Origin of the sequence: Nocardia sp. NPDC058244 (assembly GCF_042882065.1) — a bacterium.
In the GTDB taxonomy this organism is placed as follows: Bacteria; Actinomycetota; Actinomycetes; order Mycobacteriales; family Mycobacteriaceae; genus Nocardia.
Genome location: NZ_JBHVWX010000005.1, coordinates 447,104 through 504,411 on the forward strand (window position 1 = coordinate 447,104; position 57,308 = coordinate 504,411).

At 67.2% G+C, this 57,308-nt stretch carries 50 protein-coding genes and 2 pseudogenes (2 of these 52 running past the window's edge); 16 read left to right on the forward strand and 36 right to left on the reverse strand.

Annotation, left to right across the window (positions count from 1 at the left end; translation table 11 throughout):
- The 4 genes from ACFVW6_RS18555 to ACFVW6_RS18570 form a co-directional block, all read right to left on the reverse strand.
- Positions 1-1,028, reverse strand: partial view of an acyl-CoA dehydrogenase gene (locus ACFVW6_RS18555; protein WP_378829078.1) — the 5' portion only. The gene continues 805 nt to the left of window position 1, outside the view; the window shows 1,028 of its 1,833 coding nt (coding positions 1-1,028); it begins with the start codon at positions 1,026-1,028; the stop codon falls past the left edge of the window.
- Positions 1,029-1,621: 593 nt separating this feature from the next.
- Positions 1,622-2,050: a nitroreductase/quinone reductase family protein gene (locus ACFVW6_RS18560; RefSeq protein WP_378829082.1), complete on the reverse strand. Its 429-nt coding sequence runs from the start codon at positions 2,048-2,050 to the stop codon at positions 1,622-1,624.
- 78 nt (positions 2,051-2,128) lie between these two features.
- Entirely contained in the window at positions 2,129-3,025 is an 897-nt protein-coding gene (locus ACFVW6_RS18565) for a hypothetical protein (RefSeq protein WP_378829084.1), read from the reverse strand.
- A gap of 134 nt (positions 3,026-3,159) precedes the next feature.
- Positions 3,160-5,349, reverse strand: a complete 2,190-nt coding sequence (locus tag ACFVW6_RS18570) for a CocE/NonD family hydrolase (protein WP_378829086.1) — start codon at positions 5,347-5,349, stop codon at positions 3,160-3,162.
- A gap of 38 nt (positions 5,350-5,387) precedes the next feature.
- Between ACFVW6_RS18570 and ACFVW6_RS18575 the strand changes: the two genes are divergently transcribed.
- Positions 5,388-6,047, forward strand: coding sequence for a TetR/AcrR family transcriptional regulator (locus ACFVW6_RS18575; RefSeq protein ID WP_378829088.1), 660 nt, complete (start codon positions 5,388-5,390; stop codon positions 6,045-6,047).
- A gap of 112 nt (positions 6,048-6,159) precedes the next feature.
- Here the strand turns inward: ACFVW6_RS18575 and ACFVW6_RS18580 are convergent, their stop codons facing one another.
- Positions 6,160-6,855 carry a hypothetical protein gene (locus ACFVW6_RS18580; protein WP_378829089.1) on the reverse strand — a complete coding sequence of 232 codons (696 nt, stop codon included), beginning with the start codon at positions 6,853-6,855 and terminating at the stop codon, positions 6,160-6,162.
- A 200-nt stretch (positions 6,856-7,055) separates the two neighbouring features.
- On the opposite strand from ACFVW6_RS18580, the gene ACFVW6_RS18585 reads away from it, so the two are divergent.
- Both ACFVW6_RS18585 and ACFVW6_RS18590 read left to right on the forward strand, forming a co-directional pair.
- Positions 7,056-8,477 (forward strand): hypothetical protein, encoded by a 1,422-nt coding sequence (locus ACFVW6_RS18585; protein ID WP_378829424.1) that lies wholly within the window; start codon positions 7,056-7,058, stop codon positions 8,475-8,477.
- Positions 8,478-8,533: 56 nt separating this feature from the next.
- Complete coding sequence (locus ACFVW6_RS18590; protein ID WP_378829091.1) at positions 8,534-9,469, forward strand: IclR family transcriptional regulator; 936 nt, start codon at positions 8,534-8,536, stop codon at positions 9,467-9,469.
- A 411-nt stretch (positions 9,470-9,880) separates the two neighbouring features.
- Here the strand turns inward: ACFVW6_RS18590 and ACFVW6_RS18595 are convergent, their stop codons facing one another.
- Positions 9,881-10,546: an MspA family porin gene (locus tag ACFVW6_RS18595; RefSeq protein WP_378829093.1), complete on the reverse strand. Its 666-nt coding sequence runs from the start codon at positions 10,544-10,546 to the stop codon at positions 9,881-9,883.
- Between the two features lie 73 nt (positions 10,547-10,619).
- Complete coding sequence (locus ACFVW6_RS18600; RefSeq protein ID WP_378829095.1) at positions 10,620-11,213, reverse strand: MspA family porin; 594 nt, start codon at positions 11,211-11,213, stop codon at positions 10,620-10,622.
- 388 nt (positions 11,214-11,601) lie between these two features.
- Here ACFVW6_RS18600 and ACFVW6_RS18605 point away from each other — a divergent pair, with 388 nt between their 5' ends.
- The 3 genes and pseudogenes from ACFVW6_RS18605 to ACFVW6_RS18615 all read left to right on the forward strand — a co-directional run.
- Positions 11,602-13,032, forward strand: a complete 1,431-nt coding sequence (locus ACFVW6_RS18605; RefSeq protein ID WP_378829426.1) for an APC family permease — start codon at positions 11,602-11,604, stop codon at positions 13,030-13,032.
- 231 nt (positions 13,033-13,263) lie between these two features.
- Positions 13,264-14,331, forward strand: coding sequence for an alpha/beta hydrolase (locus ACFVW6_RS18610; protein WP_378829096.1), 1,068 nt, complete (start codon positions 13,264-13,266; stop codon positions 14,329-14,331).
- Between the two features lie 13 nt (positions 14,332-14,344).
- Positions 14,345-14,814, forward strand: a pseudogene (locus tag ACFVW6_RS18615) (class I adenylate-forming enzyme family protein); the annotation flags it as partial.
- A gap of 174 nt (positions 14,815-14,988) precedes the next feature.
- Here ACFVW6_RS18615 and ACFVW6_RS18620 read toward each other — a convergent pair.
- The 4 genes from ACFVW6_RS18620 to ACFVW6_RS18635 form a co-directional block, all read right to left on the reverse strand.
- The gene (locus ACFVW6_RS18620; RefSeq protein ID WP_378829098.1) at positions 14,989-16,458 is read right to left on the reverse strand and encodes a peptide MFS transporter; all 1,470 of its coding nucleotides are present in this window, start codon (positions 16,456-16,458) and stop codon (positions 14,989-14,991) included.
- Complete coding sequence (locus ACFVW6_RS18625) at positions 16,455-17,345, reverse strand: NAD(P)-binding domain-containing protein (RefSeq protein WP_378829100.1); 891 nt, start codon at positions 17,343-17,345, stop codon at positions 16,455-16,457. The genes ACFVW6_RS18620 and ACFVW6_RS18625 overlap by 4 nt, the downstream gene beginning before the upstream one ends.
- Position 17,346: 1 nt before the next feature.
- Positions 17,347-18,747 carry an APC family permease gene (locus ACFVW6_RS18630; protein WP_387792201.1) on the reverse strand — a complete coding sequence of 467 codons (1,401 nt, stop codon included), beginning with the start codon at positions 18,745-18,747 and terminating at the stop codon, positions 17,347-17,349.
- 383 nt (positions 18,748-19,130) lie between these two features.
- The gene (locus ACFVW6_RS18635) at positions 19,131-19,586 is read right to left on the reverse strand and encodes a nuclear transport factor 2 family protein (RefSeq protein WP_378829105.1); all 456 of its coding nucleotides are present in this window, start codon (positions 19,584-19,586) and stop codon (positions 19,131-19,133) included.
- 158 nt (positions 19,587-19,744) lie between these two features.
- Here ACFVW6_RS18635 and ACFVW6_RS18640 point away from each other — a divergent pair, with 158 nt between their 5' ends.
- Positions 19,745-20,980 (forward strand): PucR family transcriptional regulator, encoded by a 1,236-nt coding sequence (locus ACFVW6_RS18640; RefSeq protein ID WP_378829107.1) that lies wholly within the window; start codon positions 19,745-19,747, stop codon positions 20,978-20,980.
- A 103-nt stretch (positions 20,981-21,083) separates the two neighbouring features.
- Here ACFVW6_RS18640 and ACFVW6_RS18645 read toward each other — a convergent pair whose 3' ends face one another.
- The 5 genes from ACFVW6_RS18645 to ACFVW6_RS18665 form a co-directional block, all read right to left on the reverse strand.
- Positions 21,084-22,127 carry an alpha/beta hydrolase gene (locus ACFVW6_RS18645; protein WP_378829110.1) on the reverse strand — a complete coding sequence of 348 codons (1,044 nt, stop codon included), beginning with the start codon at positions 22,125-22,127 and terminating at the stop codon, positions 21,084-21,086.
- Positions 22,124-23,674: a flavin-containing monooxygenase gene (locus ACFVW6_RS18650; protein ID WP_378829112.1), complete on the reverse strand. Its 1,551-nt coding sequence runs from the start codon at positions 23,672-23,674 to the stop codon at positions 22,124-22,126. Before ACFVW6_RS18650 ends, ACFVW6_RS18645 begins: the two co-directional genes overlap by 4 nt.
- A gap of 151 nt (positions 23,675-23,825) precedes the next feature.
- Positions 23,826-25,316 carry an aldehyde dehydrogenase family protein gene (locus ACFVW6_RS18655; RefSeq protein ID WP_378829114.1) on the reverse strand — a complete coding sequence of 497 codons (1,491 nt, stop codon included), beginning with the start codon at positions 25,314-25,316 and terminating at the stop codon, positions 23,826-23,828.
- A gap of 11 nt (positions 25,317-25,327) precedes the next feature.
- Positions 25,328-25,756: a hypothetical protein gene (locus ACFVW6_RS18660; protein ID WP_378829117.1), complete on the reverse strand. Its 429-nt coding sequence runs from the start codon at positions 25,754-25,756 to the stop codon at positions 25,328-25,330.
- Positions 25,753-27,390: a GMC family oxidoreductase gene (locus ACFVW6_RS18665; RefSeq protein ID WP_378829119.1), complete on the reverse strand. Its 1,638-nt coding sequence runs from the start codon at positions 27,388-27,390 to the stop codon at positions 25,753-25,755. The genes ACFVW6_RS18660 and ACFVW6_RS18665 overlap by 4 nt, the downstream gene beginning before the upstream one ends.
- A gap of 54 nt (positions 27,391-27,444) precedes the next feature.
- Here ACFVW6_RS18665 and ACFVW6_RS18670 point away from each other — a divergent pair, with 54 nt between their 5' ends.
- Entirely contained in the window at positions 27,445-28,074 is a 630-nt protein-coding gene (locus tag ACFVW6_RS18670; protein WP_378829121.1) for a TetR/AcrR family transcriptional regulator, read from the forward strand.
- Positions 28,075-28,285: 211 nt separating this feature from the next.
- Here the strand turns inward: ACFVW6_RS18670 and ACFVW6_RS18675 are convergent, their stop codons facing one another.
- Genes ACFVW6_RS18675 through ACFVW6_RS18690 form a run of 4 tightly spaced genes read right to left on the reverse strand, consistent with a single transcriptional unit; the run spans position 28,286 to position 33,056 of the window.
- Positions 28,286-29,659, reverse strand: a complete 1,374-nt coding sequence (locus ACFVW6_RS18675) for an acetyl/propionyl/methylcrotonyl-CoA carboxylase subunit alpha (protein WP_378829124.1) — start codon at positions 29,657-29,659, stop codon at positions 28,286-28,288.
- Between the two features lie 4 nt (positions 29,660-29,663).
- Entirely contained in the window at positions 29,664-29,879 is a 216-nt protein-coding gene (locus ACFVW6_RS18680) for a biotin/lipoyl-binding carrier protein (protein WP_378829126.1), read from the reverse strand.
- Positions 29,880-29,928: 49 nt separating this feature from the next.
- Positions 29,929-31,503, reverse strand: a complete 1,575-nt coding sequence (locus ACFVW6_RS18685) for an acyl-CoA carboxylase subunit beta (RefSeq protein ID WP_378829128.1) — start codon at positions 31,501-31,503, stop codon at positions 29,929-29,931.
- Complete coding sequence (locus ACFVW6_RS18690; protein ID WP_378829130.1) at positions 31,500-33,056, reverse strand: AMP-binding protein; 1,557 nt, start codon at positions 33,054-33,056, stop codon at positions 31,500-31,502. Before ACFVW6_RS18690 ends, ACFVW6_RS18685 begins: the two co-directional genes overlap by 4 nt.
- Positions 33,057-33,172: 116 nt before the next feature.
- Here ACFVW6_RS18690 and ACFVW6_RS18695 point away from each other — a divergent pair, with 116 nt between their 5' ends.
- Both ACFVW6_RS18695 and ACFVW6_RS18700 read left to right on the forward strand, forming a co-directional pair.
- Positions 33,173-33,628: an acyl-CoA thioesterase gene (locus tag ACFVW6_RS18695; RefSeq protein ID WP_378829133.1), complete on the forward strand. Its 456-nt coding sequence runs from the start codon at positions 33,173-33,175 to the stop codon at positions 33,626-33,628.
- Positions 33,625-34,809, forward strand: a complete 1,185-nt coding sequence (locus ACFVW6_RS18700; protein ID WP_378829135.1) for a saccharopine dehydrogenase NADP-binding domain-containing protein — start codon at positions 33,625-33,627, stop codon at positions 34,807-34,809. Before ACFVW6_RS18695 ends, ACFVW6_RS18700 begins: the two co-directional genes overlap by 4 nt.
- A gap of 127 nt (positions 34,810-34,936) precedes the next feature.
- Here the strand turns inward: ACFVW6_RS18700 and ACFVW6_RS18705 are convergent, their stop codons facing one another.
- The 5 genes from ACFVW6_RS18705 to ACFVW6_RS18725 all read right to left on the reverse strand — a co-directional run bounded on the left by ACFVW6_RS18705 (position 34,937) and on the right by ACFVW6_RS18725 (position 40,733).
- Positions 34,937-36,367, reverse strand: a complete 1,431-nt coding sequence (locus ACFVW6_RS18705) for a flavin monoamine oxidase family protein (RefSeq protein ID WP_378829137.1) — start codon at positions 36,365-36,367, stop codon at positions 34,937-34,939.
- 248 nt (positions 36,368-36,615) lie between these two features.
- Positions 36,616-37,626: a pentapeptide repeat-containing protein gene (locus ACFVW6_RS18710; RefSeq protein WP_378829140.1), complete on the reverse strand. Its 1,011-nt coding sequence runs from the start codon at positions 37,624-37,626 to the stop codon at positions 36,616-36,618.
- A 239-nt stretch (positions 37,627-37,865) separates the two neighbouring features.
- A complete protein-coding gene (locus tag ACFVW6_RS18715; RefSeq protein WP_378829142.1) occupies positions 37,866-38,732 on the reverse strand; it encodes a CPBP family intramembrane glutamic endopeptidase in 867 nt (288 codons plus the stop codon).
- 208 nt (positions 38,733-38,940) lie between these two features.
- Entirely contained in the window at positions 38,941-39,597 is a 657-nt protein-coding gene (locus ACFVW6_RS18720) for a response regulator (RefSeq protein ID WP_378829144.1), read from the reverse strand.
- Positions 39,594-40,733 (reverse strand): sensor histidine kinase, encoded by a 1,140-nt coding sequence (locus ACFVW6_RS18725; RefSeq protein ID WP_378829146.1) that lies wholly within the window; start codon positions 40,731-40,733, stop codon positions 39,594-39,596. The genes ACFVW6_RS18720 and ACFVW6_RS18725 overlap by 4 nt, the downstream gene beginning before the upstream one ends.
- A gap of 159 nt (positions 40,734-40,892) precedes the next feature.
- On the opposite strand from ACFVW6_RS18725, the gene ACFVW6_RS18730 reads away from it, so the two are divergent.
- Positions 40,893-41,360, forward strand: coding sequence for a DUF6326 family protein (locus tag ACFVW6_RS18730; protein WP_378829148.1), 468 nt, complete (start codon positions 40,893-40,895; stop codon positions 41,358-41,360).
- 117 nt (positions 41,361-41,477) lie between these two features.
- On the opposite strand, the gene ACFVW6_RS18735 is transcribed toward ACFVW6_RS18730, so the two are convergent.
- Both ACFVW6_RS18735 and ACFVW6_RS18740 read right to left on the reverse strand, forming a co-directional pair.
- The gene (locus ACFVW6_RS18735; RefSeq protein WP_378829150.1) at positions 41,478-42,335 is read right to left on the reverse strand and encodes an alpha/beta hydrolase; all 858 of its coding nucleotides are present in this window, start codon (positions 42,333-42,335) and stop codon (positions 41,478-41,480) included.
- Positions 42,336-42,401: 66 nt separating this feature from the next.
- Positions 42,402-42,779, reverse strand: a complete 378-nt coding sequence (locus tag ACFVW6_RS18740; RefSeq protein WP_378829152.1) for a helix-turn-helix transcriptional regulator — start codon at positions 42,777-42,779, stop codon at positions 42,402-42,404.
- Between the two features lie 54 nt (positions 42,780-42,833).
- On the opposite strand from ACFVW6_RS18740, the gene ACFVW6_RS18745 reads away from it, so the two are divergent.
- Positions 42,834-43,241, forward strand: a complete 408-nt coding sequence (locus tag ACFVW6_RS18745; RefSeq protein ID WP_378829154.1) for a hypothetical protein — start codon at positions 42,834-42,836, stop codon at positions 43,239-43,241.
- Positions 43,242-43,313: 72 nt separating this feature from the next.
- Here the strand turns inward: ACFVW6_RS18745 and ACFVW6_RS18750 are convergent, their stop codons facing one another.
- A complete protein-coding gene (locus ACFVW6_RS18750) occupies positions 43,314-44,312 on the reverse strand; it encodes an NAD(P)H-dependent flavin oxidoreductase (RefSeq protein WP_378829156.1) in 999 nt (332 codons plus the stop codon).
- Between the two features lie 661 nt (positions 44,313-44,973).
- Here ACFVW6_RS18750 and ACFVW6_RS18755 point away from each other — a divergent pair.
- The 4 genes from ACFVW6_RS18755 to ahpF all read left to right on the forward strand — a co-directional run bounded on the left by ACFVW6_RS18755 (position 44,974) and on the right by ahpF (position 49,227).
- On the forward strand, positions 44,974-45,471 hold the full coding sequence (locus ACFVW6_RS18755; protein ID WP_378829158.1) for a nuclear transport factor 2 family protein: 498 nt from the start codon (positions 44,974-44,976) through the stop codon (positions 45,469-45,471).
- A gap of 38 nt (positions 45,472-45,509) precedes the next feature.
- Positions 45,510-46,754: an acyl-CoA dehydrogenase family protein gene (locus ACFVW6_RS18760; protein WP_378829161.1), complete on the forward strand. Its 1,245-nt coding sequence runs from the start codon at positions 45,510-45,512 to the stop codon at positions 46,752-46,754.
- Between the two features lie 207 nt (positions 46,755-46,961).
- Positions 46,962-47,525 (forward strand): alkyl hydroperoxide reductase subunit C, encoded by a 564-nt coding sequence (ahpC, locus tag ACFVW6_RS18765; RefSeq protein WP_378829163.1) that lies wholly within the window; start codon positions 46,962-46,964, stop codon positions 47,523-47,525.
- Positions 47,526-47,607: 82 nt separating this feature from the next.
- Positions 47,608-49,227 (forward strand): alkyl hydroperoxide reductase subunit F, encoded by a 1,620-nt coding sequence (ahpF, locus tag ACFVW6_RS18770; RefSeq protein ID WP_378829165.1) that lies wholly within the window; start codon positions 47,608-47,610, stop codon positions 49,225-49,227.
- A gap of 131 nt (positions 49,228-49,358) precedes the next feature.
- On the opposite strand, the gene ACFVW6_RS18775 is transcribed toward ahpF, so the two are convergent.
- The 8 genes and pseudogenes from ACFVW6_RS18775 to ACFVW6_RS18810 form a co-directional block, all read right to left on the reverse strand.
- Positions 49,359-50,357, reverse strand: a complete 999-nt coding sequence (locus ACFVW6_RS18775) for an alpha/beta hydrolase (RefSeq protein WP_378829167.1) — start codon at positions 50,355-50,357, stop codon at positions 49,359-49,361.
- Positions 50,358-50,631: 274 nt separating this feature from the next.
- Positions 50,632-51,453, reverse strand: coding sequence for a YceI family protein (locus ACFVW6_RS18780; RefSeq protein ID WP_378829169.1), 822 nt, complete (start codon positions 51,451-51,453; stop codon positions 50,632-50,634).
- On the reverse strand, positions 51,453-52,271 hold the full coding sequence (locus ACFVW6_RS18785) for a collagen binding domain-containing protein (protein ID WP_378829429.1): 819 nt from the start codon (positions 52,269-52,271) through the stop codon (positions 51,453-51,455). The genes ACFVW6_RS18780 and ACFVW6_RS18785 overlap by 1 nt, the downstream gene beginning before the upstream one ends.
- 215 nt (positions 52,272-52,486) lie before the next feature.
- A pseudogene (locus ACFVW6_RS18790) lies at positions 52,487-53,984 on the reverse strand (MDR family MFS transporter); the annotation flags it as partial.
- Between the two features lie 37 nt (positions 53,985-54,021).
- The gene (locus ACFVW6_RS18795; RefSeq protein ID WP_378829172.1) at positions 54,022-54,519 is read right to left on the reverse strand and encodes a MarR family winged helix-turn-helix transcriptional regulator; all 498 of its coding nucleotides are present in this window, start codon (positions 54,517-54,519) and stop codon (positions 54,022-54,024) included.
- A gap of 109 nt (positions 54,520-54,628) precedes the next feature.
- Complete coding sequence (locus ACFVW6_RS18800; RefSeq protein ID WP_378829174.1) at positions 54,629-55,315, reverse strand: TetR/AcrR family transcriptional regulator; 687 nt, start codon at positions 55,313-55,315, stop codon at positions 54,629-54,631.
- 97 nt (positions 55,316-55,412) lie between these two features.
- Positions 55,413-56,423, reverse strand: a complete 1,011-nt coding sequence (gene dmpG / locus ACFVW6_RS18805; protein WP_378829176.1) for a 4-hydroxy-2-oxovalerate aldolase — start codon at positions 56,421-56,423, stop codon at positions 55,413-55,415.
- Positions 56,420-57,308: the 3' portion of an acetaldehyde dehydrogenase (acetylating) gene (locus ACFVW6_RS18810; protein ID WP_378829179.1), read on the reverse strand. The gene runs 56 nt beyond the window's last position; only the last 889 of its 945 coding nucleotides appear in the window; its start codon lies off the right edge, out of view; the stop codon is at positions 56,420-56,422. The genes dmpG and ACFVW6_RS18810 overlap by 4 nt, the downstream gene beginning before the upstream one ends.

Consider the following 57,308-nt stretch of genomic DNA (forward strand, 5'->3'; position numbering starts at 1 on the left):
CGCGTAGCGGTCTTGTCCTGCATCTCGGTCATGTCGGCGCCCTGTACCCGCGTCTTGGCGTAGGCCAGCGCGTTGAGGTAGCCGGTGGACAACGTGCCTGCCGACTTGACGCCGACGGTCATCCGGGCGTGCTCGATCACCTTGAACATCTGGGCGATGCCGTCGTGCACGTCGCCGACCAGATATCCCACGGCCGGGATGCCGTGCCCGCCGAAGGTGAGTTCGCACGTCGGCGAGGACTTCAACCCCATCTTGTGCTCGACCCCGGTCACGAAGACACCGTTGCGCTCGCGCAGTGCGAGCGTGTCGGGATCGAACAGGTGGTTCGGCACGTAGAACAGGCTCAGGCCCTTGGTGCCCGGTCCCGCGCCGTCGGGGCGCGCCAGCACCAGATGGAAGATGTTCTCGGCGGTGTCGCCGACGTCGCCGCCGGAGATGAACCGCTTGACGCCCTCGATGTGCCAGGTGCCGTCGGGCTGGGCGATCGCCTTGGTCCGTCCCGCGCCGACATCGGATCCCGCGTCCGGCTCGGTCAGCACCATCGTCGCCGACCAGCCGCGCGCGATTCCGCCTGCGGCCCAGTGCTTCTGCTGTTCGGTGCCCACCGAGTACAGGACATCCGCCATAGCCGGGCCGAGGCTGTAGAAGAAGGCCGCCGAGGGGTTGGCGCAACTCAGGATCTCGTTGAGCGCCCACGTCAGGGCCGCCGGTGCCGGCTGGCCGCCCGCGCCTTCGGCCATCCCGACCCGCCACCATCCGGCGTCCTTGGCCACCCGCACGGTCGCGGCCAGCGCCTCGGGCACCACGAGGCGATGCTCCTCGGGCGCGAATGTCGGCGGGTTGCGGTCGGCGGCGGCGAACGATTCGGCCAGCGGCCCTTCGGCCAAGGCGCAGGCCTCGCGCAGCATCACCCGTGCGGTGTCGGCATCGAGGTCGGGAAAGGCACCGGAATCCAAGACGGAATCCACCCGCAGTACTTCGAACAGATTGAATTCGATATCTCGCACGTTCGCGATGTAATGCCCCATGTGCCGACTCCCTTTCCGAGGATCAGACGAACGTGTCGAAACGATCCCCTTCGGCCGGGTGCTACGCAACCGTAACCCGAGAAACCTACGGCAACGAAACCGTAGGAAACCAGCAAGAAACGTACTGTGATACCGGACACATCATTTTCGGGTCCGGCCGACGCATCCTTGCCGTCGGTGTCCGCACGGGGGCTCCGACCGGTGCGGCTCACCTGCCGACACTCGCTCGCGGGACAGCCCTGGTCGTGTCTCCATTCCAAATATCATGTGCGCGTTGTCTATTCACTGGCGGATATGATCCGCGCGACGTAGCGATCCCGAGCGTCCAAGAGATCGTCGACCTCCACTGGCCGATGCGGACGGCGTCATTTTCGGTCTCGCCGCAATGTAGATCGGTAGCGAGAAAATCTACGTCCACCATAATCGCGCAAAGACCCTCGGCACACAACCGGAATCTGTCGATAAAAGCCAGAAGCCCGGTCAACGGCCGAAATGAACGCTCGGCATACCATTTGTGAAGAAATTCGGTCAAAGGGAACTCGTCGCACTATTTCGGGCACCGGCGCACGCGCTCGAGCACGCGCGGGTCCAGGTCAGGCGCGGTGCAGGGCCAGGACAGGGATGGTGCGGATCCCGGCGGTCTTCTCCGCGTAGCCCGCGAATCCCGGATAGCGGCGGGCTTGTTCGGCGTAGACGCGGTCACGGTCGGCGCCGGTCACCTCGGCGACGGTGACCGGGTAGGTGTCGGTGCCGATCTCGATGTCGCCGGCGCCTGCCGTGGTGAGGTTGTAGTACCAGGCGGGGTTGGAGGGTGCGCCGGCTTTGCTGGCGAAGACGTAGATGGTGTCGGGGTCGCGTTCGTCCGGCAGATACATCATCGGGGTGACGAGTTCACGGCCGGTTTTGCGGCCGAGGTGGTGGACCAGCACCATCGGGGCGCCTTCGAAGTTGCCGCCGACGCGGCCCTGGTTGGCACGGAACTCGGCGATGATCCTGGTGTTCCAGTCCTCGGGTGTGCTCATGGTCCGGATTCTCCCGCCGGGCACCTCGATGATCTCGGAACCGCCGCGGCGCGGCGACGAAAGTGCTGGGCCGTCGGATCAGAAGCCGCCACCGCAGGAGGAGAAGCTGTCGAAGCCGCCGTAGCTGGAATGGCCGCCGATGGAGGGGCCGGACCGGGTCGGCGGGCGGGTGGGGACGCGCCGGGAATCGTTCCAGTGACGGGGAGCCACCACCGCCCACCAGGTGGTGAAATCCGCGCCGCTGACATCTTCGATCTCGGCACGATCACCAGCGGCCCAGTGCACGGTGTAGCCGGTCAGGTGGTGGGTGGGGCGCTGGAGCTCGTCGATCAGTTCACCGGTGGTCAGGGTCGAGTCGTCGGCACGGAAGACATGAACGGTTCGCTCGGCTTCGGTCACGCGGTAGCTCCATCTGGTCCGGGCGGCCAGCGCGGCGAAGCGGTCATCCCGTTCTTCCCGCTCGCGCTGGGCTTTCCAGCGTCGTGCCTGTTCCTCCTTGGCACGTGCCTCGGCCTCCCGCACGCGGACTTCGATCTGCTCGCGGACGGGGCGATAGCGCGCGGCGATGTCGTACAGCCGCCGGTCGAGTCCGCCGAATGCCTGCCATGACGCCGCCCTGCTGCGGCGGCGAGCCGCCGACCACCCGGAACCTCGCCGCAGTCCGGGCGAGAAGCCGCCCTCGATCCGCATGCCGAGATCGTGGACGAGCTGCTGCTCGGCGATCCACAATGCATCCAGTGCTGCGGTCTGGGCCCGGATCCACGTCGCGCCGTCCTCGGCGGTGGCATCGACCCCGACACTGTGTATCGCGATCCTCCGGTCGAGGCAGGTCCAGCCGCGCTCGTCCCGGCCTTCCGGCGTCTCGACCGCATAGATCTCGGCGAATGCCCGGCTCGGGTCGAAACCCGCCAGCTGCCGGTCGGTCAGCGCATAGTGGAAATCGAACGAATAGCGGTACAGGGTCACCGATACCATCGTGTTCCTCCCCCACGGGTGCCTCCACGATAGCGCCGGTACGGTCGAGCGGGTCGGGTATCGGGTGGTCCGACACCGGCCCGGCCGTGCCCGGGTAAGCGCTCGAGGCGTTCTCCGGGCACGGCCCGCACCGGTCAGAGCGGACGACTCAATGGGACGTTGACCCAGCTCGGCGCGGTCGGATCGAGAAGCAGATGCTGTGGGCGCAACTGGGTTTCGATCAGCAGTGCCGGTATCGGAAAGCCCTTGGGCAGGTTCGACGCGTACACATCGACCCGGAGCCGATGCCCGGGTTGCAGAACGGCATGGACGCCCGTCAAGCCGATGTCGAGGGTTGTCGCCTGGCCTGCGACGGTGGGCTGGCGAGATTCGAGAGTCAGGTCATGGTAGGGCTCGGTGTAGTCGCCGTCGGCCGACTTCCGGCTCCGGCCCTCGTCGATCGCCCGCAGTGAGGCCATCAGCTGACCGGAGGTGAGGACCTTCGAATTGCCGTCGGGGGCAACATCGTTGAGGGTCACACTCCAGTAGCCGTCGGTGACATCGTGGACGGTGTTCAGATGCACCGCCACCGGCCCGGAGAGCAGAGTCGGCGCGTCGACGGCCTTGCTGGTGAAGGTCAGCGCCGCGACCTCGGAGATCCGGGAGTCCTTCGCGCATCCGTCGATGATCGCCAGCGCGCCCGCGGTCGCCTGAGCCGCGTCCCGCGAGCACAGGGTCGAAAGGCTCGGCGCGACGATGAGGTCAGCCTGCTCGGCGGGGATTTCCGGCGTGAGGGAGCCGTCGTGTGCGACGATTCCGGTGGTGCCGCTGGGGGCCGCGGACAGGTACTGCCGGGTGTGTGTCATACCCGGCAGTGGATACTCGCCGCTGGTCCAGCCGCCGCCCTGCTGAAACAGTGTGGCCGGGCCGAACTCGTCGATGCCGTTGTCGATTCCCTTGAGCCACTTGTCGTACCAGGCGCGCTGCAACACATCCAGCCGCGGCGGTCCGCCGGGTCGGCCGGCGCCGGACCCGACCGAGGCGTGGTAGCCGTCGTTCATGAGGATCTGCTTGCGTCCCGGCGGCAGCGGGATCTGCTCGTAGCTCTTCATCTGCGACTGGCCGAAGAGATCGTGGTACCCGCCGACGATGAAGGTGGGCACCTCGATCTTGTCGGCCGACCGCTCGATTCCCGCGCGCAGGTCACTGTCCGGCGCCAGATGCTCGGCGAGATGCGGCGGAATCGCGTCCACCGAGAACACGAATACGGCCTGGATCAATTCCACCAGCCAGGTGGCGGGACTGGCCGCGCGATCGGCGAGCCATGTCCAGTCGAACGTGCCATTGAAGATCGATGCCAGGTCGGGCAGCCACTTCCCGGCATTGATCACCGCCATCCAGGCCGGGGTGAACACCGGATTGACCGCACCGCCCGGGAGCGCGAACGAGCGAACCAGATCGCTGGCGCCCACTGCGGGGAAGATCGCCTTCAGCGCGGGTGGATTCTGCTGGGCCGCTTGCAGCTGATTGATGCCCGAGTGCGAGATCCCACTCATGCCGATATTGCCGTCGGACCACGGTTGGTTCGCGGCCCACTCGATCATCTCCAGCGTGTCCTGAGTTTCACGTTCGCCGAACATGTCCCAGGTGCCCTGCGAGAAGCCGGTGCCCCGGATGTCGGCGACGATATAGGTGTATCCACTCTTGATCAGCTTGTCGTCGGCCGAGAACAGCCGCGCCGCGCCGCCGGAGGTCACACCGATCAGGTCACCGATACCGGAGAACGGCGTTCCGCTGAGGTTGAACAGGTCGAACCGGTTCATCACCGTGGTGAACAGGTCGTAGAGAACCGGGACGGACAGCGCCGAGGCGGCGATCATCGACGCCAGTTTCGTGTACGGCGTCATGTTGAGGATCGTCGGTGTCGGGGTTTCCACGATGCGGCCGGAGGCATCCATCGGCCGGTAGACATTGGCCTTGATCACCGTGCCGTCACTCATCGTGATCGGCACATCCCAGTCGATATGAATGCCGGGATACAGCGACGGCCCGTCTGCGGTGGCCGTCCATGCCGCGCCCTGCGCGCCACCATCGGGTTGCGCCTGGGTGGCGGGCACCACCAGCGCCGACACGGCGATGGTGGTCACGGCGATCACCACCCCCACCGACCATCTTCTGGAGAACAACCTCATCGAATCCCAACCAGCCCTTCGTGAACGCTTTCGCGCCGAGATAGGTACGCTAACGTTTCCATCAGATCGGAACTGTAACGTACCTAACTTTGGGTCGCAATATGCGATGCAGATCACAGTCGCTGTCGCGCGTGGTGTCAGCGAGTCGGACACCGCGAGCAGGTCGGTCGCGGCCTCGATACGATGTACGAATGAGTGTTGCCTCGCCTGCGTCCGCGGGCCCGCTGCCACCGGGGCCCAGCGCGATGAGCCGCGACGAGGTACTGGCCTCCCAGCGCGGCAGAGTCTCCTGGGCAGTGCTCGAGGCGGTCTCGGAGCTGGGCTACGCGGCGACGACGGTGAGCGAGATCGTCAAGCGCGCGAAGGTCTCTCGGCGCACGTTCTACGAACTGCACCGCGACAAAGAGGACTGCTATGTCGCCGCGTTCGAGATGGCGGTCGAGATCGTGGACAACACCCTCGACGCCAAACTCGATACCTATCGCGACGCCGACTGGAAGGTACTGCTGCGCAAGTCGCTGGAGGAGTACCTGGCACTGCTGTCCGCCGAACCGGAGATCGCGCGCGCCCTGCATGTCGAGGCACTGTCGGTGGGACCAGCACTCGCGCGGCACCGCGTGGGAATGAAGAAGGTTTTCGCGCACCGCATGCTCGGCGCACACCGTCTCGGTGTCGCCCAGGGAGAACTGCACACCACCCCGTCCGAGGGCATCATGCTCCTGCTGATCGGTGGAATCGACGACCGGGTCCGCGACTGTCTCATCGAAGACGGCCCGGAGGGCCTCCCCCGTCTGCTCCCGGATCTCTACACGGCATCCATCGCACTGATCCAGGATTCCTCAGGCAGCTGAGCGCAGCCTTCCCGGTCCCTCGACAACACTGCCCCGCGTTCCAGTTGCCGCATCTGGGCCCCCAGGCGGCCAGGCCGAATTACACACACCTATGGCGCCCAATGCCTTCCGCTCAGGTCTCGACGAGGATCGCGGCATCCACATATCGTGGATCACGGGCGATCGCGGCGATATTCGAATCGCCGTCCGCGCCAGCGGATTCCTCTTCCTCGGCCAACCGATCGAGCAATTCGAAATAACTCGCCTCGGCCGGCCGCAACTGCGCGATCGTCGCCGTGAGATCGATGTCGGCGGTGAACCGCGCCCCGTCGACACCTACCGACAAGGTCGCCAGCCAGCCGTCCGAATCGGCCGCGAACATCGCCCCGCTGGTCTCGGCCCAGAACAACACCGCGCTCGGCACCGCCGCAGAGCTCGAGCGCCCTGCCGCGGCGAGCATCACCAGCGCGGTATAGATGTTCGACTCGCAGAACCCGAAGTGCATCAGATAGGCCTCTAGCGCCCCCTCCCGATACCTCAGGACATAGGTCAGCCCACCGGTGTCCTCCCCGAAGCAGTCGGCGAGATACTCCCGAGGTGTCATCCCCTCCTCGGCCTGCCCCCACTCCGGCGCCTTGCCGTCCCAGAACCACCGGTCATACATCGCGTCGCGGTTCTCGATGACCTCCGGGCCCGGCACCGGGGTCTCCAGCCACTGCTCGAATGCTGCCCGCCCCAAAGGAATTCGGGCGGCAACGACAAAGGTGTCCGACACAACCGGCTCCTCATCGATCTCGACGGCGCCCACCATCTCGGGCCCGCGCGCCATCCTAAGATCTCACCGCTTCCCAGGGCTGCCTGATCGCCTGGGCGAATTCGTTCTTGCGATCGGCTCCCCCGGCCCCTAACCTCTACTCCCATCCGAATATTCGAACCAATGCCTCCGAATATTCGTCGAAGGGCGGAGTTCTCCCGATCGGGTGAACCCGTCGGCACTGCACAACCAGGGAGTCGCCCGTGTTCGAGCGAATGGGTCGCGCCGCCACGGCGGCCGCGATCGGCATGACAGCACTGTTGACAGTCAGCACCGGCACCGCCGCGGCGGGCTTCGGTTCACTGCCGCCGGCGAACCCGCACCTGGGCCCACCGGGCACGGCCACGATGCACGGCGACGCCGAATCCTCCGACGCCACACCGTTCGCGGGTCCCGGCGCCGGGAACATCGACAGCGATTTCCGGGAACTCGCCGCAGCGTGCCCGACCATCCTCCAGGGTGCCGACGGACTACCGCAGGCCTTGTGCACCAAGATCATCGACCGGGCCCCGAAGGTCTTCCTGCTCGATCCGGCCAACGGTCAGCCGCTCGCGTCGCTGGACCTCACCAAAGGCAGCCTCCTCGGCGGCGTCTATGCCTACCTGGACAGCAGCGACCGCATGGTCACCGTCGACGGCAGCGGCAAGCTGCTGCGCATCGGCCACCGCAGGAACGGCGACGACTGGACGGTCTTCATCGAATCCTCGGCCGACATCTCCCAGGCCGTGACCGGGCACTGCGGCGGCGGGGATTGCGACGCGGTCAGCTCGGTCATGCCCGACTTCGACGGCCGGGTCTGGTTCGCCACCGACAACGCCGCGGCGGGCTTCTCCGACCCCGCGACCGGTGCGGTCCGCTCGATCGTGCTCGGTCCCGGCGAGCAGGTCGCCAACAGCATCTCCACCGCGCCGGAAGGCGTGGCCATCGCCACCACACACGCGCTGTACCTCGTCGACGTGGACGGCTCCGGCAATCCCCGGGTGGTGTGGCGGCAGGCCTACGACCGCGGCCCGGCCCGCAAACCAGGCCAGCTGTCCTGGGGCACCGGCGCCACCCCCACCTTCTTCGGCCCCGGCACCGGCACCGAATACCTGGCGATCACCGACAACGCCGTCCCGAAGGAGAACCTGCTCGTCTTCGACACCGCGACCGGCCACCGGGTCTGCGCGGTGCCGACGGTCGACGGCACCGAGAACTCCCCCATCGGCGCAGGCAACAGCCTGTTCGTCGCCGGGACCTACGGCTACCCGTACCCGGCCGTTCCGGAAGGCGCGGGGCCGAGCGAACCGGCCGATGCCGCGTTCACCGGTGGAATGGTGCGGGTCGACGTGATCGGCTCCGACTGCCGGGTGGTGTGGACCAACAAGGCGCTCTCGGCCGCGGTTCCCCGGCTCTCGGTGGCCGACGGCAAGATCTACACCGTCACCCGGCACACCATCATCCCGACCGGCAGCGTCGGGGTGACCGACAACTTCCGCTACACCGTCATCGACGCCGCCTCCGGGCGCATCGAGACCGAGAAGCTGATCGGCGCGACGGCCGTCCACAACACCCTGCAGATGGTCGGCACCATCACCCCCGATCGAACCCTCTACCAGGGCACGATGAGTGGCCTGTTCCGCATAGCACCACGCTGAGGGGCGTATGCGATCATCGGAGTCGATCGGTGACCTGCGATCCGGGAGGGGGCGAGATGCGATCGGATTCGGCTCGTCCCCAGGATGATTCACCGCCCACCAGCCGGGTGGTCGCGGTCGTGGAACTCCTCGCCGCCCGCGGCACCGCGCTCTCGGCGGCCGAGATCGCCCAGTCGCTCGAACTGAGCAGGTCGACGGTGGGCGCCATCCTGTCCACGCTCGACCGGCACGGGTGGGTCCGGCGACAGCCCGACTTGGCCTACCAGCTGGGCCCCGGACTGTCGCGGGTCGGGCTCTCGGCACCGGCGACCCTCGTCGAGAGCACCGCGGTCGGCGCGGAACTCGAACGCCTGGCCGCGCGCGTCGGCTGTGGCGCCGCGCTCACCGTGCTGAACGGGGACGAACTCACCTTCGTCGCGGTCACCGGCGGCCAGGGGCTGATTCCCGCTGGCATCGAGAACGGGACCCGGATCCCGCTGCTCCCACCCGCCGGCGCCACCCTCCTCGCGCATGCCCCCACCGCTGCGCAGAACCGATGGCTCGACCGCGGCGACCCGGAACGGCGCGCCGAGTTCCGTGGTGTTCTGGAAACGATCCGCACCACCGGCTTCTGCGCCTGGAGCCTGCGGCCCGGCGCGCTCACCGCGCTACGGGTCCTCTCCGACGTGGTCGACCACCTCGGCGACCGCCCCGCCACCGATGAACTGCGCGGGCGGGTCCTTGGCCTGCTCGGCGACGTCACCGGCAGCGCGCATACCGAGCACGACCTGCACTCCCCCGAGTCGCTGTCACTCGGCTACCTGAGCGCGCCCGTCCTCACCACCGACAACCGCGCCCTCTTCGAAGTCCAGATCGGCCCGCTGCGCACCGAGGCCACGCTCCCCGAGCGTCGACACTTCATCGACGAACTCCTAGCCACCACGCGCCGGTTGGAGCGTATCGCCACCGGCGAAATGTCGACCGGGAAGCCGGGTGGAACACCGGCACCGTGACGGCAACTACGGAATTATCCAGTTCCGTTCGCACGGCAGTCGCGGCAACAACAGCGCCGCCGTATCGGCCAGCGTCGTGGCGATGGCATCGGTGTGAGTAGCGTTGAAAGAGGCCACAAATCGGCGCGCGGCACTCGTGCACGCCTCGTAGAACAGGTCCAAGCAATCGCCCCCGATTTCTGACCAGTGGATCTGGACGATGACGTCCGGCTCCGGAAACCGTGGTGTGCACTGCTCGAACATAGTGGGCCCAATCGATGAGAGGGACGACAACTACGGGGTATGCCCGATCCCGCGGCGTCGACGGATGAGGATGGATTCGCGTTCGTTCGGGGAATCCCGCACCGGGCGCCCGCCCGGTGCAGGACCAGATCCCGCTGATCGCTGCCAGGGCGCAGCTGGGATCTCGACTCAGCCGAGGCTGAATGGCTGGCCCCACAGTGTCACCCAGCTGGTGACACGGTCTGTCACGATCTCGACGCTGACGAAGGCGCGCGCTTGCGCGTAGCCACCACAACCGGTCAACCCGATCGTCTGATCGGACCAGGTCACCGAACCGCCGCTGCCGGAGAAGACGTTGTAGACCTTGTGGTCCTCGGCGCCGAAGTCGTCCGCTTTCTCACGGTCGAGAATGTAGAACGACGTGGCCTGGCCCGGCCCGAGCGACAGCTCCCCACTGGTGGCGGCGCCTGCGCTGGCGTTGCCCTCCCAATCCGAGGCCCCTTCCACGCCGCCTCCGACACCGCCGCCGGCGATGTTCACCTGGCAGCCGACGACGTAGCCCGGGATGATGAGACCGCCCGCCCCGGCACCGGTGCCGGCGACTTCGACATGCGCCGAGCCCGAGACCCACGCATTGCGGTGCACGGGTGTCGAGCCGAGCGAGGGGTTGATGTTCGCGGACTCCCCGTTCAGCCGGACGGTGACCACGGTGCCGTCGGACAGGGTTTCCACGAGTTCGCCCCCGGGCAGCGGAACGAAGGTGTCGGCGGTCGAGGCAGGCGCGCCGGCCAGGCCGAGCGCGAGGGAGGCGACCGCGCCGACGCCGAGTCGAGCGAAATACTTACGGTTGGACATCGAATTCACCTTGGTGGGTTCAAGTTTCGCGATACGACGCGATGGACGCTGGTTTCGGAGGGTTGCCGGCCGCTCAGCCGATGCTGAAGGGGGCACCGTAGAGCGAGGTCTTGGAGTAGTGGTCACCGATGATCTCGACCACGGTGTACGCGCGTGCCTGCGCGTAGCCCGCGCAGCCCTGGATCTCGATCTCGGCGTCTCGGTATTCCACCGAGTACACGCCGGGCGCCAGAATGTCCTTGTAGTCGATCTGTACGAACTTGACCTCGCCGGGACCGAGATTGACGCCGATCGAGCCTCCCGCACTGACCCCGGCGGTCGAGATCCCGCCGGATACGCCCGCACCGATCGCGTCGTCGGCGATGCTCACCTGACAGCCGACGATGTAGCCGGTATTCAGTTGCGAAGCACCGTGAGTGGACGAGTTGTTGCTACCCGGCAGACCGGCCGGACCGTTGGTTGGTCCGACCTCTCCCTCCGGCGTGACCGCGACATCCGCGCTCGCCCGTCCGGATACCCACACCACCCGCCCCACACCGTTGGCCGCCATCGATGGCGATACCACGGCACGCTCACCGGTTCGTGTCACGGTGACACCCGGCCCTGACTTGGCCCCGTCCGGGAGAGGAACGAACACATCGGCGGCCGCCGGGATCGACGTCGCCATAGCGAAGGACACCGCGGCGATACCGGAGACACCCAGTACAGCGGACGGCCGTGTCCTTGCCCAACGAGAACTCATGATGATCAGAATCTCCTCTTGATTCCGGGAATTCTCGATCTCCGGGTGGCAGACCGAGAGGCCCCGAGTGGCGCACATCACTCTCGCGATGTGATGCGAAACACTGCCCTTCGGCTGGGTGACCCGGCTACGTAGTTGTGCACCTTCCCGGCCTCGACCGCGCAGCAAACTGTCCTATTCCTCGTACGGTGCGGGAAAGCACAATGCCGGGATACACATCGCAGGCGGACCACGCGAGAGATCTTCTGGGCGTGCCTATCTCGACCAGCGGAAGTGTGATCACCCAGCGCCCACGCATTCTTCGAGGTATGTCATGTCAGTTGCCCCCACCCAGGCAGACGGCGGAACGTCGGCTCCGCTGAGCAAGGCCCGACTCCTGGCTCTGTGCGCTTCCGGCGCGATTCCGGCCGTCGGCATCGCCTCGTTCCCGCTGTTGCTGGTGGGACCGGCCGGCTACGGCAGCTGGGTGGCCGCGCTGCTCACCGCGGCCATCGGCTTCGCACTGGCTCGGATCGTCATCGTGTTCGCCCGCCGGTATGTCTCCTCGGGCTCACTGGCGTCGTTCGCCGGCGAAGTCTTCGGCCAGTGGGCACGAACTGTTGTCGCGGCCGCACTGATGCTGGGCTACCTAGGGCAGCTGATCGGCATCCAAGTGCTGTTCGCGATCTACCTGTCGAGTTTTCTGGCCGGCATCGGAGTCGATGCCGCGACATCGCCGACGTCGATGGTCGTGATGTTCCTGGTTTCTGGCGCGGTACCCGCGGTGATCGCACGGCGTGGGCTCGACGCGTCCGCCCGGATCGCGATCCTGCTCACCGCGGTGTCGGTCCCGGTCCTGCTGTTCATCAGCGGTGCCAGTGCGTGGCACACCGGGCTCGAACTCGACCGGCAACTCTCGCTCGAGGGCGCTTCGATATCCGGCATCGTCATCGGCCTCGGTGCCGCGGCCGCATGGCTGGTCAGTTTCGAGAGTGGTGCGACCCTGGCCGAGGAGACCGCCGAACCGAAGAATACGGTCCCGCTCGCCGTTCTCGTCGTTCCGATCCTCGTCTTCGGCTATTTCGTGATGACGGTCCTGCAGATTCCCGGCCTGCTGCGGGTCGGTGACCAGCTGGCCACGGGGATCTCCGCACCGGCGGCACTGGCTGTCGAGGCCGGGCTCGGCGAAGGTGTGGCCCGAGCCACCGATCTGCTGCTGGCGGCAGCGGTTTTCGCGGCCCTGCTCGGATACACGAACTACCTCTCGCGGATCCTCGCCGCCTCCGCCGAGGACGGTCTGTTGCCGCAGCTCTTCGCTCGGCGAAACCACGATTTCGGCACGCCGGGCCGCGCGATCGGGTTCGCGGCAGGCGCCTCGACATCGATCCTGATCGGCACCGTGGTCGTCAGCGCGGACAGTCTGCTCACGATGTACTCGGCGCTGGCGACGATGACCGTCTATCTCTGGGTGCTGCCGTACGTGCTGATCTGTGCCGCAGCGGTCGTTCTCCTGGTACGCGAGAACGCGCTGGGAATCGGTGTGGTCTGCTGCGCGGCGATCGGTGCGTTGGGGATGGTCTGGCCGTGGGTCAACAGCTTCATCAACCCTCCGGCTCCCCCCATCGATTCGATGACCTACGCTGCCGTGGCCGCCGTCGTAGCGCTGGGTCTGACGCTTCGGATCATCAGACGTCGAAGCGACGTAGCGGGGTCTACCCACGACGCCTGCGCCCACGGCCTCGACAGGAAGTCAGCCGACGGCTGACAGTTCGTCGCCCGGCGAATTCAGCAGTTTGCACACAGAACTGTCGGAATCCGCATGCTTCCTCAATGGTTTGCCGGATGCCTGTGCAGCGAGTATCGATGCACCGCCAATTCGACGATCAGGTAGTAGAGGAGTCAGCATCATGGTTGCTGCGAAGACTCGACGGGGCCGACCTGTGCCGGCCGGGCACGGTCTGCGGCCGACTGCGCAAGTCGCTGCCGAGGTGGTGTGATGGCTACGCGCGCGCTGTCCTTGTCGCAGCGGCTCATCCGGTACGCGACCATCCTCTGCGGTAGAACTCCTGCGGCGATACTGAATCTGTTCGCGGACGCGCCGACCAACAAGGCCGGCAGTCGAATGGCACCGGAGATCGCCCTGCTGATGAAGGCGATGGCCGCCGGGCCGGACTACAGCGATCACGATCCGATCCGGGCACGCGAGATGACCGACGCGGACAGTGCGACCTTCGCCGACGTGCTGCCGCCACTGCACCTGGTGGAGGACCTCGAGCTGCCCGGCGGCCTCGCGGCGACCCGCTACCGCGCATCGGCGGAATCGGCCGGTCTGCTGGTGTATTTCCACGGTGGTGGCTTCGTTCTCGGCAACCGTGCCGGCTATGACGCACCAGCTCGTCTGCTCGCGATCCACAGTGGCCTCGACGTGCTGTCGGTGGAGTACCGGCTGGCGCCCGAGCATCCCTTTCCCGCTCCACTCGAAGATGCCCTCACCGCATGGGATTTCGCGGTGGCGCTCGCACCTGTGTGGGGGATTCCGGCGACACGGGTCGCAGTCGGTGGCGACAGCGCGGGGGCCAATATCGCCACCGTGCTCGCCCGCCGACTACGTGGCCGCTCGGTGGTGCCGGCGGCCCAGGCACTGCTGTACCCGGTCACCGATCTGTCCGTGTTCTACGACTCGCATCGCGAGTTCTCCACTTCGCCGGCGTTGTCGGTCAAACAGATCGGGTGGTTTGTCGAGCACTACCTCCCGCCGGGGATCGAACGCCACGATCCCCGGGTTTCGCCCATGCAGGCCCAGGATCTGTCCGGGTTGCCGCCCGCGGTGGTCGCCGTCGCAGGTTTCGATCCGCTGCGCGATGAGGGCATCGACTACGCCGAGCGGCTCGCCGCGGAAGGCGTGCCCACGCGGCTGTTGTGCGAGGAAGAGCTGGTACACGGATTCATCTCCTTCACCGCGTTCAGCCGGACGAGCCGCGAGGCGACCGTGCGGTTCGCCGAAGCCATCGCCGAACTGATGTTGGTAAGCCGACCGAATCCACTGGAGAAGGCGAAGAGATGACCGCGTTACCAAGATGCGTGGCAACAACGTGATGAAGGGCTACTACCAGGACCCGGACGGCACCGCGAAGGCGTTCACCGGCGGCTGGTTCCATTCCGGCGATCTCGGTGTCATGCACCCGGATGGCTACCTCGAGCTACGCGATCGGGCAAAAGACATCATCGTCTCCGGCGGCGAGAACATCTCCACCGTCGAATCGAGCAGGCACTGCTGTCACATCCCGCCGTCGACGAGGTCGCGGTCGTCGGCGTTCCCGACGACCGGTGGGAAGAGCGCCCGAAAGCATTCGTCATCCCGCGGCCCGGGCAGACCGCGACCGCATCCGAGATGCGCGAGCACGTGACCGCGCGGCTCGCGCGGTACAAGGCGCCACGGGACATCGAGATCGTCGACGAGCTGCCCAAGACCTCGACAGGCAAGATCCAGAAGTTCGTTCTGAAGGACCGTGAGTGGGCGGGCTGTCGCGACCGAATCCGCGGCTGAGCACGAAAAATAGCTGACCCGAACGGGATCCGGCGCCCGATGCACGGGTACCGGATCCCGTTTCCGTTGGACGCCGCGATCACGAGTTCCGCGAGACGCACCGGGGGTGGCACCGTAGCTCCGGTGCCACCCCCGGGTTCGTCTCGAACCCTGTCCTCGTCGACTACCCGCCGATCATTCCGAGACCATCCGGTGGATCCACGGTGCCGCAGCGCGCAGGGTCGCGGCGATCAGCAGTCCGCCGACGCCGACGAGAGTCAGATACGTCAGTGTCGGGATCACGGTGAACAGGATTCCGAGTATCCCCGACAGCGCCGCACCGCCGCCGATGACGATCACGCCGAGCGCGGTCAGCTGGCTCCGGAAGTTCTCGGGAGCGATCCGCGTCACCAGCGACAACGTCACCGGGTTGACGAATACCTCGGATACTCCGGCGATCGCCATCGTCGCCATGACCAGGATCGGCGAGACGGTCTTGCCCGGGCTGAACTCACTCAGCAGCAGGATCAAGTAGGACCAGGACACCAGGACGAGTCCGACCGTCACCTTTGTCGCCGCGCCGAACCGGGCAAACCAACCGCGTGCCCACAACCGCGCGATGACGGGCGTCAGCGAGACTCCGAATACCGAGAACGAAGTGATCAACCACGCCCCGGGCATGTCCCAGCCCAGTACGCGCAGATCGACCCGGTCCGCGATGAAGATGGCCATCGTGGTGAAGATCTGCAGCAGAATCCCGTAGTACAGCACGGCGGCGACCCACAGCGGCAAGAACCCGAGAACCCGGCGTCGCTCCACAGCGGTCGTCGTCGGCGCTCGCAACACGACGCCGAACAAGGCCGCAGCGCAGACGACGATGAGTCCGCCGGCCAGGTAGGTCAACGCCTGCGGTGGAACGACACCGGAGGCGACAACCGCCACGATCAGCACCGCCGCCACGGCCCCTACCATCGCGGGAACGAGCAGGGCGCGGCCGCGGACCGGGTCGGCGACGATCGCCGACTCCGCGGGCAGTCGCGAATAGCCGACGATGTATTGGACCAGGCCCAGAGCCATCCCGATCGCGGCGATCACGAAGGCCGCGTGGAAGCCTCGGACCGACTGCATCCACCCGGCGGCGAGGGGACCGAGCAGGGCACCGGTGTTGATCGCCATCAGGAAGTAGGAGAAACCGGCGTCACGGTAGGCCGCGTCCGCGGGCAGCAGGCGCCCGACGATCACCGAGATGTTCGTCTTGAGCGCCCCGGTACCGACAGCGATACACACCAGCCCCACCGCCAGTCCCGATAGCCCGGGGACCACGGCGAGAGCGATGTGGCCGACCATGATGACGACGCCACCGGCCGCGACGAGAACCCTCGGTGGGATCAACCGGTCGCCGAGCCAGCCGCCGACGAACTGCATGATGTAGACGAAGGCACCGTAGGCACCCACGATCCCGACGGCCGAGTTCGTCGGCAATCCGAGACCGCCGTCGGTGATGGAGTAGAAGAGATAGAAACTCAGAACGGCCTGCAATCCGTAGAAGCTGAACCGTTCCCAGACTTCGGTGGCTGCCAGTCCCCAGAACTGCCGGGGCAATCGGCCGGTCGGCTGCCGGCCGGCGGTGAGCTGCCCTGTTTCGATGGTGCCAGGAGACTTCATACGGCCACGTCCTGTCGTCCGGCCAGCGCCAGTGCCGACATGCCACGCTCACCCAGGCCCGAGTCGATGGCCGCGCGCATTCTCGCCATGGCCGCCGAAAACATGAGCGCGCGGTGTCCGTGCGCCTCCATGGCTTGCACCACTGCCACGCTCGGGTCGTGGAAGGTGTTGATCGTGGCCTGATCGGTGCCGTGCTCGCCACTGCTCACCGCCGCCGAGATCGTGGGTACCGCTTGCGACAGCAGCGCGATCATCATCGCCGTGAGCGCATCGATCTCGTCTCGGGTGACGCCCTGATCGGCGGCGAAGGCCACCGCCTCGATGTAGCTGACCAGCGACGGGACGAAGAACGCCCCGCACCACTCCGCCATCGCCTTCGCGGCCCCGATACCGCCGCTCAGATAACGTGTGCGACCACCGAGCGCGGTCAGTTGCTCCGCGTGGTCGGCCCACACCGACGACGGGCCCGCGTAGCAGAGGAATCCATCCGGTGTCCCGATAGCGTCGGGATAGCAGACGATCATGCCGTCCAGGTACCGCGCACCGACAGCGACCACCCTGGCTTCCATCTGCTCGGCTTCCGCGGGCGTGCCGGCGGTCAGGTTGACCAAAGTCGTACCGTCCCAGCCGGACTCGACATCGGCGAGCGCCGACCACAGAGTGTCGTAGCCGGTGGTGCAACCGATGACGAGTGGCGCTGCGGCGATCGCGTCACCGATGTCGCGCACGGCGGTGACTCCGTCGGCGGCCAGCGCCGCTGCCTTGCTGTGCGTGCGGTTCCACGCGGCCACGGACCTCCCGGTGGCGGCCAACGCTCGCGCGATGGCGGACCCCATCAGTCCGCACCCGATCACGACCACCTCATGGGTACGAATCGTTTCTGCCATGTCAGTTCCCCGATCGTGTCCGGCTGTAGCGAAAGACCCCGAGCAGGACCGCGATCGTCGCGATCATCACGTAGATCATCTTGCTGGCGGCTCCCGGCGCGGCATCGACGAGACCGCTGATCAATACCCACGTCATCGACACGGCGCCGATCACCGATGCGACCCACAACCAGGGGCGGACGTGCCCTTCGCGCGCCGTCTGTACGACAGCGGCCACCGCGATCAGGATGTAGGGCAGCACCCAGAGGTCGATCACGAGCGCGGCGGTCATCGTGTAGACCTCGACGATGTTCTGCAGCAGGCTCGCGGAGGCCACGAGCCATCCCAGGCTCGCCACCGCGACGCCGACAATCGCTGCGACCGGAGTGCCGCGGCGGGTATCGACACGGGCGAACGCCGGGGGAAGCAAGCCGTCTTCGGCCAGCCTCACCACGAGTCGCGCACCGTAGTTCAAGAACGCCAACGCCGAACCGATCGAGGCGATCGCGAGGACCAGGTCGCTGAACTGCCCGATCCATGCGGGCAGTCCAGCCTGGGCGGCGAGCGCGGCGGGCGCCGATACACCCGCCGCGAGGTCGTCACCGGCCGCCAGCAGGCCGGGCACCGTCAGCATGATGAAGATCGGCACCCCGCCGCCGATGACCACAGGCGGCGCGATGATCGCCCACGGGACGTTGCGCCGTGGATCCGCGGTTTCGGTCGCCAGTGCGGCGCAGCTTTCGAAGCCGACCAGCACCACCATGCCCAGCGCGGCACCACGCAGCGCGCCGCTGATCTCGAAGCTCGCGAAGTCCAGCTGGGCCGCGACGTCGATCCCGGTGTGGACGACACTGGCACCCACGATGAACAGCACCAGCGGTAACGAGACGACGGTCAACACGATCGCCGCCCAGATCGAGGTATCGAGTCCGCGCACCGCGACGACGGCGATGACCACGATCGTGACGGCGCCGATGATCAGTAGGGAGCCGAGTTGCGCCGCGGACTCCACGCCCAGCGAATGCAGAAAACTCCCCAGATACATGCCGACGATGACGATCAGACCGGCGACGCCCGTGATGTAAGCACCCAGCAGCGAGGCCCCGACGATCTTCTTCGACCACGGAGCGAAGACGTAGCCGACATAGGAATACAGCGAACCCGACGCCACATAGCGACGTGCGAAGTGAATGACAGAAGCCCCGATGCAGATCGTGGCGATCATCGACACCACCGCGGACACCCACGCCATCGCTCCCACTGCGGAGAAGATGATCAGGGGGCCGGTGGCGAAAGCGACAGCGGGCACGAATGACGCCAGGCTCAGTGAGACCAGCGTCGTCCGGCTGATTCCCCGCTGCCCCGGTCTCTCGGTGTCCTGCGAATCCACGCTGTCGGCCTGCGCGGCCGCTGGTTCAGGCACAGTTCCACTCATCAGTGGTGTCCACCTTCCATGTACTTGCTGTCCCGAATGGTTGGCGCACCACTGAAAACTCAGCATCGATAGCTGCGAACAGCCGCATGGTGGGAGTCATGCGGCAGGAAGACAAGAATCGAAATCGGCAGGTTCCGCGCATCGAACGGGTCGATGCGCTCGCCTTGCCACCACCTCGGATCGCACTGTGTGCGATGTCTCATTCTGAGTTCGGAGTGATCTGCGTCTCTACAGCATTGTGCTGCACGCTGGAGCGGGTGCCGGGGCAAGATGCCTACCGCGGCACCCGCCACGCTGTCGCGGACAACCATCGCCGGCGTCCCCGAATTCTGTTGCCCGACAGCCGAAGAGCGAATTCGCTCTGGAGGTGGTCAGCCGATCGCGGACGAGTCGCTGATCTTCTGCTCCAGCGCGGCCTCGTCCATGAAGTACACGTCGCGGACGATCTTGAGGGTCTCGGGATCGAACGTCGAGTAGCCGGTCCCGATCCAGGTGACTCCGGGACCAACCCCACCGGGCGTACCCGTCACTTCGAACAGGACGCCGATGGTGTCGCCTTCGACGAACGACGCGGCCACCCGTGGGGTCCAGTCGGGAAACGCCGCGAACATCTCTTCGAATCCGGGAACGAGTGCCGATTTGTCTCCCACGATCCCGCCGGCGCCGTTGATGACCACACATTCGTCGTCGAAGTATTCGAGAGCTGTTTCGAGATCGCGGGCAGTGACCGCGGCGCAGATCTCGTTCAGCTTTTCGGTGTAGACGGCGTGTTTGGAAATGGACACGGGTCCTCCTTCACAGTCGCAGCGGGCGATCGCCCGAGCCAATCGAGTGAGTGGCGTGGGTGACACCTTGCTCGCCGGAATATGCGACGACCTACACCAACTGTCACCGCGCTGAGCAGCCTCTCGGTGCAAGGTGCACTGTGACTCACGCCATAACTGGAAATATGCTGTCTATTCGGAGAAGCTTCGGGAGGCAAACGGTGAACGCCAAGGATGATGAACAACCACAGCCATCGCAGCGCGTGCGTGAGCTCTTCCGCACAGCGGCTATCAAGATGCAGGAGCATTCGGTCGAGATCGCCCAGGAGATGTGGGCGGCCGGCCAACGGAGCCTGGGTGAACGGGCACTGACCGAGGACCCGATCCTCTCCGAGATGGATCGCCTTTTCACCCGTTCGATACTGAACCATTGGCTGATGGCCAACATCGACGATCCGGGCTGTCAGGTGAAGCTGGAGATGATCGCCGACGTCCGGAACTACGCGCGCGATCTCGCGTTTCGCGGCCTCGATGTCAGTGACGTCGGACCGTGGCGTGCAGCGCAGCGGGTCGGCTGGTCGGCCTGGTTGAGGTTCTGTTTCGACACCACCGACGACAAAGACCTGCTGCGTGCATTGGTCGAGGTCTCCGGAAATTCGTTGGGAGACTCCCTCGACGATTCCAGATCGACGGTCGTCGCCTATATCGAGGAGGCGCGAGCCGAGCTCAACGAGGGGCCGGAGGTGGAACGACTGGCCACGCTGCAATTGCTGCTCCGAGGTGCGCCGATCACGCGTCCCCGTGCCGAGGCTCAGCTCGGTTACGCACTCACCGGGCACCATTTGGCGGCGGTGCTCTGGGCCGATTCCTTCGACCAGCCCGCGGGCCTGGAGCAAGCCGCCGAATTGGTGATGCGAGCTTCGGGTGCCCCCCGCCGCTTGACACTTGTCGCGGGCACCGCGACATTGTGGACGTGGATGCCGGTCAACCGTGTCCCGTCTCGCACCGAACTCGACGAGATCGTCGCACAGGTCCCCAATGTCCGGATCGCGGTGGGGCGCCCGGCGCACGACGTCAACGGATTCCGGCGTAGCCATCTCGACGCGGCCACAGCTCAAGGACTGCTCACCCGTCTTCGGTCCCGATGTCGCGCGGTTCGATTCGAGGACGTGCAGCTCATCTGCCTGCTCACGAACGATCTGGCCGAAGCGCGGCAGTTCATCGCCGACACGCTGGGAGGATTGGCGACGGCCGAGCCGGTGTTGCGCGAGACCGCGCGCGTCTACATCGCCGAGCAGTTCAATATCTCGAAGACAGCCGACCGCCTGTTCGCACACCGCAATACGATCGATCGCCGCCTCGCCCGGGTCGACGAACTGCTTCCTCGTTCGCTCGCACAGAATTCGGCCGCGGTCGACACCGCGCTGGCACTGGTCCAGTTGCAGACCGGCGAATAGTCCAGCGCGCATGCGACTTTCGCTTCGCCCGCGATCATCGCGGTCTCGGCCTGGCTGGGCGGCGGTGTCACCGCCCAGCCAGGATGTCACTGCCCTGCCGGTGTCATCCCAAGGCCCGGACGATCGCAGATGCGATTCGCTCGACCCCGGCCCGGCTCGTCGCGCTCAGCGCCGTGAACGACAGATAGCCGTGAACGAGGCCCGGCTCCCTGATCAGCTCCGTGGATACCCCACTGTCGGCGAGCTTTGCCGCGTAGGCCAACCCGTCGTCGCGCAGCGGATCGAAACCGGCGACGGTGACCAGAGCTGGCGCGACCCCGGTCAGATCCTCGGCGAACAGCGGCGAAACGCGGGGATCGCGACGGTCGATGCCCGGAGGCAGGAAGTGATCCTTGAACCAGGCGATCTGCTTGGCGGTCAGCGCCCGTGAGTCGGCGAACTCCCGACTCGACGGCCGGGATCCGGCCAGGTCGGTGACCGGGTAGATCAACACCTGCAGAGCCGGGCGGCGCTCGGGATCACGCACCCGCTGAGCGAGGACCGCGGCGATGTTGGCCCCCGCGCTGTCGCCCGCGACGACCACACGGTCCTGCGGAATGCCCCACCGGGCGGCCTGGGCAAGGGCGAACTTCCAGGCGACCATCGCATCGTCGTGAGGTGCTGGATACGGGAATTCCGGTGCCAGGCGGTACTCCACGGACAGGATGTCCATGCCCGTCCGGTCGGCGAGCAAACGCACCGGTCCGTCGTAGGCGGCACGGCTGCCGAGCACGAAACCGCCACCGTGGAAGAACACGACAAGCCCACCGGAGGAAGTCCCTGCGCGATATCGCGTCGCCACGAGGCCGCCCGGCAGCTCGAGCTCCTCGACCTCCCGCATCGGCACAGGTCGTTCACCGAAGACGGCGACGTCCTTCGCCTCCGCGGCACGGGCTTGCGCGGGCGCCACATCACTGAAATCGGGACCTTTGGCGATGGAGGCCATGAGCATCGCGATCTCCGGCGCCATCACCTCGCCGTCGGAGTTGGCGGGAGCCTTGACCATGCGCTCGAGCAGCGGTCCCGGCAGTTTCCCCATGCCGATCGCGAGTTGCCGCTGCAGGCGCTCGCCGACCGAGAGGCGGGTCGTCGTGGCGGAAGCGCTCATCGCATCCGCACCTTGCTCGCCGCGTCGGCGGGCATCGCCGTCCGCGGTACCGGGCGGGCGTTCGCGGAGCTGAACCGCAGGTGATCGTCACCGATCGGGCCTCTCAGCAGCTTCTTGTCGGCCTGGTAGGAGGTCAGCATCCGCCACGGCAGTCGCACGCCCTGCTTGGGCAGGGCGTCCGCCGTGCGGGTGACGTACCCTGCGCTGAGGTCGAGCAACGGCGCGGTGGCCATCCCGGGCTCGGCGACCGGCACGACCTTGTCGTAGCCGTGCGCATCCATATGCCTGATCAGCTGAATGACATACTGCGCGGTCAGGCCGACCTTCATGGTCCACGACGAGTACTTCGTGTAGCCGAACGCGAACGACCAGTTCGGCAGGCCGGACAGCAGCATTCCGCGGTAGGTGACGCTGTCACCGATGTCGAACTGCTGCCCGTCGACCGTCTGCGGGATGCCGCCGAACATTCGCAGGTTGAGTCCGGTGGCGGTGACGATCACCTCGGCCGGAATCTCCTCCCCCGAGGCCAGCCGGATCCCGGTCTCGGTGAAGCGATCGATCGTGTCGGTGGCCACCGAGGCCTTGCCCTCGCTGATCGCTTGGAAAAAGTCTCCGTCGGGTGTCATACACAGCCGCTGTTCCCACGGCTTGTACGGCGGGTTGAAATGGGTATCGACGGCGTAGCCATCGGGCAGGGCCTTGCTGGTTTGGGTGCGCATCAGTTTGCGTCCCGAGTCCGGGAACTTGAGCATGTAGCCGACGAAGAGGAAGTCGCGCCACACGTTCTTGATCCGGGTCGCGGCGTATCCGCGCTCCAGCCCGAGAGTCCGGTAGAGGAACTTGGCGACCTTGTCGACGCGCGGCAGCGTCATGACGTAGGTGGGAGTGCGCTGCAGCATCGTGACGTGTGCGGCGGCTCCGGGACCTGTCGTCATCGCCGGAACCATGGTGATGGCGGTTGCGCCACTGCCGATCACCACGACGCGCTTGCCCGCGTAGTCGTAGTTCTCGGGCCAGAACTGCGGGTGCAGGATGTCGCCGGCGAAGTCCTCGCGGCCCTCGAACTGCGGCGTGTGGCCCTCGTCGTAGCGGTAGTACCCGGAGGCTCCGTACACCCAGTTGGTCTTGATCGCGACGGTCCGCTTCTTCTCCCCCGGGACCGCGACCTCGACCTGCAGCGTCCAGGCGCCCTCGGCGCTGGACCAGTCCGCCGACACGACCTGATGGTGGTACCGGATCAGGGCGTCGACGCCGTTTTCGGCCGCGGTCTCCTCGAGGTACTCGCGGATGAGGTGGCCGTCGGCGATGGCGTGCTCGTGGCTCCAGGGCTTGAATTCGTAACCGTAGGTGTGGAGTTCGGAATCGGAGCGGACGCCCGGGTACCGGAAGAGATCCCAGGTGCCGCCGATCCGCCCGCGTCCCTCGAGGACGACGATCTTCTTGTCGGGAAAGGCCTGCCGGAGATAGCACGCCGACCCCACACCGGAGACTCCGGCTCCGATGATGACGATGTCGGCGGACTCGGGAGGGGCACTGCTGCGGGCCATGGTGAACTCCTGTTTTCGGATTGCCGGGCCGTTCATCGACCCGTTGCCATCGTCTGCCAGCGGGTATGACCCATGCCACACAGATCCGTGGTGTTCTGAACCCGATTCCGGTGCAAAATGCACCATCGGCGAAACACCGCACACCGCGCGCTCAGGCGCCGCGCAGTGCTCCGATCGGCAGCATCACGTGCTTGGTCCTGGTGTAGTCCTCCAGGGCATAGGTGGAGTTGTCTCGCCCGTAGCCCGACTTCCCGAATCCGGACCACGGCATCTCGTTGGTGAAGTTGAGGTGCGTGTTGACCCAGACCGAGCCGAAGTTCAGTTCCTCGGTGAAACGCAGCGCTCGGGCAGTATCGGCGGTCCACACCGAGGCCGCGAGGCCGTAGTCGACATGGTTGGCCTTGGTGAGCGCCTCGGCGTCGCTGGTGAAGGTCTCCACCGAGATCACCGGCCCGAAGACCTCTTCGCGCGACATCTCCGAGCCGAAGGTGACATCGACGAGGATCGTCGCCGGATAGAAGAAGCCGGGACCGTCGGGGACCTCACCTCCCAGCACGACGCGGGCGCCGTCTCGACAGGCCCGGTCCACCATGTGCGCGACGCTGTCCCGCTGCTGCGCACTGATCAACGGACCGAGTTCGAACTCCGCCCCCGATGCGGCGTTTCCGCTGCGGAGCTCGCCCGCCGCCGCGGTGAGCGCCGCCACCAGCTGTTCGCGGATGTCCTCGTGACAGATCACCCGGGTGGCCGCGCCGCAGTCCTGGCCTGCGTTGCCGTATCCGGTGGCCACCAGGGTCGGGACGAGGTCGTCCAGATCGGCGTCCGGGAAAACGATGACGGGTGCCTTGCCACCGAGCTCGAGGTGGACACGTTTGATCGTCGTCGCGGCGCCCTCCGCGACCAGCTGTCCGGACCGGACGCTTCCGGTCAGCGCCATCATGTCGATGTCGTCGTGACGGCTCATCGCGTCACCGACGGTCGAGCCCTTGCCGACGACGATGTTGAGCACCCCAGGCGGCAGGATGCCCGTGGCGAGCTCGGCGAGAATGAGGGTGCTGAAAGGGGTCAGCTCGGCAGGCTTGAGCACCATGGTGTTTCCCGCCGCGAGTGCAGGGGCGATCTTCCAGGCCGCCATCAGCAGGGGAAAGTTCCATGGTGTGATGGCACCGACCACGCCGACAGGCTCGCGGCGGATGTAGGAGAGCCGGTCCTGGGCGTACTGGCCGGGAGCCGGCGCCTGGGCCGTCCGCGCCGCACCGGCCATGAAACGGAAGCAGTCGGAGATCAACGGAATCTCGTACGCGGCATAGGCATACGACTTCCCGACGTTGAGTGCCTCGAGCGCCGACAACAGCTCGGCCTGCTCATCGATGGCGTCGGCGAACCGGAACAGCGCCTCGGCGCGCGCGCCCGGCGTCAGCCGAGCCCAGCCGGGAAGCGCTGCGCGCGCTGCCGCCACCGCGGCATCGACATCGGCCACGGTGCCCCGCGCCGCGACGCCCAGCCGGGTGCCCGTGCCGGGACCGATCACCTCGACGGTCGAGGTGGCCGTACTCGCGACGAACGCGCCACCGATGTAGTGGACCGGCGCCAGGTCGTCGATGCGCTGCTGAGCGTCGGCCAGGATCTTCTCGGGACTCATGGCATGTTCCTTCAGTCGGTGGTGGGAGTCGGGATGTAGGTGGGGCCGAGCGCGAGCACCGGGGCGAACAGATCGTCGTCGACCACCTGGTCCGGGGTGGCCTCCGCAGAAGGTGTCCGCGTCTGGCCGGGATAGCCGACCGCCTGCCGTGCCTCGGGCGCCATGTAGTAGACGCAGCTGAGGAAGTAGAAAGCTGCTTCCACGATCTCGGCGGGCCAGCCCGCGACGATCTCCGGTGACAACTCGTCGACCCGGGCGGCGAGCTGGGCGATATGGAGGAACGCCCCGGAGAGTTCGGGGTCGACGCGCAGGGCGCGGTCGAGCAGAACGTCGTAACCGGGCAGCGCGGTCAACCGGGGCGAACGCTCGCTGCCGGGGAACCACAGGTCCGCGATACGCGCGGCACCGGTACGCGTTTCGTCGTCGGGGAATTCGATCACAGCGGAGTCCTTTGGTCGGCGGCGGTCTCGATCAGACGCTCGGCGGCGCGCAGTGCGAACGCGGTGATCGTCGGCGTCGGATTCACCGCGGACGACGTCACGAAGACGCTGCCGTCGAAGATGTAGAGGTTGGGCACGTCGTGGGATCGCCCGTAGCCGTCGACCACGGAGGTCGCGGGGTCGTCGCCGCAGCGGGCGGTGCCGAGCAGATGCCACCCGGTCTCGCCCCCGAAGTCCACCCGCTTGGTGGAGACGGCGCCCGCGGCCTCGTGGACCTCGGTGAGCCGGTCCAGGTGCCAGTCGAGGGCGCGTTTGCTCTCGTCCGACATCCGGTAGTGGATCTTCGGTGCCGGGATCCCGTCGCTGTCGACGAGATCGGGATCGAGGGTCACGCGGTTGTCGAAGACGGGCAGATCCTCGATCGACGCCGCGAGCTCGTACGAGCGGCCGTGCAGGCGCTCGATCAACGCATGCCCGGCCGGACCGCTGCGTTCGGCCAGCGGCAGCTCCGTGAACCGCTGGAGCAGGCTCACCGGCCCCTGATGCACCACTGCCGTCCATTTGGCGCCGCGATGGAAGCCGCGGCTGGTATCGGTCTCGGCGAAATGCATCGACCAGACCGGGTGGCTCTCCGGCCCGATCCATGGTTCGAGGTCCTGCTCGTACTCCCCCAGCACGGTCGCCACCGGATGCATCATCAGATTGCGTCCGACGTAGCCCGAGGAATTCGCGAGCCCGTCCGGGAACAGCGAGGAGGTGGACAACTGCAGCAGCCGCGGGGTGCCGATTCCGTTGGCGCACACGATCACTACCGGTGCCGAGGTGTGCCGCTCGACACCTGCGCGGTCGATCCAGGTGGCGCCGGTCGCCAAGCCCTTCTCGGAGACGGTGATCTCCCTGACTCGCGCGCCGACCACCAACTCGACACCTGCCGCCAGCGCACCCGGCCACATCGCGACGTCGAAGGACGCCTTCGCGCCCTCGGGACAACCACTGCCGCAGGTACCCCAGCGAGCGCAGGCTCCGCGCGAGCCGAGACCCTGCGACAGGATCGCCGAGGTGCCGGGCCACCATCCGATGCCCAGTTTGTTCATGCCCTCGGCCGCCTTACGGCCGATTCGGCCGATGGGCAGCGGTGGTTGCGGAAGCACGTAGCCCGGCGGGTAGGCGGTGTTGCCATCGAGACCCGAGGCGCCGATCATCTCGTCGATCGCCTCGTAGTAGGGCTGCAGGTCCTCGTAGGTGATGGGCCAGTCGTCGGCGATGCCGTCCAGGGTGCGCACCCGGAAGTCGGACGGAATCATCCGCGGCCATTCCGCCCAGAACAGGACGCTGCTCCCGCCGACACCGTTGAACATCAACGGGTGCACGTCGGAATCGGAGTCGTCGACGGGGTAGTCGCTCGGGCGGCGGCGATGGTTCGGATTCGGGTTCCAGCGGCCGGCGACGAGCAGGTCACGTTCGAGCTTCTCGCTGGGGTAGTCGACGACGTCGGGCCAGTCACCCTGTTCCAGAACAGTGACCCGGAAGCCGCTCTCGGCCAGCAGCCGGGCGGCGGTGACGCCGGACGGACCCGCGCCGATGATCAGCGCGTCGACGTCGTCCCTCCTGCCGGAGGTGCCGGTCGTGGTCATGACATGCTCCTAGAGGTTGTTATTTAAATCGATTGTTTGTGTTTGAATAGAGAGATGCCGAAGATCGTCGACCATCACCAACGCCGTGCCGAGATCGCTGACGCCGTGCTCGCGATCGTCGCCGAGGAAGGCGTCTCAGCGGTCACCCTGCGCGACGTCGCAGCGCGCAGCGGGTGGTCCACCGGTGTGCTCAACCACTACGTCGGCGGCCGGGACGACCTGCTGCACCTCGCTTTTCATCAGGCGTTCCGGCTGTCCGGCAAGCGCTTGGCCGCGATCGCCGAAGAGACGGGGCTGGATCCGATCGAGCGACTGGTTCGGGTGCTGACCGCGCAGATACCTCTCGACGGACCCTCGATCGCGTTCGGCCGGATCACCCTGTTCTTCTATGCCGAGGCGGCGAGCTCCCCGGACAAGCTGGGGCAGGAGATGATCGACTACCTCACGTCGTGGCGCTCGACCGTTCAGGTACACGTCCACGCGGCGCTGGTGTTCCGTGACCTGCCCACCGCGCGGTCGCGGGAAATCGGCGATTATCTGGTGGCGCTCATCGACGGCTACGGCAGCTACGCGGTGCTGGGCTCCAAGCTCTGGGACGGCGACGATCCCACGGCCGTGCCACCGGTACGGCTCTGGGTCGACGCCGCCCTCGCGATGAGCACCCTCGACACCGCACATCAGTGAGCCTCACACACCGAGGCCGGCGTACCCGTCGAGCCGGAGCCCGCCGGCCACCGCGTCGCGAGGGCAACGAGTATGCCGATCATGGTGTCGCTCCTGAGGTCGATCCGCTGGGCCCGATCACCGGCCCGGTAGCAATACTTCGCCAGCGCCTATGGCACGCGCCACACAGATCTGGTGTGTCCGTGGCTGCCGGCCGGTGCAGAGTGCACCGTCACTCGGACCCGTCGCCCCAGGAGTCCGTGGACTTCAACCACGTCCGGTCCTCGATCAGCTCACGGCAGGTGCCGGCGTTCTCCCACTCCGTACTCGCGAGCAGGGCACGGTGGAACGGGATCAGCGTCGGGATACCCGATATCACGGTCTCGTCGAGCGCCTTGCGCATCGCGTCGGTGGCAGCGCGACGATCCTCGCCCCAGGCGATCACCTTGGCGATCATCGGGTCGTAGTAGGGCTGCACGGTGTCGCCGTCGACGACACCGCTGTCGACGCGGACGCCGTCTCCGGCCGGGGCGACGAAGCGGTCGATCCGGCCGGGGCCGGGCCGGAAGCCCTTGGCGGCCGACTCCGCATTGATCCGGCACTCGATCGCGTGGCCGGTGATCCGCACATCGGACTGCTCGAAGGACAGCGGCTCGCCCGCGGCGATGCGGATCTGTTCCGCGACCAGGTCCAGACCCGTGACGAGTTCGGTGACCGGGTGCTCGACCTGGATGCGGGTGTTCATCTCCAGGAAGTAGAAGTCGTCGCCGGCAAGCAGACCCTCGACGGTGCCGACGGAGTGGTAGTTCGCGGCCTTCGCCGCCAGCACGGCGATGTCACCGAGTCGCTGACGCTGCGCATCGGTGAGCAGGGGGCAGGGGGCCTCCTCGATCAGTTTCTGGTGTCGCCGCTGGATCGAGCAGTCGCGTTCGAACAGGTGCAGCGTGGTGCCGTACGTGTCGGCGATGATCTGCACCTCGACGTGCCGCGGATTCTCGAGGTAGCGCTCCAGATAGACGGTGGCGTCCCCGAAGAAGCGCTCACCTTCCCCCGCCGCGCCCACCATCGCGGCGGCGAGCTCGTCGGGGCCATGGGCCACCCGAAATCCCTTGCCGCCACCGCCACTCGCGGCCTTGACGGCCACGGGATAGCCGATGGCTTCCGCCATCGCGTACGCCTCGGGACCGGAAACTACCGGCTCGGTGTAGCCGGGGACGACCGGGACACCGGCGGCCGCCACGGTTTCTCGTGCCCGGATCTTCGACGACATCATCTCCATCGACTCCGGACTCGGTCCGATGAAGACCAAACCCGCCGACGTGCACGCGCGAGCGAAGTCAGGGTTCTCCGACAGCAGCCCGTAGCCGGGATGGACGGCCTGGGCGCCGGTGGCCAGCGCCGCCTCGATGATGCGATCGATGCAGAGATAGCTCTCCGACACCGGTGCCGCACCGATCGGCACCGCTTCGTCGGCCAGGCGCACGTGCAGGCTGTCGGCGTCGACATCGGAGTGAACGGCGACGCTGGCGATGCCGAGCCGCCGCAGCGTCGTGATGACGCGCACGGCGATCTCGCCGCGATTGGCGATGAGGACCTTGTCGAACACGACCTCAGCCCTCCAGCGTCACGAGCACATCGCCGTCGGAGACGACGGAGCCGACCTCGACGTGTACCTCCGCGACGACGCCGTCGTCCTCGGCCTCGACCGGGATCTCCATCTTCATCGACTCGAGGATGAGCAGTACATCGCCCTCCCCGACCCGGTCGCCTTGCGCTACAACGACCTTCCACACTGTCGCCGCACAGTCTGCTGCGATCTCGATCATGGTTGTTCTTCCTTTCCGATGGTGCGGGTTTCGCGCCGGGTGATGGTCATCAGTGACGGCGCCGTGCCCCGCGGGCCTGGCTCACGGCGGCGGCCAGCGCTCCCTGACTGCCTTCGAGGAACGCGGCCACGACTTCGCGGGTCTCGCGGGGGTCGATCATGTGCTCCACCCCGAACGCCTCGACGGTGCGCCACGGATCGACGAGCGAACCCATGCGGGCCTCGATCTCCGCCCGCATCCGGGCCGGATCCTCGGCAGCCTCGATCTCGCGTCGGTAGGCGGCCTCGACACCGCCCTCGATCGGAAGGTCGCCCCACTCGCCGCTGGGCCATGCCAGCCGCAGTCCCAGCCGGTCGGGATTGGCCGTGGCCGACACCGCCAGGCCGTATGCCTTGCGGACCTGCACCGTGATGATGGGGACGGTCGCCTCGACCACCGACCGGATCGCGCGTACGCCCCATCTCATGACGTTGGCGCGCTCGGCCTGCGGGCCGACCATGAAGCCGGGGACATCGACGAAATAGAGGACCGGCAGGTGAAAGGTGTTGCAGAGATTCATCAGCCGCACCTGCTTCTCGGCGGCGGCGGAGTCCATGGCCCCGCCGAGGTGCTGCGGGTTGCTGGCCAGGACACCGATCGGCATCCCGTTCATGCGGGCGAGCCCGGTGACCAGGCTCTTACCCCACCGAGCGCCGATCTCGAAGAACGACCCCTCGTCGACCACGGCCTTGACCACCCTCGCCGCGCGATAGGCCTGCCTGCGATTCTCCGGGATGATCTCGAGGAGCTCCGGCGCGCGGCGATCGACGGGATCGTCGCACGACGTGCGCTGCGGAAGCTCCCAGATGTTCTGGGGCAGGTAGCTCAGTACCGCGCGCATCTGTGCGATCGCGTCGTCCTCGTCGCGCGCGAGATTGTCGACGGTGCCCGAGGCGGTCGCGGCGGGGCCACCGCCCAGTTCGTGTTTGTCGATATCGAGGCCGAGTGCGCGCCGGACCAGCGGCGGGCCACCGGCGAAGATCACGGAGTCCTTGGTCATCACCGAGAAGTGGCTGGCCACGGCTCGCGCAGCGCTGGCACCGACGGCGGCACCGCTCAGCATCGTCAGCACCGGCACTTCGTCGAGGAGCTCGAACGATCGTGCCCAGCTCAGGGAGCTGGTGAGGTAGGCGTGTCCCTTCTCCTCCTGCGCCGCGACGTCCCCACCGATACCCTCCACGAACATCAGCAGCGGGATCTTGTACTCGTGGGCGAGGTCCTCGACGAACCCACCCATCCCGCCCTTCATCCGGTCGAGATAGCTCTGCGGCGCGCCGGCCCGCACGGTGAAATCCTCCCCGCCCAGAGCGACGTGCCTGCCGTCCACCTTCGCCAGACCGCAGACGTAGCTCGCCGGGAGGGTCCCGAGCCGGTTGCCCAGCGCATCACGCTCCTCGAAAACGGCGAATTCACCGATCTCGCTGAAACTCTCGGAGATGGCCGCGATCCGTTCCCGAATCGTGTTCCGGCCCTGCGCCTTCTGCCGGGTGACCCGGCGCTCGCCGCCGAGTTCGCGGGACAGGGCACGCCGGCGGTCGAGTTGGGCCAGGGCGTCCGGCCAGTTGAATCCACCAGGTGTGGTCATCGGGGCACTTCCATGACGTCGGGCGACGTGATGTCGCGAGAGAGCAGGTGTTTCTGAACGACGCCGGTCCCCGCGCTGCGGACGAACTCGGAGCCGTCGGTGACGGTGAGGTATCTCGGCATGGCGAATCGGGGCAGTACGGCGCGGCAGTGCTCGATGAAATCCGCGAGTACCACCGACTCGCCGTCCGGGACGACGAAGACCTTGATCTCGTCCTCGCCACCGTGCTCGTCACGAACCGCGATGGCGACACATTCGCGGACACCGGCGGCGGTGTTGAGGCTGTGTTCGAGCTCCCACACCGAGATGTTCTCGCCGCGGCGGCGGAAGCTGTCGGTCCGGCGCCCGTCGAAGTACAGGAAGCCCTCGTCGTCGACGTGCCCGGAATCGCCGGTGTGGAACCACAGGTTGCGCGACGCCTCGACTGTCGCTTCGGGCCGTCCCCAGTATCCGAGAGCAGCCATATGCGGGCTCCGCGGGCGAAAGACGATCTCCCCCGTCTCGCCCGCGGGCAGCGGTCGGTCGTCGTCGTCGACCACCGCGACGTCGATCGCGTCGTGCATGTGTCCCGCCGCGCCGCGGCGTCGCTGGTGCACGCTGTCCATGGCGATCCCGTCGCATTCGGTCTGGCCGAACAGCGTGAGGATGGGGATCCCGAGGTTGTCCTCGAACACCTCGTAGGCGATCTGCGGTACCGGTGCTCCGATCAGTCGCGTCAGGCGATGGGTGCCGGGTTCGGGCGGCGCGCCCTGGGCCAGGATCGACAGCATCGCGCCGACTCCTGTCGCCCAGCTGGCGTCGAACCGGCGGACATCGGCGAAGTACTCCGACGCCGAGAACCGCTCCCGGAAGGCCATCGAGCCGCCCGACCGCAGGCACGCCGTGATCTGAACGTGGAAGTCCACGTGGAAGAACGGGAGCGGGAAGTAGCCGATGTCATCGGCCTGCAGACCGAGCCGGTCGATCCACACCCGCGCGGCGAGCGTGGAGAAGTACGCGCGTGGAAGCATCACGCCCTTCGCCGGGCCCGTCGTTCCCGAGGTGTAGAGAATCGTCGCGAGTTCACCGGGGCCGAAGCCACCCTGCGCGGCGTCGAGTTCGTCTCGCGTGGCCTCGCCGATCGGTTCGGCGGCCAATTCACTCATCGCCAGGACGTCCCCGATCACGGTCTCGCGGACCCGTTCCAGCAGAACGTCCTGACAGACGATGAGGCCGGGGTCGGAATCGGTCAGGACGTGGGCCAACATCGGTCCCCGGAGTTCGACATTCACCGACACCTCGACCGCGCCGATCCACCAGATGCCGAACATCCACACGACCCGATCGATCGAGTTTCCGCTGACCAGCGCCACCCGGTCCCCCGTGGACACGCCACGACGAGCGAGTGCCGCCGCCACGCGGCGAGCCCGGTCGGCCAGCTCGCCGACGGTGAGGACATCGCTGTGTGACCGCAGTAGCGGGCGGGCGGGGTCGCTCGCTACCGCGCGCAGCAGGTCGTCAACCGGACTGACGCACTCGACCGCAGGTGGTCGAAGCCTGCTGACCTCATTCACGACGAGATCCCTCCTCGAATGGATTGGGGTTTTTTATTTGGGACACATGATATAAAACGATAGGGAAACAACATCTGTCAAGGACAACCTGGAGATGCCATGATCGTGATTGCGCCATGAGCTGGACGACGACGGTGCATCCGTGGTCGTACGACTTCGACTACCTGGGCCATCTGACCGCCGCTGCCTACACGAAGGCATTCGAGCAAGCGCGCGTCGAGTACCTGCGCGACCGCTGGCGCACCCGCCACCCCACCTATGTCGTGGCCGCGCACCACATGCAATACCGCAAGGAGATCCTCGAGGAAACCGGTCCACTGCAGGTCGTGATCCAGCCGGTGCGCGTCGGCCGATCCAGCGTCGACCTCGCCGAACTACTCCTCGACGCCGAAGGCACCGTCTGCAATCGCTCCGAGGCGACCCTCGTGGCGTGGGATGCCGAGGCGCGCACCGCGCGGCCTTTCACTGCGGGCGAGCGCGTTTCGCTCACCGCCGACCTCGAAACCGATCCCCCCACAACCCGTTCCGGGGCCGAGCCCCGCCGACACACAGGAGACCGAGATCAACGATGACTGCTGAACACACCACCGGAAAGCGAATCCTGGTCACCGGCGGTGCCGGCGAGATGGGCGCCCACGCATGCCGGGCGCTCGTCGGTGCGGACGAGGTCGCCGAGGTCCTCATCGCCGACCGAAACGAGCAGGCCGCCAAGGCATTGGCCGATGAACTCGGCGCCGGCGCGACTCCCCTCACGCTGGACATCTCTGACGCCGCGGCCCTCACCGACGCCCTCACCGGTGTCGACTTCGTGCTCAACACGACGGGACCGTTCTACCGCTTCGGCCCGCTGGTCCTGCGCGCCGCGATCTCGACCCACACGCACTACCTCGACATCTGTGACGACTTCGAGCCCACCCTGGACATGCTCGACCTCGACGCGGAGGCCCGCGCGGCGGGTATCACGGCCGTCATCGGCGTCGGCGCGAGCCCCGGTATCAGCAATCTCCTCGGCGTCCTCGCGATGAACGAGTGCGACGAGGTGGAGACCGTCTACACCTCGTGGCGCGCCTCCGGATTCCAGCGCGCCGAGGTCGACACCGGTGTGCAGTCCTCCGCCGCGATCGAACACTGGATGCACAACTGCACCGCGACGATCAAGGTCTGGCGCGACGGCGGGCTGGCCGACGGACGGCCGCTCGAGGAGCGCACGATCAGCTACCCGGGTCGTGGCGAGGCATCGGTCTGGGTGTGTGGTCACCCCGAGCCGCTGACCCTCCCCCGGTCCCACGACGGCGTGCGGGAGTCGCTCAACCTCATGACCTCACGCCCGCTGCTGATGGAGGCGCTGATCCGCACCGCGGGCCGTGTGCACTCCGGTGAGCTCGATGTCGCCGGGGCGAGCCGGGCGCTGGTCCTGGAGCCGAACACCATGGGTTCCGCGGCGGGGCCCGCGCCGTCGCTGCCGGTGCTCTTCGCTCTCGCCGAAGGCACCAAGGGAGGCAAACGAATCCGCGTCGGCGCCCGGCCGCTCGTAGTCCCCGACGACAACATGGGCACGATGACCGGTATCCCGCTGGCCGTAGCGACCCTCATGGCCGTGCGCGGAAAGGTCGACCGGCCGGGCGTGCACGGCCCCGAGGTCATCGACGCCGCCACCTTCTTCGACGACCTGGCGCGGTACGCCCGACGTGGTTCCGCCGAGGAACACCCGGCCGAGGTCGTGGAGGTCGTCGTCGAGGAGATCACCGACTGACCGACGGCCGCGAAGGGGTGGCACCGCGATCCGGTGCCACCCCTTCGTCGTTCGAGCCGAAATACTGAAATGTGCGGCTTCCGAATCGCCCGGCCGCCATGCGAACCGGGCGGGTCGAGCTTCCCTGTCACACGTAAGGCGCCGTAGCCCCTGGAACTCGCCGGTCGGAGAGCTCGGCCGCCGAGGCCGCAACCACCTCGGCGGCCGCTCGTTCACCGGCGATCACCGCACCTTCCATCGAACCCGTCCACACGGGCGAGGTCTCCGAGCCGGCGAAGTGCACTCGGCCGGCTACCGCAGCGGTCCCCGGGCCGCACGTGGTGAGGAGCCCGGGCGACCAGATCGGCACGCACCCCGTTGTCCAGCGCTCTTCGGACCAGTTCATCTCGTGGTACTCGACTGGATTGAGCGCCTCGTCGCCGAATGCCCGGGCGATACCGGCCAGGACCGCCGCCCTGCGACGCGACGGGTCGCCTGGCATGGGATCGGGCAGGTCGGCGCTGCGCCCGCCGTCCCCGCGCGCGAACCCGACGAGGACACCCTCCTTCTCGCCGGGCGCCGTGTCGTCGAAGGTCAGCATGAGCGGCGCGGAGTCGCTCATGCTCGCGCCGCTGAGACCCTTGGCGCGCCAGAAGGGTTCCGAATAGACCACGTGGACCTTGTAGGCGTGCGCCATCGCGAGTCGCTCACCCAGGTTCCGCTGCGGCAGCGGCAGCTGAGGATCGATACTGATCGCGGCGCGGTCGGCCGGGCTCATCGCGATCACCAGGCGGCGGGCACGGTGGGTGACGCCCGCGGTGTCGACCTCGACGTGGTCGTCGAACTGCCTGATCGCGAGCGTCGGCGCACCGAGGACGAGGCGGTCGCCGAGTGCGGCCGCCATTCTGATGCTCAGCTCGGCCGAACCGCCGGTGAACGAACGCTCGGAGCCACCCGACAGAGAGGCGAGCAGGGCTTCCACGCCGCCGATCGCGCGAATGTGGCGCAGGACGTAGTACAAGGACAGGTCACCCGGCTGAGTTCCCAGCGTAAGGGCACCGATAATGGCCCATAGCGTGCGTGCCGTGGCGGTCCTGGTGGTGTGATTCACCCACGAGGCGAAGGTGCGAGCATCCAGTGCCGCGGCTTCCGGGGTCGCGAGTGCGTCGTCGCCGTCCGGACAGCGCTTGCACAGGCGGTCGAGCCGAATCAACGACTGCGTGAAGTCCGCCGACCCCAGGGGATCCGCCGACCACGGCATCGACCCGTCGAACCGGATGACGCGACCGCGCCGCTCGAACACCGACTTGCCGTCCTCGTTGTGCGGCCAGGTCGAGACCCCGAGCTCGTCTCCCAAGGCGATGAGCCGCTTGTACTCCGGACCGACGAGCTGGCCGCCTTCTTCGGCGAATCTGCCGTTGACGAGTTGGTGGGTCTTGGTGCGCCCGCCGACTCTGTCACGGGCTTCGAGGACTCGCAGAGACGTGATACCCGCCTGGTCGAGGCGTCGCGCGGCCACCAGCCCCGAAAGGCCGGCACCGACAACGATCACATCGACCATCGTGTTCTCGTGTTCCATGGGTTCCTCCTACTGCACTGACCGGATGTCGTAGTCCAGCTTCGTGACCGAGGTCACTCACGCTCTACTACAACCCCCACAGGGTGCGAACCGCCGATGGTGCACAATTCACCTGCCGTTGGCGGAGGCGCTCAGGGCGCTCGGCCCAAGACCCGGGATTCACACTCGATGTGCAGGGGCTCTGAGCGACTCCCGGCGTCTGTCCCGCCGACGAGGCCGTCTCCCGGTGCGGAATGCGGGCGCCCCGACTACCGAGCCGACAGGAGAGCTGGAGGCCATTCCGCCGGCTCGACGTTGGCGGGTTTTCCGCTGACGTCCTGGTCCCAGTCGAAGACGGGACCTGGTGGACCCCACCGTTCCGGGCGGACGAACGAGACTGTCTCAGTACCGAAATCGACCTGGGCGAACGAGGCCGCGCCGGCGAAGGTCACGCGATCGAACCCCGTGACGCCGGAGAACGAGGCGCTGACGAACCGGACGATGTCGGCGAAGGTCGCCCTACTGAACATAGCGCTGGAGAAGGAGGCGCGGTCGAACGTGGTGCTGCCGGAGAAGGTGGCGCGGTTGAACGTAGCGATGCTCGAGAAGATCGCACCGTCGAATCCGGTGGTGCTGTTGAACGTCGCGCCATCGAATCCGGCGGTGCCGGAGAAGGTCGTACCCTCGAACGAGGTCGGACTGGAGAACGTCGCGCCATCGAACTCGGCGATGCCGAAGAAGGCCGCGCCATCGAACCTCGCGATGCCGGCGAAGATCGCGTCGGCGAACCCCGCGGTGCCGACGAAGATCGCCTCACTGAGCCATGCGGGCCCGGAGAAGGTCGCGCGATGGAACGCGGCGGTGTCAGAGAAGGTCGCGCCACCGAACCTGGTGGTTCCGGAGAAGATCGCGCCGTCGAAATCGGTGGTTCCGGCGAAGGTCGCGCCACTGAACATGGCGAGTCCGGAGAAGGTTGCCGTGCCGAACCTGGCAGCACCCGAGAATTTCACACGACTGAAGTCGACGTCCTCGAGATGTGCCGTGCGGAAGTCGAAGTCGCTGGCGGACCAGCTGTATTCGGCGGTGAGACGCAGGTGGTCAGCGATGACGCGGACGATGGTGGCGCGGACCTCGCGATCGTTGTGTCGATATTCGAGGTGGTGTTCCTGGTCGTCGACGCGGGTGACGTCGATCTCCGCGGCGGTCTTGTTCGCGTCGACCGGGGTGATCCTGCGCAGGAACCCGTACGCGGCGAACGCGATGCCTAGGCCGGCGAGCAAAGCGAGCGTGACCGCTGGGAACAGCTGGATCCTTCCGGCGCGGCGCCCGAGTGCCGCGCGGGAGTTCCTGCTGAACCGAGCGCGCAGCGCGGCTCGTCTCGTATGTGCTTGCGCGCCAGCGGCGCTCACCCTCCCGGCCATTGCTCAATTCTCACCGTATCCATGACCGACCACCAGATTTCAGTGAGGGCGCCAGCGTTCGGCATCGCGTGGACACGGCGCTCACGCCGCAGGCTTGGTCAGGGTCGCGGGAGTTCTCGCCCTTCGCTGCCGAGCTCTGGGAGGATGCGAGCTTCAGCAGATCCCTGGGCGACCGGTGCCGGGCTCGTGCGCATCAGCCACGCCGCGGCGGCGAGCGTCAGCACCCAGCCGATCACTTCGATGAGCAGATGATCTGTCGCATCGGGGACCGATTGCAGCAGGTACACCCGGACGCTGTTGATCGCGCCGTGCGTCAAGACCGCCGGCCAGACACTGCCCGATCGCCACCGAAGGGCGAGCAGCAGCGGCGCCCACGGCAACATGCCCGCGAAATAGATGACGATGTCCCACGGTGGGCGGTCTCCGATGACGGCGAGCACCGGCAGGTGCCAGACGATCCACACCGCACCGCTGGCCAGGGCCAGTGGCCAGAAACCCCAGGACGCGGCGCGGGTCACCAGCCAGCCGCGCCAGCCGAACTCTTCGCCGATCGCGAAGACCGACTGCAGGACGAAGACCGGAACGACCCACACCGTCGCCATCAGGATCTGGTCGAGCGGGTTGAGCGGCCAGATCCCCACTGCCAGTGCGATGCCCGTTTGGATCGCGGCGATCGCGGTGATGAGGCCGATGCCGATACCGGCCCACCTGGGTGTGCCGCGCCACCCGGTGGCGAAGGTCTCCCGGAAGGTTCCGGGTCGCCGGGCTCGCCACATGATGACCGCGGCGAGCAGCGGGGTCAGTTGCAGGATCGGAATGATCAGGTTGTCGACATCCGTGGAGACGAGCCGAAAGACCATCGGAATCGACAGCGCGTAACACAGTGCGATGGCGATCGCGAAGAACCACGCGACATCGGTGCCAGTCGATCCGGGAGAACCGCGGCGCGCACGGACTGTCGTCACGACTGCCCACCACATCTGACAACAGAATCCCTGCCAACCCACTTTCGCTTCGATCGCCACGCCGACATCCGGCCACGCAGACCAGAATTCGTTGCCGGAGAGCGGGAATCTCGGTTCATGCACGGACCGTAGCAATCTGTTTCGGGTCTCCGAATCCCGGAAAGACCCGGAAATTCACCCTGAAAAAGCCCCTACCCGGCTTCGGCCGCTAATCGGCTCGCACACGCCTGGTGTCATACGCCCACATCGCGATCTCGACGCGGTTGCGGGCGCCGAGCTTGCCCATCAACGATGTGACGTGGCTCTTGACCGTGCTCAGGCCGACGAAGAGCTCGGTGGCGATCTCCGCGTTCGTCCGGCCGCGTGCCACCAGCGCGAGCACCTCCTCCTCGCGCTCGGTGAGCGGGTCGATGGGCTGGACGGGTACCACCGGCGTCTGGTCGGCGAAGGTCGCCAGCAGCCGGCGGGTGATGTTGGGGGCGATCAGCGCGTCTCCGTCGGCCGCCGCGTGGATGGCCTGCACGAGGAGCTCCGGCCCGGCGTCCTTGAGCAGGAAGCCGCGGGCGCCCGCGCGCAGGGCGCCGAGGACATACTCGTCGAGGTCGAAGGTGGTGATCACGACGACCGCCATCGGGTCCGTGACGCCCGGCCCCGCGAGGCGTCGCGTCACCTCGATGCCGTCGAGCCCGGGCATCCGGATGTCGACCAGGAGCACATCGGGACGCAGCCGGGTCGCCAGGTCGAGCGCTGTGAGCCCGTCGGCCGCCTCCCCCACGACCTCGAAGTCGGGGTGCGCGCCGAGGATCATCACCAGCCCGGTGCGGACCAGGTCCTGGTCGTCGGCGACGACCACACGAATGCTCATGCCGGCGCCTCCACGGGCAGCATCGCCTCGACCACCCAACCGCCCTCGGGCCCCGGCCCCGCGGCGAGCGATCCGCCGAGGAGCTTCACGCGTTCGGCCATGCCGAGCAGGCCGAATCCGGGCTCCGGGACCGGCCCCGGCGCGGTCTGTCCGTCGTCGCTGACCCGCAGCCTGACGGTGTCGCCCTCCCGATACACGTCGATCGCGACGCGGGTCGCGCTGCGGGCGTGCCGGACGGCATTGGTCAGCGACTCCTGGGCGAGCCGGTAGAGCGCGGCGTCCACGGGTCGTGCCAGCCGGGTCAACGAACCGTCCAGCGAGACCTCGACGGTGGGCGTCGCGTCGGCGCGCGCCAGGGCGGGCAGGTCCGCGACACCCGGTTGCGGTGCGTAGGCGACGGGTTCCTCCGCGCGCAGCACCCGCACCATGGACCTCATCTCCGCCAGGGTTCGCGACGCTTCGGACTCGATCGCGGCCAGGACCTCGACAGCCTTCTCCGGCTGGACGGCGGCCACCACGCGACCGGCCTGCGCCTGCACCGCGATGGCCGAGACGTGGTGGGCCACGGTGTCGTGCAGCTCGCGCGCCAGCGCCACCCGTTCCTGATTACGGACCTCGCGCTGTTGGCGACGCCAGAGGTCGGCGCGGTAGCGGAACACCGCCGCCAGAGCGACGAACAACAGCAGCAGGACAGTGCCGCCGAAAACGTCTGCCCAGCCCGCGGAGGACGCGTACATCCCCAGCGCGACGACGACGGCCACGAACGCCGTCCCCACGGCGATCTCCCGGCCCGAGCCCCACCGCACCAAGGCGTAGAGCAGGATCAAGTCGGCCATCATGGCGTAGAGGCCGAGGTCCCCGGCATGCGCGGTCAGCTGCAGGACCGAGAGCAGCCCGGCGGCAGCCCAGCCGACCAGGGCGGCCGGCAGCGGGTGGTTTCGCCGCCAGAGCAGGGCGGGTATCAGCGCCACGGCGAGCACCGCTACCAGGGGTCGCCAGGCCAGGTCCGGCCGAACGATGCTCTCGACCGCGGCGGCGGCCGCGAACACGCCCACCAGCAGCCAGTCGAGCCGACCGATGGGTGGGGCGTCACCGGGCCGCGGCTCGTGCCAGAGGGAGCGCCGGACAGTGACCACGGCTTCAGCATAGGGATCGGCGCGCCTCGGCGGACCCGCCGAAAGTACGAGAGGGAGATCATGCCATCGGCCAGGCGAACTCCGGCCTCCGGGCCGGTGTGCCCGGCGTCGGGCTCCGCGATCGTGGACCTACCGATCCGCCCGACCACGGAGCCCATGATGAGCACACGTCAACCCACCACTCTGGACGACCAGCCGATGCCGGTGCGAGCCAAACTCGCCGCAGCGTGGACGAGCTTCATGTTCCTCTACGCCTACGTGGACATTCTCAACTTCTTCACGCCCGGCGTCATCCAGGAGATCCTCGCCGGCAAGGTCTTCGAATTCGCTCTCTCCCAGACGTTTTCGACCACGGCCCTGACCCTCATGGCCGTCCCGATCTTCATGATCTTCCTGTCGATGACGCTGCCCGCCGGGGTGAGCCGCGTCGCCAACCTCGTCGTGGCTTCGCTCTACGTTCCCGTCACGGCGTTCAACGTGACGGGCGAGTCCTGGCTGTACTTCTACGGCCTCGGCGTCGTCTTGGAAGTGGTCCTTCTCGTCCTCATCCTGCGGTACGCCTGGACCTGGCCCCGCACCGCACTGTCGGCGACCAACCCGGCTGAAACCGTTCGAGCGCGGCAGTAAGCGTGAACCGAGAGCGGTACACGTCGTACCTGGAAGCAGATACCTCAGTGCCGCAACGGCTTTCGCGACTTCCTCAGGAGCATGAAGTCGCGAAAGCAGCAGAACTCTCCGGAGTGATTACCCCGGGCTCCCCTCGCCGCGCAGGGTCCGGTCGATCCATGCGATGACGTCGGCCAGGACGACCGGCCCCTCGGGTTCGTCCTCCACCCCGTGGTACACACCCGGACAGGTCCGCAGTGTCGCCGACGGCACGAGGTCGACCACCCGGCGGCTGGCGGAGATCGGATTGATCAGATCGGCGTCGCCGTGCACCACGAGCAGTGGTGCGGCGACTCGGGTGGCAGCCGATGCCACCCGATCCATCTGTGCCAGAACATCGATCGCGAAGCGGGCCGTCGCTCGCCCGTGGACCAAGGGATCGGCGTACCGTTCGGCGACGACGGCGGGGTCGCGATTGATACGTTCGAACCGCAGTCCGTTCGGCACTGTCAGGGTGGCGAAGACGCGGCCGAGGCTCCTGACCACGGCCACCTTGAGACGCTGGTTCCGCAGCTCCGAGTCGAAGGCGGGTCCGGTCGCCACCACCGCGGCCACGTCCGCCCCCGGCCGGTCCGCCGCGTAGAGGAACGCGTAGAGCCCGCCCAGGCTGTGCCCGTACAGCACGACCGGTGCGCCGCCCGTTCGCGCACGCTCGTGGGAGATGAGATGGTCCACGGCCCGTGCCGTCGACTCGTAACGGACGTCGCCGCGGCGCCCTTCGGATCGCCCGAATCCTTCGTAGTCCATCGCGAGCACGGAGAAACCGGCCGCGGTGAACAACCGAGCCGTGCTGTCGTAGCGGGCCGCGTGCTCGCCGAGACCATGCAGGAGGACGACACTGGCCCGCGCGGGCCCGCGCGGGACCCAGTGCAGTGAGGTGAGTCGGGGGCCGCCACCATCCGGTGTGAAGGAGTCGACGAGGGGTGATGAATTCACGAGCAGTTCCTTTCCGGTCTGCTCGAGCCTCGCCGCTTCCCCGGTGTCCAGGATTGGACCAACCTGCTACATCGGCAGGATCTCCCAACGGATCGTGCTGAACGCGGTGGGCGGAGCGCCGAAGGTTCGGCGACACGTCCTGGTGAGGTGGGAGCTGTCGGTGAATCCCGCCAGGTGCGCCGCCTCGGTCAGCGTCCGGCCCTGCGCGACCGCCACGGTCGCCCGGAGCAGCCGGAGCCATCGGACATACGCCCGGAAGGTGATTCCGAGCTCCTCGGCGAAGAGATGGGACAGCCTGCTCTCCGACAGATGAACGGCCGCGGCGAGGTCGCGCAGCCGGATGGGTCGTGAGTCCAGCTCGGTCTGCAGGCGGGTGCGCGCGGCGGCGACGCCCGGATGCAGTGGGTGCGAGGTGTTTCCGGGAGAACGCAGGCGCCCTTCCACGTACGCACTGTGGCCCTGGGTCAGGGTCTGTCCTGCGTCGTGCCAGGCGCGAACGTGGGATGGATCGTCGACCAGCTCGATCAGCTCGGCACCCAGGGACGACTCGGGCTCGACGTGCGCCACGACGCCAAAGGCGCCGACGGCGCTGAATGCGTGCGGCTGATCGGCGGGAACGATCGCCGTCTTCGTCCGTCGCCGATTACCTTGGCGATCCTCGATGACGAACGTTCCCTCGTGGGCGACGGCCACCTGCACGGAGTGGTGCGAATGTCGCGGCAGACTTCCCAGCGGACCCTCGACCTCGAGCACACCGGGACGCATACGCCCTGTGCCGGACCACCGCGAGATCAATGGTTGTCGCTCGTCGGACGCGTGCATCGGCTGAAATATACGCGGCGCTGGAGCACTTCCGGCAGCGCCGAGATCGAATCCGCCGAGCCACGCCCGCAGGCAACGGCCTGAAGGGCGACCGACCACGAGGCCAGTGTCCGCCGGCTCGATGCCGAGCCGGCGGACACTCGCGACAGCGGGCCGCTAGCGGGCCGGCACCACCGCGCCGGCGAGGTGATCGACCGTGGCCGCGAGATCGCCGCAGGCCTGCTCGTACTGGCGGCGCAGGGTCGCCACGAGTTCGGCGGTGGACCCGGCCTCGCTGACGGCACCGATACCCTGACCCGCACCCCACACATCACGCCAAGCCTTGGCATCGGTACCGGAGGAACCGAAGTTCATCTGCGAGGGATCCGACTCGGGCAGGTTGTCGGGGTCCAGACCCGCGGCGACGATGCTGCCGCGCAGGTAGTTCCCGTGCACGCCGGTGAACAGATTGCTGTAGACGATGTCGGCCGCGGTGGAGTCGACGATCATCTGCCGGTAGCCGGGCACGACATTGGCCTCGGCCGTCGACAGGAACGCCGAGCCGATGTAGGCCAGGTCGGCGCCCGCGGCCTGCGCCGCCAGAATCGACCGGCCGTGCGCGATCGAACCCGACAGCAACAGCGGACCGTCGAACCAGGTCCGGATCTCCTGGATCAGCGCGAACGGCGACTGGGTCCCGGCGTGCCCGCCCGCGCCCGCGGCGACCGCGATGAGTCCGTCGGCGCCCTTCTCGATCGCCTTGCGCGCGTACTGGTTGTTGATCACGTCGTGGAGCACGAGCCCGCCGTAGGAGTGGACCGCGTCGTTGATCTCGGTCCGCGCGCCCAGCGAACTGATCACGATCGGCACCTCGTGCTCGACGATGACCGCCATATCCTGCTCGAGCCGATCGTTGGAGCGGTGCACGATCTGGTTCACCGCGAACGGCGCCACCACCGCCTCCGGATTCGCCGCCGCGAACGCCGCGTTCTCCTCGACGATGCGATCGAGCCAGTCACCGAGCAGCGACGCCGGCCGCGCGTTCAGCGCCGGAAACGATCCGACGATCCCGGCCTGGCACTGGGCGATGACGAGTTCGGGGCCCGACGCGATGAACATCGGCGAGGCGACCACGGGCAGGGACAGGCGGCCGGAAAGCTGCGGGGGCAGTGCCATTGAATCCTCCGAAGGCAGGACGGACCGGCGGGCGGGCCGCCGGGCGAACGTCAGTTCCTGCACGATAGGAGCCACACCGGCCGATATGCAACCAGTTGCATAGCAAGCGTGGCATCAATCACTTGCCCACCCGAGCAAGAGCCTCGAGGTCAGGACGGCGCACGAGCAGGCAGCCGCGCGTCACCACGATCACCCCATCGACCGACTTCAGCCCCATACTTGGTCGGTTGTACGACTTCAGTCCAGGCCACGTCGCACCGTGCCCCACAAGGGCCCCGGAGGCCTCCGAGTGCGGTGCAGAGCCGCCGCTCCATTACCAATACCAAAGGTTTCGAGCGGTTCTATCGCTAGCACTCGTTTATCTCCTATTGCACCTACGGCCGCATTCGTTCTATCGTAACTCGTACAGCCGACCGACTTACTTCGAGTTCCCTTCGATGGGAGACGCGGTCGGTTCGACCTCGACGGGCCTTGCGAACAGATACCGGCACCACGGGCCCTTGGTTCGCCCTCTGGAGTAAGACGACATGACTCGACACGGTCCCATCGACCGACCCGGGCGAGCGGGCAGCGCGTGAGGTCATCGCCCTTCACCGCGGACCTCCCGGCCCGGGCGCACCAGCGCCCTCCTGACAACCAACCGAGAACCGAGGAACAGACCATGACAGTGTCCGACAACACCACACCCCACCTGCACCGACCGGCGGACGTGTCGCATTTCGCCGCGGAAGCCGAACGAATCGCCAACGAAGGGCTCGTCGAGGAGCTGCTCGACCTGTTCGCGCCGGACGCGGTCGCCGACTGGATCATGGACGGCGCCCACGACCACCATCAGGGCATCGACGCCATCCGCGCGGCCACCACCGAGCTCGTCGCCGTCGGCAAGGCACTGCGTCTGCACGTCCGCAAGACCGTGCAGAGCGCCGACGACGACACCATCGTGCTGACCTGGACCGGTGGATTCGGTCGGAGCAACCGCCAGTTCGGCACCGAGATCTGGACCTTCCGCGACGGACTGGTCGTCCGCCAGCAGATGTACTCCTACCTCGACGTGCGCCCCAAGACCTCGCCACTGGCCGGCCTCCGGCTCCTGGCGACCTCACCCGCGGTCGTCACCACCCTCGTGAAATACCGCTGGCAGAACCGCTCTCGACGCTGACCGCAGCACTACCCACCGAGAAAGGCCCCATCGAATCCATGACCACCACGCCCGTGAACAGCACAGCCACTGTCGCCCGCACGATGGATCGCATCTATCACGATCTGCTGAGCCCGTCGGACGTCCAGGAAACGCGCCGACGCGTTCGAGCACTGGCTGACGAGATCGTCGCGCCCGCCGCGCATTCGATCGCGACCGGCGACGAGCGAGTGGACGGGTTCCCACGCCGCGTCTTCGACGAACTCGCCGCCGGAGGACTCTTCCGGATTCCTTTCGGCGCGCAGGTCGGCGGCGACGGAGCGGCTCACCCCGCGACCGCGACCGCCGTAGCGGTCGAGGAGCTGGCCTATCACTCCAACAGCATCGCGGCCGTGTTCGACGTCGATTGCATCCTGGCCGGCAACGCCCTCACCCACGGCACCGCCGATCAGCAACAACGGTGGCTGGCACCGCTGGTCGCCGGTGACATCGTCGGCTCCTTCGCGACCAGCGAGCCGGGAGCATCCAGCGACCTCTCCCCGCAGGCGGTCCAGACACTCGCGACGCGAGACGGCTCCCGCTGGCTCCTGCACGGACGCAAGCGCTGGATCACCAATTCCCCGGTGGCGGCTTTCGTCGTGGTCCTGGCGCGAACCGACGACCGGCTCACCACCTTCATCGTGCCCACCGACGCCGATGGGGTCACCGTGGGTGTGCCGGACCGCAAGATCGGAAACCGTGGCCAGCTGACGGCCGACGTCGAATTCGACGACGTCGTTCTCGGGGACGAGAATGTCCTCGGCGAACCCGGGCAAGGACTGCGGATCGCGTTGCAGACACTGGTGTACGGGCGGATCGGGATCGGTGCCGCGGGCGTCGGGATGGCGCAAGCCGCGTTCGACCACATGGTGCATCATCTGACCACCCGCCAAGCCTTCGGCAAACCGCTGGGCGCAAACCAGCATTGGCAGTTCGCCGTCGCCGACTACGCGACGCGGATCGAAGTCGCCCGCAACACCTATCTCAAAGCCGCGCTGCGACTCGACAGCGGCATCGGATTTCCCGAGCCGGAAGCGGCGATGGCCAAACTGCTCGGCACCGAACTGTCGGTCGACATCGCCCGAGACGCCGTGCAGGTCTTCGGCGGAATGGGCTTCGTCCAAGAGCGCGGCGCGGACGGCGTCGTCTCACCGGTGTCGGCGATCTATCGCGACAGCAAGATCGGCGAAATCTACGAAGGCGCCAACGAGATCCAGAGATGGGTTATCGCGCGCAGCATCCTGGGCCGAGACATCACCGGTTGATCCGTACCCCGGCGAGCCGCGACCGCCGCCGACGCGAGATCTCTGTCACACCTTCCACCCTAACTGGATCGATTCAAGATTACGCAGCCAGCCCTTATTGGCTCGGACTATCAGTACGCTCGCACGATTTGATTAGTGCTATCAATCGGCGATCTATAGCTTCGGGAATCGGAAGATCCCACTACCGTTTGGAATGAGGCCACTTTCATGTCGCTGATCAACAAGAAGATCAAGCCCTTCGCGGCGGAGGCGTTCAAAGACGGTGCCTTCGTCAGCGTTTCCGACGAGGACATCCAGGGCAAATGGGCGATCTTCTTCTTCTATCCGGCGGACTTCACCTTCGTCTGCCCGACCGAACTCGGTGATCTCGCCGATCACTACGACGAGCTGCAGCGCCTGGGCGTCGAGGTCTTCTCCGTCTCGACCGACACCCACTTCACCCACAAGGCGTGGCACGCGTCGTCCGACACCATCGGCAAGATCAAGTACGCGATGATCGGCGACCCCACCCTGCGGATCAGCACCGCCTTCGAGGTGCTCCGCGACGACGAGGGCCTCGCCGACCGCGGCACCTTCCTGGTCGACCCGGACGGCGTCGTCCAGTTCACCGAGGTCACCGCCGAGGGCATCGGCCGCAATGCCGCCGAACTGCTCCGCAAGGTCAAGGCCGCGCAGTACGTCCGCTCGCACCCGGGCGAGGTCTGCCCGGCCAAGTGGGAAGAGGGCGACGACACTCTCGCCCCGTCGCTGGAACTCGTCGGCAAGATCTGATTCGTCGACCGCAGCTGCCCCGGTGGCACGGGACCCGACTCCCGTGCCCCGCCTCAACTCTCAACGTCCGGAGTAGACCCGCATGCTCGAGACCTCGCTCGCACGCCAATTGACGACCCTGCTCGAGAAGGTGACCCAGCCGATCGAGCTCGTGTCCACCCTCGACGATCGCCCCAAGTCCACCGAACTGGCCGAGCTCCTGGACGAGATCGCCGGCATGTCGGATCTGGTCACCCACCACCGCAGCGGCATCGACGCGCGCAGGCCGTCGTTCGTCGTCCGTCGCACCGGCTCCGACATCGAGGTGGGGTTCGCCGGAATCCCGCTCGGACACGAGTTCTCCTCCCTGGTGCTGGCCCTGTTGCAGGTCGGCGGGCACCCCTCCAAGGAGGCTGCGGACCTGCTCGCGCAGGTACGAGATCTCGAGGGGCAATGGAACTTCGAGACCTACTTCTCCCTGTCCTGCCAGAACTGCCCGGACGTCGTTCAGGCCCTGAACCTGATGTGCGTGCTGAACACCGGTATCAAGCACGTCGCGATCGACGGCGCCCTGTTCCCGGACGAAATCGACAACCGCCAGATCATGGCGGTGCCGACGGTATTCCTCAACGGTGAACCGTTCGGTTCCGGGCGGATGAGCCTCGAACAGATCGTCAACCGGCTCGACACCGGGTCGGTCGAACGCACCGCAGCCGCCCTCTCGGCGAAGGAGCCCTTCGACGTGCTCGTCGTCGGCGGCGGACCCGCGGGAGCCACGGCCGCGATCTACGCGTCGCGGAAGGGAATTCGCACCGGCGTCGTTTCGGAGCGCTTCGGCGGCCAGGTGCTCGACACCATGGGAATCGAGAACTTCGCGTCGGTGCCCTACACGGAGGGCCCGCGGTTCGCCGCCGCGCTGGAAGACCACGTCCGCCGCTACGACGTCGACATCATCAACGCGCAGAACGCGACGAAGCTGTCCCCCGCCACCGCCGAAGGTGGCTTGGCGGAGGTGGAGCTCGCGAGCGGCGCGCGTCTGCGCTCGCGCAGCGTGATCGTCGCGACCGGTGCGCGGTGGCGGTCGATGAACGTTCCCGGGGAATCCGAATACCGGAACAAGGGTGTCACCTATTGCCCGCATTGCGACGGCCCCCTGTTCAAGGGCAAACGCGTCGCGGTGATCGGTGGCGGCAACTCCGGCGCCGAAGCCGCCATCGATCTCGCCGGGATCGTCGCCCACGTGACCCTGGTCGAATTCGACGCCGAGCTGCGTGCCGACGAGGTCCTCCAGCGCAAGCTGCGCAGCCTGTCCAACGTCGAGATCCTGCTCGATGCGATGACGACCGAGGTCGTCGGCGACGGTGCCAAAGTCACCGGCCTCACCTACTCCGACCGCACGACCGAGGCGTGGCATTCACTCGCCGTGGACGGCGTCTTCGTCCAGATCGGCCTGCTGCCCAACACCGAATGGCTCACCGGCGCCGTCGATCTCACCCCGCGCGGCGAGATCGTCGTCGACGACCACGGGCGAACGTCCGCTCCCGGAGTATTCGCGGCGGGCGACTGCACCACGACCCCGTTCAAACAGATCATCGTCGCCGCCGGAGCCGGTGCGACAGCGGCCCTCGGCGCGTTCGACCATTTGATCCGCACCTCGACGCCGAACGAGGAAACCGAGCTGGGCGAGCACGCTACCCCGGCCGAGGTCGCCGTTCTGTCGTAGCGCGCACTCGCCGAGCGCCTGGCGGAACCGGCGGGCACCGCACCCGCCCGGGTGAGCCCCCTGCCGGTCGCCGCCTTGCGCTTGGCGGGCATGCTCGATCCCGCCGCCCGCGCGATGATCGAACAGCCTCGTCAGATGCCGAGCCCGCTGCGGAGAGTGGGCCACGAGTCGTGTAGCGCCTGCTGCCAATACGGCCAGGAGTGGATGCCGAACGCCGTGTACCGCACAGTCGGTCGCAGGCCCGCACCCCGCATCAATCCTTCGACGGTCCGGGTACAGGCGTGCGCGCCTTCCTCCAGACTCATCGCCCCGGCGAGGTCGAGCGGGTAGGAGAAACTGGGATCGAAGTCGACATCGGCCGGCCCCTGCTTGCCGCTCCCGACAGACATGAACAACGCGGTATTGCGCAGGGCACCCAAGTGTTTGGTGGGGTCATGCGCTGCCCAACCGGGCGCCAGCGAGCCGCCCCACATCTTGTCCGGGTTCCCCCCACGGTGATGCACCGCAGCACGGACCATCGGCTGACCGACACCGCCCGTGAGCAGACAACCACTGAAGACACCGACCGCCTGATAGAGGCCAGGGTTACGGAAGGCGAGTGTGGCCGCGGCCTGCCCACCCATCGACAACCCCGCGACCGCGTTCACACCGTTCCCGGCGAGCTCCCGATTCAGCAAGGGCGGCAGCTCGTGAGTCAGGAACTGCTCCCACCGGAGGTGACCGAGCGCGTCGTCGTCTTCGAGCCAATCGGTGTAGAACGTGCCGCCACCACCGATCGGCATCACCACGTTGACATTCTTGTCCGCGAAGAAGGCAAGCGCATCGGTGCGCATCGTCCAAGTGCTCTGCGCCTGATCATCCCGCGCACCCGTGCCATCGAGCAGATACAGGGTGGGACGCGGTGCCGACCCCCGTGGACGCAGCACGTCCAGGCCGACCACACGTCCCATCGCCGGCGAAGAGACGTAGAGCTGCTCCCAGGTATCGTCGCGCGCGACGCGATGATCGATCGTCGCAGTGGCAGCATGCGCCGGGCCCGGCGCCAGTAGCGAGGCGACGATCCCGAGAGCCGCTACCGCGCCGAGGATCCGGCGGTGCATCGTGGCGAACCGAGAAGGTGACGCTGTCATCAGATCCTCCCGGACCCGGACGGTCGCCGGATCCGAAGGAGATACCGCTGATTTGTCGAATCACGTTACGCCACAATCGATTTTCGCTCGCCAAGGGTGCTCGCAAAATCAACGCCATGCGCTCTGCGCGCCCACCCTCGTGTTGCTGATGGCAGCAGTTTCTGCGGACCGGATGTGGCTGTTTCGATCGAGGTCGCGACCCGGCCGAGCAGGACAGCTGGTCACGCAAGATCGAGGCGGCCATAGATCCACCCTGCCGGGGCCACCGCACCGTTCAGCGAGGTTGTAGTCGTTCGCCTTGTACGACCTCGATGTCGAGTTCGATTTTGACGGTGGTGCCGACGGCGGCCACTCCCGCGCGTACCACCGCGTTGTAATCGATCGCGAAATCGTTGCGGTGCAACAGTGTTTCGGCGTGGAACGCCGCCCGCACCCCACCCCACGGATCCTGCCCGAAGCCACCGTAGGTCACCACGAGATCGATCGGGCGGCGCTGCCCGTGCAGGGTCAGTTCACCGGGCATCACCCAGGTGTCGGCACCGGTGCGGCGCAACCCGAGACCGGTGAACGTGATCGTCGGATAGCTGTCGACATCGAGGAATTCCGGTGAGCGCAGATGATCGTCGCGCATCGAGATGCCGGTATCGATTGCCGCCGCCTCGATCTCGGCGTGCCCGGTGGACCGTTCGAACGGCTCTGCGATATCGAGTCGCCCGCTCACCTGCGCGAATCGGGCCTTGATGCCGGCGATGCCCAGGTGACGCGCGGTGGCGATCACCGTCGAATGTGCCGGATCGATCGTCCACGGCCCCGGCGGCGGCGAGGTCACCGTCGCCGCCGCCGGTGCCAGCACCACCTCACCGAGCGCACCGGTTCCCGTCGCGGAGATCTGTGCGATCCGCGCGACCGGCTCGAACCCGACAGCGGTGAGCACGGCGGTGTGCATCCCCGCGGGCAATGGGTCGGTACTGACCGTCCCGGTTTCGTCGGCTTCCCTGCGGGCGAGCTGACGGCCCGACAGATCCGTCACCGTCAGCACCGCGTTCGGCACCGGCCAGCCCTGGGCCGTGCCGACACGACCGGTCAACCCACTCATCAGCGGTTTCCGGGCTCGTAGCGGAGCCGCACGTCATGGGCGACCTCGGCCCCGGAGACGCTGACCCGATCGGTCACGGGCGGATAGCCACGGGTGACCACGGTGTACTCCCCTTCGAGCAGATCGGCCACGACATAGCGGCCGTTCTCGTCGGTGCGCGCTGTGGCCGTCACCTCCCCCGCGGCGTCGAGGACGCTGACCAGTGCGTCGGGCACGGCCCTGCCGTCGTCGGCCAGGGCGGATCCGGTGAGTACCGACATCGCGGACAACTCGATGTCCTGGCGAAGCACGCCACTGTCGGGCACCGTCACGGTGATCGCGCTGGGACGCCTATGCTCCGCGGCCGCGACCAAGGTATAGACACCCGAGACCACGCCGTGGCACGCGTATGCGCCGTCGCCACCCGTGACGGCGGCGCCGATCACCTCACCACGCGGGTCGGTCACAGTGACGGTGGCACCCGGCAACGGCGAACCGTGGCCGGCGGTACGGACGACGCCCGTCAGCTCACCGGAGCCGACCAGGCTCAGGTCCACTCGCTGGGGTCGTTCGCCGACCGACACGTTGACGGCGGTCGGCTGGTGTCCCATCGCCGACACGATCAAGACGTAGCCACCCGACGTCGGTGCGCTGATCGCGTAATCACCGTCGGCGGCACTGCTCGTCCGCGCGACTTGACGGCCGTTCTGATCGATCAATGTCAGCACCGCACCCGAAAGCGGCTGGCCGTCCTCGCGGCGGACGCGACCGTCCACCACACCGCTGCCCGTGCCGGGCAACCCGCCGGTCGGCAGCGCGGCGGGCGACGACGTGTCCATCGCGACCGCCCGATGACCGTTCTGTTCGGCTGTCGCGTGTCGACCGCCCGCTGCCGTCGGCACCGGTTCGGCCTCGGACAGCACCCGCTCGGCGCCTTGCCAGACCTGCTCCCCATCCCAGTCCGACTCCGCGAGCGCAGCCAGTTCGGCATCGAGCGGATCGGTCGTCTCAGCTTGCGACGCAGAAGCTTTCGCCGTCGGGTCGAGGGCGGGATCGATGTCGATCGTATTGCGCAGCGGACGGTTCGGCAGCAGGGCCGTCGCCAGGAGCGCGATGACCGCGGCACCCGCGGCGATGAGGAAGATCCGTCCGGTCGCATCACCGTAGGCGGCGCGCACGACCGTGACGACCGGTGCAGGCAGAGCATGGAGATTCAGGCTGCCGCCACCGGCGGAACCGCCGCTCGTCACGCCTAGCTGGGCGAAACCTTCCGCCGACAGTTCGGTCACCCGGGAGGCCAGGACCGAGCCGAGCACCGAGACGCCGATCGCGCCGCCGAATGTGCGGAAGAACGCGACGCTGCTGGACGCGGCGCCGATATTGTGCACGCTCACCGTGTTCTGCACGGCCAGTACCAGGTTCTGCATCAGCATGCCGACGCCGAGCCCCACGACGGCGATGTAGATGCCGACGAGCCACAGATCGGTGGCGTGGTCGAGCGTCGAGAGCAGCCCGAACCCGGCCACCAGCAAGGCGCCGCCGGTGACGACGAACGACTTCCATTTCCCGAACCGGGTGATCAGCTGTCCCGAACCGGTCGACCCGACGAGCATGCCCATCACCAGGGGGATGGTCAGGACGCCGGCCATCGTCGGCGAGTAGCCGCGCGCGGTCTGGAAATACTGGCCCAGGAAGGTGGTCGACCCGAACATGCCGACGCCGACCGCGATCGAGGCGACGATCGCCAGGCCGGTGGTGCGTTCGGTGACGATCGCCAGCGGGATGATCGGTGACTTGACTCGCGATTCGACCACGACGGTCGCGACGAGCAGCAGCACACCCGAACCGACATACAGGGCGGATTCGCGGGAGAACCAGTCGTAGTAGTCCGCCTTCCCGGCGAACGAGACCCAGATGAGCAACACCGACACACCCGCGGTCAGCAAGGCGGCGCCGAACCAGTCGATCGACACGCCCTCCTTGCGTTCGGTGGGCAACCGCAGGGTTCGTTGCAACAGCAGCAGGGCGATGACGGCCAGCGGCACGCACACGAAGAAGCACCAGCGCCAGCCGAGCGGGCTGTCGACGATGACGCCGCCGAGGATGGGCCCGCCCGACATCGACACCGCCATCACCGCGCCCATGTAGCCGGAATAGCGGCCGCGTTCCCGCGGCGAGACGATGGAACCGATGATCGCGACGACGAGTGCGGTCAGTCCGCCCATGCCGATGCCCTGGACGACTCGGGCCGCCAACAGGATCGGCACGGTGCTCGCGAAACCCGCGATCACCGAACCGATGACGAAGATGACGATGGCCGACTGGACCAGCACCTTCTTGTTGAACAGATCGGCGAACTTGCCCCAGATCGGGGTGGACGCGGCATTGGCCAGCAACGCCGTGGTGATGACCCAGGCGTACGCGGTCTGCGACCCCTCCAGGTCCCCGATGATCGTGGGCAGCGCGGTCGACACGATCGTGGTGCTGAGCAACGCCGTGAACAGCGCCGCCAGCAGTCCCGTCATCGCCTCCAAGACCTGACGGTGCGTCATCGCGGCAGGGGCACGCCCAGTCTCGGTCTCGACTGAACTAGACATCCACTTCCTGACTTTCTGTCGATACCGGTCGGCGCTCACCCACCGCGATGTGAGGCGGAGCGGCCGCCAGTGAATTCCTCAGCTTCTGGACAACCGCGATGGCCTGCTCGGCCTCGACTTCGGTCCAATCGGCCAGCGCGGCTCGCAATCCCCGCGCCCGCGACTCCCGGACGCGCCGCAGCAGATCGCTGCCCTGGTCGGTGATCCGGATGAGGGTGACCCGGCCGTCGAGTGGATCGGCGTGGCGGGCGATATTGCCCGAGCTCACCAGCTCGGCGACATGCCTGCTCAGTGTCGATTGGCTGATGCACAAGTCCGCGGCCAGATCTACCTGCCGAGACGGTCCCCTGGCCTCGAGTGAACCCAGCACGCCGACACCGCCGGGAAGCAGGTCCCCCTCGTCAGGGTGCGCGAGCGCAGCGCGGATCGCTCGGCCCATGTAATAGAGCTCCCTGATCAGGCCTCGAGCCGTATCGGGTGACACTGCCATGTCAACTCCCACCTGCATATAGTTGCTTGCGCTAACCAACCATATACACACTACTTGCATTATGCAACTAACTATTGATCGCCCTCGGACCAAGACGGACGATGCGCCCTCACGACGCCGATGTGGCGGAAGGCAAATACTCGGCGGAGGAGTTCGCTGCCGCTGCCTGATTCGCTGCCGCCGTAGCACCTCGCGCGACCAGCAGCATCGTCAGGTCCGTCACCAGCTCGACCACATTCGACAGGGGCAGTTCGGGCTCGCGCGAGAGCCATTCGCGTGCGATAGCGTTCACCGCGGCCGTGAGCAGCGATGTAGTGTCACCGTCCAGGCGCGTGCCTGTGGTCGCCAGGAAGCTCTGGATGTGCCCCGCCCAGGTGTCCGCGTGGGGTTTGCATTCCTGTTCGATGCGTCTACTGACACCTCTGAGTTCGATGACGGCGAAATCGGCGCGATACGGCGCGCTGTCGATCGAACCGAAATAGGCGGTCAGGCCGACGCGCACGGCCATGATCGGGTCGGCGGACGCGCTCAGGTCGGCGAGCGTTCCTGCCACCGCGACGGCCGCGTCGTCCTGCACCCGGGCATAGGCCGCGATCAGTGCCTCATCGAGGGTTTCGAATTCCTCGTAGAACTGCCGCTTCGACAGGCCCGCGGTCTCGCAGATGTCGATGAGCGAGCAGGAGAGCTGCCCCCGCTCGCCGCACACCCGGGTCGCTGCGTCCAGGAACTGGTGGCGCCGTTGCGCTTTTCGCTGCACGACACTCCGGCCGGCATACCGCCTGGCATCGGCGATCATGGCCCACTCGTCTTCTCGTTCGTCGCGACGGCGGTCCCGGCCTCCTGTGACAAAGGCCGGGACCGCGTCGCCTTCCGGCCCGCGCAGGCCGGAAGTCTCAGTGACCGCCGACCAGGTCGAGCGCGATGTCGGCGATCATGTCTTCCTGCCCACCGACCAGCCCCCGCCGGCCCGCGATGGTGAGCAGCGTGCGCACGTCGACGCCGTAGGTGGCCGAGGCGTTCTCCGCGTGGCGCAGGAAGCTCGAGTAGACGCCGGCGTAGCCGAGGGTCAGCGTCTCGCGGTCGACCTGGACAGGCCGATCCATCAGCGGCCGGACCAGGTCGTCGGCCGCATCCGTCAGCTGATCGAGGTTCGCGCCGTGTTCCCAGCCGGTCAGGTCGGCCACCGCGACGAACGCTTCGAGCGGAGTGTTGCCCGCACCGGCGCCGAGTCCGGCCAGGGACGCGTCGACGCGGGTCACCCCCTCCTCCACTGCGACAACACTGTTCGCCACCGACAACGAGAGGTTCTGGTGGGCGTGGATTCCGATCTGAGTCCCGGGTTCGAGCACATTCCGGTAGGCGCGAACGCGTTCGCGGACACCGTCCATGGTGAGCCGCCCACCGGAGTCGGTGACATAAACGCACTGCGCGCCATAGGTTTCCATGAGTTTGGCCTGGTCGGCCAAGCCTTCCGGGCTGTTCAGATGGCTCATCATCAAGAAGCCGGACACGTCCATGCCGAGTTCGCGCGCGTAGGAGATGTGCTGGGCGGAGATGTCCGCCTCGGTGCAGTGCGTGGCCACCCGGACCGAGCGCACGCCGAGATCGAACGCACGGCGCAGGTCCTCGATGGTGCCGATTCCGGGCAGCAGCAGCGTCGTCAGCCGGGCGTACTGCAGCACACTCGCCGCTGCTTCGATCCATTCCCAGTCGGTGTGGCTGCCCGGTCCGTAGTTGAGGCTGCCGCCGTGGAGTCCGTCGCCGTGGGCGACCTCGATCGCGTCCACGCCGGCGGCGTCGAGCGCGGCGGCGATCCGCGCGACCGTGGCGGGGTCGACGCGGTGCCGCAGCGCATGCATTCCGTCGCGCAGTGTGACGTCCTGCAGGAAGACTTCGGTGGTCATCGGACACTCTCCTCGGTGGATGCGGCGATCCGCTCGGCGACCCGCACCGCGGCAGAGGTCATGATGTCGAGATTGCCCGCGTAGGCGGGCAGGTAGTGCGCGGCGCCCTCGACCTCGAGGAAGACACTGACCTGATGGGTGACCGGAGCGTCCCCGACGAGCGTGCGCAGTGGAGCTCCGGGTTCGACCGGCGTGATCTGCACGTCCTGCTTCAGCCGGTAGCCCGGCACATACGCGGCGACATCGGCCACCATCGCGAGGATCGACTCGGTGATCCTCGCGTGGACCTCGGCGTCGGCGGTGTCGATGAGCGCCAGCACGGTGTCGCGCATGATCAGTGGCGGCTCCGCGGGGTTGAGGACGATGATCGCTCGTCCGCGCTGGGCGCCGCCCACCGCGGCGATCGCGTGGGACGTGGTCTCGGTGAACTCGTCGATGTTGGCGCGGGTTCCGGGACCGGCCGATTTCGACGCGATCGAGGCGACGATCTCGGCGTACGGCACCGGAGTGACCCGGGCGATCGCCGCGACCACCGGAATCGTCGCTTGTCCACCGCAGGTGACCATGTTGACGTTGTCGGCCGCCAGGTGCTGATCCAGATTCACCGCGGGAACGACGAACGGGCCGAGGGCGGCAGGTGTCAGGTCGATCAAGCGTTTGCCGAAAGGCGCGAGAGCCGCGGCGTTGGCCTTGTGCGCGCCGGCCGAGGTGGCGTCGAAAACGATCTCGATGTCGTCGAAATCCGGCAGGGCGATCAGCCCCGCGACACCGCGTGCGGTGGTTTGCACCCCCAGTCGGGCCGCGCGTGCGAGCCCGTCTGAGTCGGGGTCGATGCCGACCATGGCGGCCATCTCCAGGGTGTCGGACAGGCGCAACACCTTGATC

Bases quoted from the DNA above. Each gene is read 5' to 3' on its own strand.
- ACFVW6_RS18625 (WP_378829100.1), bottom strand. From the start codon at position 17,345: ATGGCAGAAACGATTCGTACCCATGAGGTGGTCGTGATCGGGTGCGGA.
- ACFVW6_RS18650 (WP_378829112.1), bottom strand. From the start codon at position 23,674: ATGGCCCGCAGCAGTGCCCCTCCCGAGTCCGCCGACATCGTCATCATC.
- ACFVW6_RS18700 (WP_378829135.1), top strand. From the start codon at position 33,625: ATGACTGCTGAACACACCACCGGAAAGCGAATCCTGGTCACCGGCGGT.
- ACFVW6_RS18795 (WP_378829172.1), bottom strand. From the start codon at position 54,519: ATGGCAGTGTCACCCGATACGGCTCGAGGCCTGATCAGGGAGCTCTAT.
- ACFVW6_RS18680 (WP_378829126.1), bottom strand. From the start codon at position 29,879: ATGATCGAGATCGCAGCAGACTGTGCGGCGACAGTGTGGAAGGTCGTT.
- ACFVW6_RS18590 (WP_378829091.1), top strand. From the start codon at position 8,534: ATGCGATCGGATTCGGCTCGTCCCCAGGATGATTCACCGCCCACCAGC.
- ACFVW6_RS18610 (WP_378829096.1), top strand. From the start codon at position 13,264: ATGGCTACGCGCGCGCTGTCCTTGTCGCAGCGGCTCATCCGGTACGCG.
- ACFVW6_RS18645 (WP_378829110.1), bottom strand. From the start codon at position 22,127: ATGAGCGCTTCCGCCACGACGACCCGCCTCTCGGTCGGCGAGCGCCTG.
- ACFVW6_RS18665 (WP_378829119.1), bottom strand. From the start codon at position 27,390: ATGACCACGACCGGCACCTCCGGCAGGAGGGACGACGTCGACGCGCTG.
- ACFVW6_RS18560 (WP_378829082.1), bottom strand. From the start codon at position 2,050: ATGAGCACACCCGAGGACTGGAACACCAGGATCATCGCCGAGTTCCGT.
- ACFVW6_RS18755 (WP_378829158.1), top strand. From the start codon at position 44,974: ATGACAGTGTCCGACAACACCACACCCCACCTGCACCGACCGGCGGAC.
- ACFVW6_RS18785 (WP_378829429.1), bottom strand. From the start codon at position 52,271: ATGGACACGTCGTCGCCCGCCGCGCTGCCGACCGGCGGGTTGCCCGGC.
- ACFVW6_RS18655 (WP_378829114.1), bottom strand. From the start codon at position 25,316: ATGAGTCCCGAGAAGATCCTGGCCGACGCTCAGCAGCGCATCGACGAC.
- ACFVW6_RS18595 (WP_378829093.1), bottom strand. From the start codon at position 10,546: ATGTCCAACCGTAAGTATTTCGCTCGACTCGGCGTCGGCGCGGTCGCC.
- ACFVW6_RS18600 (WP_378829095.1), bottom strand. From the start codon at position 11,213: ATGGCGACGTCGATCCCGGCGGCCGCCGATGTGTTCGTTCCTCTCCCG.
- ACFVW6_RS18705 (WP_378829137.1), bottom strand. From the start codon at position 36,367: ATGGAACACGAGAACACGATGGTCGATGTGATCGTTGTCGGTGCCGGC.
- ACFVW6_RS18575 (WP_378829088.1), top strand. From the start codon at position 5,388: ATGAGTGTTGCCTCGCCTGCGTCCGCGGGCCCGCTGCCACCGGGGCCC.
- ahpF (WP_378829165.1), top strand. From the start codon at position 47,608: ATGCTCGAGACCTCGCTCGCACGCCAATTGACGACCCTGCTCGAGAAG.
- dmpG (WP_378829176.1), bottom strand. From the start codon at position 56,423: ATGACCACCGAAGTCTTCCTGCAGGACGTCACACTGCGCGACGGAATG.
- ACFVW6_RS18780 (WP_378829169.1), bottom strand. From the start codon at position 51,453: ATGAGTGGGTTGACCGGTCGTGTCGGCACGGCCCAGGGCTGGCCGGTG.
- ACFVW6_RS18565 (WP_378829084.1), bottom strand. From the start codon at position 3,025: ATGGTATCGGTGACCCTGTACCGCTATTCGTTCGATTTCCACTATGCG.
- ACFVW6_RS18720 (WP_378829144.1), bottom strand. From the start codon at position 39,597: ATGAGCATTCGTGTGGTCGTCGCCGACGACCAGGACCTGGTCCGCACC.
- ACFVW6_RS18580 (WP_378829089.1), bottom strand. From the start codon at position 6,855: ATGGCGCGCGGGCCCGAGATGGTGGGCGCCGTCGAGATCGATGAGGAG.
- ACFVW6_RS18605 (WP_378829426.1), top strand. From the start codon at position 11,602: ATGTCAGTTGCCCCCACCCAGGCAGACGGCGGAACGTCGGCTCCGCTG.
- ACFVW6_RS18760 (WP_378829161.1), top strand. From the start codon at position 45,510: ATGACCACCACGCCCGTGAACAGCACAGCCACTGTCGCCCGCACGATG.
- ahpC (WP_378829163.1), top strand. From the start codon at position 46,962: ATGTCGCTGATCAACAAGAAGATCAAGCCCTTCGCGGCGGAGGCGTTC.
- ACFVW6_RS18670 (WP_378829121.1), top strand. From the start codon at position 27,445: ATGCCGAAGATCGTCGACCATCACCAACGCCGTGCCGAGATCGCTGAC.
- ACFVW6_RS18750 (WP_378829156.1), bottom strand. From the start codon at position 44,312: ATGGCACTGCCCCCGCAGCTTTCCGGCCGCCTGTCCCTGCCCGTGGTC.
- ACFVW6_RS18800 (WP_378829174.1), bottom strand. From the start codon at position 55,315: ATGATCGCCGATGCCAGGCGGTATGCCGGCCGGAGTGTCGTGCAGCGA.
- ACFVW6_RS18730 (WP_378829148.1), top strand. From the start codon at position 40,893: ATGAGCACACGTCAACCCACCACTCTGGACGACCAGCCGATGCCGGTG.
- ACFVW6_RS18685 (WP_378829128.1), bottom strand. From the start codon at position 31,503: ATGACCACACCTGGTGGATTCAACTGGCCGGACGCCCTGGCCCAACTC.
- ACFVW6_RS18620 (WP_378829098.1), bottom strand. From the start codon at position 16,458: ATGAAGTCTCCTGGCACCATCGAAACAGGGCAGCTCACCGCCGGCCGG.
- ACFVW6_RS18585 (WP_378829424.1), top strand. From the start codon at position 7,056: ATGGGTCGCGCCGCCACGGCGGCCGCGATCGGCATGACAGCACTGTTG.
- ACFVW6_RS18775 (WP_378829167.1), bottom strand. From the start codon at position 50,357: ATGACAGCGTCACCTTCTCGGTTCGCCACGATGCACCGCCGGATCCTC.
- ACFVW6_RS18695 (WP_378829133.1), top strand. From the start codon at position 33,173: ATGAGCTGGACGACGACGGTGCATCCGTGGTCGTACGACTTCGACTAC.